This window comes from Haloarchaeobius caseinilyticus (genome assembly GCF_051207395.1).
Taxonomy (GTDB): domain Archaea; phylum Halobacteriota; class Halobacteria; order Halobacteriales; family Natrialbaceae; genus Haloarchaeobius.
In genome coordinates this window covers 1-56,108 of record NZ_JBPJZC010000005.1, presented here as the reverse complement: position 1 = coordinate 56,108, position 56,108 = coordinate 1, and the positions used below count along the sequence as shown (strand labels likewise).

The 56,108-nt window shown below is 63.0% G+C and carries 53 protein-coding genes, 2 tRNA genes and 1 pseudogene (1 of these 56 running past the window's edge); 22 read left to right on the top strand and 34 right to left on the bottom strand.

The features are described 5' to 3' along the window. The 3 genes in view from ACSC1P_RS20100 to ACSC1P_RS20090 are tightly spaced (each overlapping or abutting the next) and all read left to right on the top strand, a layout consistent with a single transcriptional unit that may run on beyond the window. Window positions 1-158, top strand: partial view of a DegT/DnrJ/EryC1/StrS family aminotransferase gene (locus ACSC1P_RS20100; RefSeq protein WP_435361997.1) — the final stretch only. The gene continues 949 nt to the left of window position 1, outside the view; the window shows 158 of its 1,107 coding nt (coding positions 950-1,107); the start codon falls outside the window, past its left edge; it ends in the stop codon at window positions 156-158. Continuing rightward, the gene (locus ACSC1P_RS20095; protein WP_435361996.1) at window positions 155-1,174 is read left to right on the top strand and encodes a Gfo/Idh/MocA family oxidoreductase; all 1,020 of its coding nucleotides are present in this window, start codon (window positions 155-157) and stop codon (window positions 1,172-1,174) included. Before ACSC1P_RS20100 ends, ACSC1P_RS20095 begins: the two co-directional genes overlap by 4 nt. Continuing rightward, on the top strand, window positions 1,174-2,562 hold the full coding sequence (locus ACSC1P_RS20090) for a nucleotide sugar dehydrogenase (protein WP_435361995.1): 1,389 nt from the start codon (window positions 1,174-1,176) through the stop codon (window positions 2,560-2,562). The genes ACSC1P_RS20095 and ACSC1P_RS20090 overlap by 1 nt, the downstream gene beginning before the upstream one ends. 230 nt (window positions 2,563-2,792) lie before the next feature. Here ACSC1P_RS20090 and ACSC1P_RS20085 read toward each other — a convergent pair whose 3' ends face one another. After that, window positions 2,793-3,032 carry a hypothetical protein gene (locus tag ACSC1P_RS20085; protein WP_435361994.1) on the bottom strand — a complete coding sequence of 80 codons (240 nt, stop codon included), beginning with the start codon at window positions 3,030-3,032 and terminating at the stop codon, window positions 2,793-2,795. Between the two features lie 193 nt (window positions 3,033-3,225). Here ACSC1P_RS20085 and ACSC1P_RS20080 point away from each other — a divergent pair, with 193 nt between their 5' ends. Continuing rightward, on the top strand, window positions 3,226-4,500 hold the full coding sequence (locus ACSC1P_RS20080) for a sulfatase-like hydrolase/transferase (protein WP_435361993.1): 1,275 nt from the start codon (window positions 3,226-3,228) through the stop codon (window positions 4,498-4,500). A gap of 96 nt (window positions 4,501-4,596) precedes the next feature. Here the strand turns inward: ACSC1P_RS20080 and ACSC1P_RS20075 are convergent, their stop codons facing one another. The 4 genes from ACSC1P_RS20075 to ACSC1P_RS20060 all read right to left on the bottom strand — a co-directional run bounded on the left by ACSC1P_RS20075 (window position 4,597) and on the right by ACSC1P_RS20060 (window position 8,910). Then, window positions 4,597-5,661 carry a DUF354 domain-containing protein gene (locus ACSC1P_RS20075; protein ID WP_435361992.1) on the bottom strand — a complete coding sequence of 355 codons (1,065 nt, stop codon included), beginning with the start codon at window positions 5,659-5,661 and terminating at the stop codon, window positions 4,597-4,599. 6 nt (window positions 5,662-5,667) lie between these two features. Then, complete coding sequence (locus ACSC1P_RS20070; protein ID WP_435361991.1) at window positions 5,668-6,687, bottom strand: lipid II:glycine glycyltransferase FemX; 1,020 nt, start codon at window positions 6,685-6,687, stop codon at window positions 5,668-5,670. A 12-nt stretch (window positions 6,688-6,699) separates the two neighbouring features. After that, the gene (locus ACSC1P_RS20065) at window positions 6,700-7,818 is read right to left on the bottom strand and encodes a glycosyltransferase family 2 protein (RefSeq protein WP_435361990.1); all 1,119 of its coding nucleotides are present in this window, start codon (window positions 7,816-7,818) and stop codon (window positions 6,700-6,702) included. Between the two features lie 156 nt (window positions 7,819-7,974). Then, the gene (locus tag ACSC1P_RS20060) at window positions 7,975-8,910 is read right to left on the bottom strand and encodes a glycosyltransferase (RefSeq protein ID WP_435361989.1); all 936 of its coding nucleotides are present in this window, start codon (window positions 8,908-8,910) and stop codon (window positions 7,975-7,977) included. A 581-nt stretch (window positions 8,911-9,491) separates the two neighbouring features. On the opposite strand from ACSC1P_RS20060, the gene ACSC1P_RS20055 reads away from it, so the two are divergent. After that, window positions 9,492-11,300, top strand: a complete 1,809-nt coding sequence (locus ACSC1P_RS20055; protein WP_435361988.1) for a hypothetical protein — start codon at window positions 9,492-9,494, stop codon at window positions 11,298-11,300. A gap of 273 nt (window positions 11,301-11,573) precedes the next feature. After that, entirely contained in the window at window positions 11,574-13,040 is a 1,467-nt protein-coding gene (locus ACSC1P_RS20050; RefSeq protein ID WP_435361987.1) for an oligosaccharide flippase family protein, read from the top strand. Between the two features lie 34 nt (window positions 13,041-13,074). Here ACSC1P_RS20050 and ACSC1P_RS20045 read toward each other — a convergent pair whose 3' ends face one another. Beyond that, a complete protein-coding gene (locus ACSC1P_RS20045; protein WP_435361986.1) occupies window positions 13,075-14,433 on the bottom strand; it encodes a hypothetical protein in 1,359 nt (452 codons plus the stop codon). A gap of 250 nt (window positions 14,434-14,683) precedes the next feature. On the opposite strand from ACSC1P_RS20045, the gene ACSC1P_RS20040 reads away from it, so the two are divergent. Beyond that, entirely contained in the window at window positions 14,684-16,264 is a 1,581-nt protein-coding gene (locus ACSC1P_RS20040) for an alkaline phosphatase family protein (protein ID WP_435361985.1), read from the top strand. Window positions 16,265-16,296: 32 nt separating this feature from the next. Here ACSC1P_RS20040 and ACSC1P_RS20035 read toward each other — a convergent pair whose 3' ends face one another. Together ACSC1P_RS20035 and ACSC1P_RS20030 are read right to left on the bottom strand one after the other, a co-directional pair. Next, window positions 16,297-17,397: a Gfo/Idh/MocA family protein gene (locus ACSC1P_RS20035; protein ID WP_435361984.1), complete on the bottom strand. Its 1,101-nt coding sequence runs from the start codon at window positions 17,395-17,397 to the stop codon at window positions 16,297-16,299. A 274-nt stretch (window positions 17,398-17,671) separates the two neighbouring features. Further along, window positions 17,672-18,610, bottom strand: a complete 939-nt coding sequence (locus ACSC1P_RS20030) for a DUF1616 domain-containing protein (RefSeq protein WP_435361983.1) — start codon at window positions 18,608-18,610, stop codon at window positions 17,672-17,674. A 289-nt stretch (window positions 18,611-18,899) separates the two neighbouring features. Here ACSC1P_RS20030 and ACSC1P_RS20025 point away from each other — a divergent pair, with 289 nt between their 5' ends. The 4 genes from ACSC1P_RS20025 to ACSC1P_RS20010 are packed head-to-tail and all read left to right on the top strand — an operon-like array spanning window position 18,900 to window position 23,685. Continuing rightward, on the top strand, window positions 18,900-20,888 hold the full coding sequence (locus tag ACSC1P_RS20025) for a hypothetical protein (RefSeq protein WP_435361982.1): 1,989 nt from the start codon (window positions 18,900-18,902) through the stop codon (window positions 20,886-20,888). A 35-nt stretch (window positions 20,889-20,923) separates the two neighbouring features. Further along, a complete protein-coding gene (locus tag ACSC1P_RS20020; protein WP_435361981.1) occupies window positions 20,924-21,862 on the top strand; it encodes a polysaccharide deacetylase family protein in 939 nt (312 codons plus the stop codon). After that, on the top strand, window positions 21,859-22,473 hold the full coding sequence (locus ACSC1P_RS20015) for an arsenate reductase/protein-tyrosine-phosphatase family protein (RefSeq protein WP_435361980.1): 615 nt from the start codon (window positions 21,859-21,861) through the stop codon (window positions 22,471-22,473). The genes ACSC1P_RS20020 and ACSC1P_RS20015 overlap by 4 nt, the downstream gene beginning before the upstream one ends. A gap of 30 nt (window positions 22,474-22,503) precedes the next feature. Then, entirely contained in the window at window positions 22,504-23,685 is a 1,182-nt protein-coding gene (locus tag ACSC1P_RS20010) for a carboxylate--amine ligase (protein ID WP_435361979.1), read from the top strand. 30 nt (window positions 23,686-23,715) lie between these two features. Here the strand turns inward: ACSC1P_RS20010 and ACSC1P_RS20005 are convergent, their stop codons facing one another. The 12 genes from ACSC1P_RS20005 to ACSC1P_RS19950 all read right to left on the bottom strand — a co-directional run bounded on the left by ACSC1P_RS20005 (window position 23,716) and on the right by ACSC1P_RS19950 (window position 37,660). Then, window positions 23,716-24,738 (bottom strand): GNAT family N-acetyltransferase, encoded by a 1,023-nt coding sequence (locus ACSC1P_RS20005; RefSeq protein ID WP_435361978.1) that lies wholly within the window; start codon window positions 24,736-24,738, stop codon window positions 23,716-23,718. A gap of 48 nt (window positions 24,739-24,786) precedes the next feature. Beyond that, the gene (locus ACSC1P_RS20000) at window positions 24,787-25,707 is read right to left on the bottom strand and encodes a polysaccharide deacetylase family protein (RefSeq protein ID WP_435361977.1); all 921 of its coding nucleotides are present in this window, start codon (window positions 25,705-25,707) and stop codon (window positions 24,787-24,789) included. Then, window positions 25,697-26,761: a non-hydrolyzing UDP-N-acetylglucosamine 2-epimerase gene (gene wecB, locus ACSC1P_RS19995; protein WP_435361976.1), complete on the bottom strand. Its 1,065-nt coding sequence runs from the start codon at window positions 26,759-26,761 to the stop codon at window positions 25,697-25,699. Before wecB ends, ACSC1P_RS20000 begins: the two co-directional genes overlap by 11 nt. A 293-nt stretch (window positions 26,762-27,054) precedes the next feature. Beyond that, window positions 27,055-27,360: a PadR family transcriptional regulator gene (locus ACSC1P_RS19990; protein ID WP_435361975.1), complete on the bottom strand. Its 306-nt coding sequence runs from the start codon at window positions 27,358-27,360 to the stop codon at window positions 27,055-27,057. Window positions 27,361-27,648: 288 nt separating this feature from the next. Next, window positions 27,649-28,785, bottom strand: a complete 1,137-nt coding sequence (locus ACSC1P_RS19985) for a GNAT family N-acetyltransferase (RefSeq protein ID WP_435361974.1) — start codon at window positions 28,783-28,785, stop codon at window positions 27,649-27,651. Window positions 28,786-29,102: 317 nt separating this feature from the next. Then, complete coding sequence (locus tag ACSC1P_RS19980; RefSeq protein WP_435361973.1) at window positions 29,103-29,318, bottom strand: hypothetical protein; 216 nt, start codon at window positions 29,316-29,318, stop codon at window positions 29,103-29,105. Between the two features lie 69 nt (window positions 29,319-29,387). Beyond that, the gene (locus ACSC1P_RS19975; RefSeq protein ID WP_435361972.1) at window positions 29,388-31,307 is read right to left on the bottom strand and encodes an archaea-specific SMC-related protein; all 1,920 of its coding nucleotides are present in this window, start codon (window positions 31,305-31,307) and stop codon (window positions 29,388-29,390) included. Window positions 31,308-31,349: 42 nt separating this feature from the next. Then, window positions 31,350-31,961 (bottom strand): rod-determining factor RdfA, encoded by a 612-nt coding sequence (rdfA, locus tag ACSC1P_RS19970; RefSeq protein WP_435361971.1) that lies wholly within the window; start codon window positions 31,959-31,961, stop codon window positions 31,350-31,352. A gap of 34 nt (window positions 31,962-31,995) precedes the next feature. Further along, the gene (locus tag ACSC1P_RS19965) at window positions 31,996-34,092 is read right to left on the bottom strand and encodes a dipeptide ABC transporter ATP-binding protein (protein ID WP_435361970.1); all 2,097 of its coding nucleotides are present in this window, start codon (window positions 34,090-34,092) and stop codon (window positions 31,996-31,998) included. Between the two features lies 1 nt (window position 34,093). Then, window positions 34,094-34,999 carry an ABC transporter permease gene (locus ACSC1P_RS19960; RefSeq protein ID WP_435361969.1) on the bottom strand — a complete coding sequence of 302 codons (906 nt, stop codon included), beginning with the start codon at window positions 34,997-34,999 and terminating at the stop codon, window positions 34,094-34,096. Further along, the gene (locus tag ACSC1P_RS19955) at window positions 34,999-35,961 is read right to left on the bottom strand and encodes an ABC transporter permease (RefSeq protein ID WP_435361968.1); all 963 of its coding nucleotides are present in this window, start codon (window positions 35,959-35,961) and stop codon (window positions 34,999-35,001) included. The genes ACSC1P_RS19960 and ACSC1P_RS19955 overlap by 1 nt, the downstream gene beginning before the upstream one ends. Before the next feature lie 34 nt (window positions 35,962-35,995). Next, window positions 35,996-37,660 (bottom strand): ABC transporter substrate-binding protein, encoded by a 1,665-nt coding sequence (locus ACSC1P_RS19950; RefSeq protein ID WP_435361967.1) that lies wholly within the window; start codon window positions 37,658-37,660, stop codon window positions 35,996-35,998. A 213-nt stretch (window positions 37,661-37,873) separates the two neighbouring features. Between ACSC1P_RS19950 and ACSC1P_RS19945 the strand changes: the two genes are divergently transcribed. The 3 genes from ACSC1P_RS19945 (at window position 37,874) to ACSC1P_RS19935 (ending at window position 40,929) form a co-directional block, all read left to right on the top strand. Further along, window positions 37,874-38,539 carry a type 1 glutamine amidotransferase gene (locus ACSC1P_RS19945; protein ID WP_435361966.1) on the top strand — a complete coding sequence of 222 codons (666 nt, stop codon included), beginning with the start codon at window positions 37,874-37,876 and terminating at the stop codon, window positions 38,537-38,539. 75 nt (window positions 38,540-38,614) lie between these two features. Beyond that, window positions 38,615-39,862 (top strand): Zn-dependent hydrolase, encoded by a 1,248-nt coding sequence (locus ACSC1P_RS19940; RefSeq protein WP_435361965.1) that lies wholly within the window; start codon window positions 38,615-38,617, stop codon window positions 39,860-39,862. 245 nt (window positions 39,863-40,107) lie between these two features. Further along, window positions 40,108-40,929 carry an IclR family transcriptional regulator gene (locus tag ACSC1P_RS19935; protein WP_435361964.1) on the top strand — a complete coding sequence of 274 codons (822 nt, stop codon included), beginning with the start codon at window positions 40,108-40,110 and terminating at the stop codon, window positions 40,927-40,929. A 207-nt stretch (window positions 40,930-41,136) separates the two neighbouring features. Here the strand turns inward: ACSC1P_RS19935 and ACSC1P_RS19930 are convergent, their stop codons facing one another. After that, a complete protein-coding gene (locus tag ACSC1P_RS19930) occupies window positions 41,137-41,352 on the bottom strand; it encodes a hypothetical protein (RefSeq protein ID WP_435361963.1) in 216 nt (71 codons plus the stop codon). Window positions 41,353-41,523: 171 nt separating this feature from the next. Here ACSC1P_RS19930 and ACSC1P_RS19925 point away from each other — a divergent pair, with 171 nt between their 5' ends. Continuing rightward, window positions 41,524-42,183, top strand: a complete 660-nt coding sequence (locus ACSC1P_RS19925; RefSeq protein ID WP_435361962.1) for a helix-turn-helix domain-containing protein — start codon at window positions 41,524-41,526, stop codon at window positions 42,181-42,183. Between the two features lie 66 nt (window positions 42,184-42,249). Here ACSC1P_RS19925 and ACSC1P_RS19920 read toward each other — a convergent pair whose 3' ends face one another. Beyond that, window positions 42,250-42,543: a DUF5789 family protein gene (locus tag ACSC1P_RS19920; RefSeq protein WP_435361961.1), complete on the bottom strand. Its 294-nt coding sequence runs from the start codon at window positions 42,541-42,543 to the stop codon at window positions 42,250-42,252. Next, window positions 42,540-42,875, bottom strand: a complete 336-nt coding sequence (locus ACSC1P_RS19915) for a hypothetical protein (RefSeq protein WP_435361960.1) — start codon at window positions 42,873-42,875, stop codon at window positions 42,540-42,542. Before ACSC1P_RS19915 ends, ACSC1P_RS19920 begins: the two co-directional genes overlap by 4 nt. A gap of 121 nt (window positions 42,876-42,996) precedes the next feature. Here ACSC1P_RS19915 and ACSC1P_RS19910 point away from each other — a divergent pair, with 121 nt between their 5' ends. The 3 genes from ACSC1P_RS19910 to ACSC1P_RS19900 all read left to right on the top strand — a co-directional run bounded on the left by ACSC1P_RS19910 (window position 42,997) and on the right by ACSC1P_RS19900 (window position 44,217). After that, window positions 42,997-43,416, top strand: a complete 420-nt coding sequence (locus ACSC1P_RS19910; protein ID WP_435361959.1) for a DUF2267 domain-containing protein — start codon at window positions 42,997-42,999, stop codon at window positions 43,414-43,416. A gap of 85 nt (window positions 43,417-43,501) precedes the next feature. Then, entirely contained in the window at window positions 43,502-43,741 is a 240-nt protein-coding gene (locus tag ACSC1P_RS19905) for a DUF8593 domain-containing protein (protein WP_435361958.1), read from the top strand. Window positions 43,742-43,857: 116 nt separating this feature from the next. Further along, complete coding sequence (locus ACSC1P_RS19900; protein ID WP_435361957.1) at window positions 43,858-44,217, top strand: four-helix bundle copper-binding protein; 360 nt, start codon at window positions 43,858-43,860, stop codon at window positions 44,215-44,217. Between the two features lie 69 nt (window positions 44,218-44,286). Here the strand turns inward: ACSC1P_RS19900 and ACSC1P_RS19895 are convergent, their stop codons facing one another. From ACSC1P_RS19895 to ACSC1P_RS19870, 6 genes are all read right to left on the bottom strand, one after another. Further along, entirely contained in the window at window positions 44,287-45,543 is a 1,257-nt protein-coding gene (locus ACSC1P_RS19895) for an RtcB family protein (RefSeq protein WP_435361956.1), read from the bottom strand. A 68-nt stretch (window positions 45,544-45,611) separates the two neighbouring features. Further along, a tRNA-Thr gene (locus ACSC1P_RS19890) sits at window positions 45,612-45,687 on the bottom strand. A gap of 728 nt (window positions 45,688-46,415) precedes the next feature. Further along, on the bottom strand, window positions 46,416-46,733 hold the full coding sequence (locus tag ACSC1P_RS19885) for a hypothetical protein (RefSeq protein ID WP_435361955.1): 318 nt from the start codon (window positions 46,731-46,733) through the stop codon (window positions 46,416-46,418). Between the two features lie 2 nt (window positions 46,734-46,735). Further along, window positions 46,736-46,807 (bottom strand) — tRNA-Glu (locus ACSC1P_RS19880). Window positions 46,808-47,353: 546 nt separating this feature from the next. Further along, window positions 47,354-47,542, bottom strand: a complete 189-nt coding sequence (locus ACSC1P_RS19875; protein ID WP_435361954.1) for a hypothetical protein — start codon at window positions 47,540-47,542, stop codon at window positions 47,354-47,356. Between the two features lie 204 nt (window positions 47,543-47,746). After that, window positions 47,747-48,562: a DUF7839 domain-containing protein gene (locus ACSC1P_RS19870; RefSeq protein WP_435361953.1), complete on the bottom strand. Its 816-nt coding sequence runs from the start codon at window positions 48,560-48,562 to the stop codon at window positions 47,747-47,749. A 332-nt stretch (window positions 48,563-48,894) separates the two neighbouring features. Between ACSC1P_RS19870 and ACSC1P_RS19865 the strand changes: the two genes are divergently transcribed. Next, window positions 48,895-50,178, top strand: a complete 1,284-nt coding sequence (locus tag ACSC1P_RS19865; protein ID WP_435361952.1) for an outer membrane protein assembly factor BamB family protein — start codon at window positions 48,895-48,897, stop codon at window positions 50,176-50,178. Between the two features lie 8 nt (window positions 50,179-50,186). Here ACSC1P_RS19865 and ACSC1P_RS19860 read toward each other — a convergent pair whose 3' ends face one another. The 3 genes from ACSC1P_RS19860 to ACSC1P_RS19850 form a co-directional block, all read right to left on the bottom strand. Further along, complete coding sequence (locus tag ACSC1P_RS19860) at window positions 50,187-50,678, bottom strand: thiol-disulfide oxidoreductase DCC family protein (RefSeq protein ID WP_435361951.1); 492 nt, start codon at window positions 50,676-50,678, stop codon at window positions 50,187-50,189. Further along, a complete protein-coding gene (locus ACSC1P_RS19855; protein ID WP_435361950.1) occupies window positions 50,675-51,370 on the bottom strand; it encodes a YqjF family protein in 696 nt (231 codons plus the stop codon). The genes ACSC1P_RS19860 and ACSC1P_RS19855 overlap by 4 nt, the downstream gene beginning before the upstream one ends. Before the next feature lie 75 nt (window positions 51,371-51,445). Next, window positions 51,446-51,613, bottom strand: a complete 168-nt coding sequence (locus ACSC1P_RS19850; protein ID WP_435361949.1) for a hypothetical protein — start codon at window positions 51,611-51,613, stop codon at window positions 51,446-51,448. A 67-nt stretch (window positions 51,614-51,680) separates the two neighbouring features. Between ACSC1P_RS19850 and ACSC1P_RS19845 the strand changes: the two genes are divergently transcribed. Continuing rightward, complete coding sequence (locus ACSC1P_RS19845) at window positions 51,681-52,739, top strand: PAS domain-containing sensor histidine kinase (protein WP_435361948.1); 1,059 nt, start codon at window positions 51,681-51,683, stop codon at window positions 52,737-52,739. Window positions 52,740-52,754: 15 nt separating this feature from the next. Here ACSC1P_RS19845 and ACSC1P_RS19840 read toward each other — a convergent pair whose 3' ends face one another. Next, entirely contained in the window at window positions 52,755-53,600 is an 846-nt protein-coding gene (locus tag ACSC1P_RS19840; RefSeq protein WP_435361947.1) for an alpha/beta fold hydrolase, read from the bottom strand. A 438-nt stretch (window positions 53,601-54,038) separates the two neighbouring features. Between ACSC1P_RS19840 and ACSC1P_RS19835 the strand changes: the two genes are divergently transcribed. Continuing rightward, a complete protein-coding gene (locus ACSC1P_RS19835) occupies window positions 54,039-54,860 on the top strand; it encodes an MOSC domain-containing protein (protein ID WP_435361946.1) in 822 nt (273 codons plus the stop codon). 65 nt (window positions 54,861-54,925) lie between these two features. On the opposite strand, the gene ACSC1P_RS19830 is transcribed toward ACSC1P_RS19835, so the two are convergent. Then, complete coding sequence (locus ACSC1P_RS19830) at window positions 54,926-55,333, bottom strand: hypothetical protein (RefSeq protein WP_435361945.1); 408 nt, start codon at window positions 55,331-55,333, stop codon at window positions 54,926-54,928. Window positions 55,334-55,417: 84 nt separating this feature from the next. Between ACSC1P_RS19830 and ACSC1P_RS19825 the strand changes: the two are divergent. After that, window positions 55,418-55,759 (top strand): annotated as a pseudogene (locus ACSC1P_RS19825) (cob(I)yrinic acid a,c-diamide adenosyltransferase); the annotation flags it as partial. Between the last annotated feature and the right edge of the window lie 349 nt (window positions 55,760-56,108).

Genomic DNA, 56,108 nt, shown 5'->3' with positions numbered 1-56,108 from the left:
CGGGCAACAGCACCGAAGCACCGACCGCAGAGCGACTGGTCGACGAAGTCCTCTCGCTTCCAGTTCACCCGCGAGTCGACGCCGAGGACATCGCGTTCGTCGCGGACGGAATCGAGGCTGCACTCGATGCCGTCGAAGTCGGAGGTGACGCCCGATGAGCGAGCGCAACATCGCCCCGCTCCCACTCGACGCTGGCGTCATCGGCGTCGGCTCGATGGGCAGCAATCACGCGCGAATCTACGCCGAGCTGTACGAGGTAGATCTCGTCGGTGTCGCCGACGTCGATGAGCAACAGGCCCGCAAGGTGGCCGCCGAGCACAACACCGAGACGATGCCACGTGCCGAACTCCTCGAAGCGGTCGATATCGTCTCCGTAGCGGTTCCAACACGGTTCCACGACGAAATCGTCCGTGAGTGTATCGACGCTGGTGTTCACGTCCTCGTCGAGAAACCCTTCGTTCGAAACGTCGAGTGTGGCCGCGAACTCGGTCGACTGGCTGACCGCGAAGACCTCGTTCTGCAGGTCGGGCACATCGAGCGGTTCAATCCGGCGACACAGGTCGGCCTTGAGATCATGCCCGACCTGGACGTGACCGCACTGACGACACACCGTCTCGGACCACCGGTCGACCGCGACAGCAACGACGACGTCGTCCTCGACCTGATGATACACGACATCGACATCGTCCTCGCGCTGGTCGGTAACGATCCAGTGGCGTCGGTCTCCGCCTCCGGCGCGGCTAATGGCGAGTACGTCATCGCGACCGTCGAGTTCGAGAGCGGTATCGTCGCCGACCTGACCGCGAGTCGGGTCACACAGCAGAAAGTGAGAGACCTCGCGATTACGGCGACCGAGTGTCGGGTCGCAGTCGACTACCTCACACAGGATGTCGAGATACACCGGAACTCCATGCCAGAATTCGTTACCGACGAGCAGACCTTCAAGTACCGCCACGAGGGCGTCATCGAGCGCCCGATTGTGGAGAACACCGAACCGCTCAAAGCCGAACTGTCGTCGTTCGTAGAGGCGGTCGTGACCGGCACCGAGCCGAAAGTCACGGCAGCCGATGGTGTGCGTGCAATCGAACTCGCGAGACGAATCAAAGCGCTGGCCAGAACGAACGAGAAGCGAGCGGCAGTCCTCGAAGACACTGTACTCGGCGAGAACGACTGATGTCGAACAGCATGCAACGCCGTCCGTACGAGACCGGCGTCTCGAAAGAGGCTCGCCGGGAGGCGTTTCGAACTGGCCAGGAACCCGTCGCAGTCTACGGACTCGGCAAGATGGGGCTCCCGCTCGCCGCAGTGTTCGCCGACGTGAGCGGTGCCGTCGTCGGTGCCGACATCGACCGAACGGTGGTCGACACCATCAACCGCGGTGAGAGTCACATCGACGGCGAACCGGGGTTAGCAGAACTGGTCGAGCAGACGGTCGACGACGGGTCGCTCAGCGCGGTCTCGGACCCTGCGACTGCCGCAGCCGAGGCGTCGATTCACGTCATCATCATCCCGACGCCGATTACCACGGCGAACGAGCCAGACCTCTCGATACTCGAGCACGTGGTCGCCGACGTGGCGACCGGGCTCGACCCGGGCGACCTCGTCCTCGTCGAGTGTACGGTCCCGCCAGGGACCTGCTCTACGCTCGTCGAGCCGACGCTAGCGGCCGAGAGCGGACTCGAACCGAGCGAATTCGGTGTCGCGTTCTGTCCCGAGCGAACGTCGAGTGGTCGTGCGATTCGAGACATCACCGAGTCGTACCCCAAAATCGTCGGTGGGACCGACCAGACGGCCGCCGCCGCCGCAGCGAGTATCTACGAGGAAGTGACCGACGCCGGCGTCATCCGCCTGCCGGACGCGGCGACTGCAGAGGCGGTCAAACTGTTCGAAGGAGTCTATCGCGACGTGAACATCGCGCTCGCGAACGAACTCGCCCGGCTGACAGACCACCTCGCCGTCGACGTCCGCGAGGCCATCGAGGCGGCGAACACGCAGCCGTACTGTGACATTCACGACCCTGGCCCCGGTGTCGGCGGGCACTGCATCCCCTACTACCCGTACTTCATCATGGACCGGGTCGAGGCGGAGACTCCGTTGCTCCGGACCGCCCGCGCGGTCAACGATTCGATGCCCGCGTTCACCGTGGAAGTACTCGAACGAGAACTCGGTGCGAGAGAGGCGGCCGGTGGCAGTCTCGCCGGGACGATCGTCCTCGTCCTCGGACTGACCTATCGGCCCGGCGTCGAAGAGACGCGCGCGACGCCAGCGAAGGGAATCGTCGACGGACTCCGACGCCGCGGTGTGGACGTCCTGACGGTCGACCCAGTGCTGGATGACCACGGTGCGTTCGACGGGACGCAGGTCGCACTGACGGACGTAGAGACCGTCGACGCCGACGCTGCGGTGATGGTGACGCCGCACGCCGAGTTCGACGACATCGAGTGGACCGCGTTCGACCCGCTCGTCGTCGTTGATGGCCGGGACACGCTGGACCTGTCGGAGACGGCCCACCACGTGTACACGCTCGGGCGCGGCTCGTCGACCGGCCGAGACGGCGAGTAGCCAACTTATTTTCCGCGTGGCCGTACTTCGGTGACCGCTGTCGTCTCGCACGCGAACATAGCCTCAGTCGGAGACAGTCAACGACGGCGGCAGCGCTCGTCAGCTCCGGCTCCGAGTGGACCACGGTAGGCACAGAGCCAGCTAGTTCCTCTGATAAACACGAGAAACCGGCGGCAACAGTGTTCAGGGCGTCGGAGCTACGCGCCGCCCTAGGTCGTCAAGGAAGCGGTTCAGTCCAGATAGCCGAGCGATTCGAGGCGGCTCCTGACCTCCTCGCCGCTCGTCGCCGATTCACTCTCGTCGTCCGTCTCGGCTTCGACGGTGGCGAGCGTCTCTTCGAGCACGTACGCCACGTAGTCGTCTACCGTCTCGAACATCGTGTACTGGAGTCGGTCTGTGACCCGGTCGACGAGGTGCGGGTCGAGCGATACCTGGGACTGGGTCGACTGTGTCTCGGTTGTCTCGGGCATGATGTCTCTGTTTCGCACGACACTACGCCCATCGCAGACATTGTTAGCTGGGCACTACCCGCGCAGAGCGCCTGAGACAGGAGGTCGAGACAAGGCGTCGGTCGGCTAATCAGCCTATAACAATGCGTTCTGGCAGACACGAGTGTAGCAAGAGACGACCACGTCCGCGTCGTTCACACGGATTATTCAGACAATGTCAGATTCAGACCCCCAGAACATCGTTCTCGTGACGGTCGACAGCCTCCGCGAAGACTACTGTGGCTTCATGGGTGACAGCCGGAACCTCACCCCGAACATGGACGCCGCGGCCAACGACGGCCTCCTCTTCACCAATGCCATCTCCCCCGGCCCGGCGACACTCGACGCGATGCCCGGCATCTTCACCGGCGAGAACGTCCCGGACACCGAAGTAGAGTCAGACCTCGACTGGAGTGAACAGTTCCAGCACCATCTCCGCGCCCGAGGGACCATCGCAGAGCGACTCTCTCGACTCGGGTACGAGACCGCGGCGTTCACCGCGAACCCGTGGACCTCGCGGGAGTTCGGGTTCGACCGGGGGTTCGACCACTTCGAAGACTTCTTCGACGAGACGGACGAGGAGGGCGACGACGAAGCCGCCGAAAGCGACGACGAGGGTGACGGACCGCTCTCGACGCTCCGATACGGGGTGCAGCTCGCACGCGACTGGCGGTCGACCTCGAACATGTTCATGGCGTGGGACTCGTTCTACGACGACATCGTCGCGTGGACCGAGCAGGCGTCCGAACCCTACTTCCTCTGGCTGTTCCTGGTCGACGTGCACATGCCGTATCTCCCGCCGAGTGAGTTCCGGCGCGGCACCGCCGCCAGCACCTACGCGTCGAACCTCTGGCTCTATCTCCAGGCGACTGGACGAGACGGTGACATCCCACTCGAATCGGTGTTCCGCCCGCCGCTCCTTCGCGCGTACGAAGACACCATTTCGTACACCGACGAGTACTTCGGTCGGCTCACCACCGACCTCGATGATGACGACCCGCTGTTCGTCGTCCACGCCGACCACGGCGAAGGGTTCGGTGAGCGCGGCATCTACGGTCACGGCCCACAACTCTACCGTGAAAACGTCCACGTGCCGCTGTTCGTCGCCAACGGTCCAAGCGACAGGATCGACGAGCCGTTCTCACTCACGCGAATCCCCGACTTGCTCGAAACGCTCGCAGCGGACAACGACCCAAGGGCACTCACCCAACCCATCGTCCGTACTCGCAACCACGACCCGACGTTCGCCGTCCGCGGCCGCGACTGGAAGTACATCTACACGCCAGACGAGGAGAAGGTGTTCGACCTCACCGACGGGGAAGTCGAGGTCATCGACGACGACCACCGTTCGGTCGGTCGTGACGTGGTCACGCTGTGGCGACGGGACGAGCGAGAACGTCGAGACATCGCGGACGCCGCGAAGACCGTCGCCATCGAGCAGGACGTGTAAGCGTCGGTCACGGACGCGCCGGTGCTGTTGCTACTTCTGCTAGGTGGAGTGCAGTCAAAATCGAAAAACGGTGAGGACGAGGAAGACCGAACGTGCTCAGGCTCGTTCGAGACGCGGGAGCGAGTAGATGTCGTCCGACCGGGTCGCCGCCGCGACGAGCACGTCGGTGAGGTTCACCATCTCGTTCACGTACGCTTCGTATCTGTTTCGCCAGTCGTCGTCTGGCCCGACTTCGAGGAGGTGTTCGGCACGGGTGAGGACCTCGTCGAACTCGCCGACGTTCTCGACAAGTCCCTGTTGCTCTAGCTCGACGAAGTTCCCCATGTCGTCGTCACCGACGAACGAGTTGGAGCGAATCGCAGGCGTCCCGAGCAGGGCCGCCTCGGTCACCATGGTTTGTGTGTCAGCGATGAGCAAGTCGGCTTCGGCGAGTGCGTCGTGCAGTTGCGACGGGTGGAGGTCAAACGGGCGCGCGTCGAGCTGGTCGAGGTTCATTTTGCCGCCCTCGTCGGAGACGAAGACGGTGACATGCTCGCTCAACTGCTCGACGAGGTCGCGACGGTCGGCTGGTGAGAAGCCAGAGTGGTTCACGTCGTGGTGTGACCCGAACGCGTTGAACCGCAAGATGGCGTACCGCTCGTCGGGGGCGACGCCGAGCAGGTCGCGGATGCCGTCGCTGGCCGAGAACACCTCGGGGTGGAGATACGCGCTCTCTTTGAACCCGCGAAAGCGGAGGTGTTTCGCGCCGAGTTCCTTCCGGAACGCGTGGGGCGTCAGTATCGCCCGGGCGAACGGTTTCGAGATGGCGTGGTCGAGCGAGGTCGGCTCCGAGTCGTGGACGAGCACGACGGGTGTCCGCGCGAGCGCGCCCGCGTGTGCCGCGTACGCACCGATGCCGAAGATGAGGTCCGGGTCGAACCGCCGCGTCTCTCGTGCGATGCGGAAGTAGTGACCGGGCAACTCTCTGAACAGCGAGCCCTTCGTCGTGTCACACGACCCGTAGACGACGTACGGGAGGCCGGTATCGTCGAGCAAGTCGACGGTACAGCCGTACTCGCGTGCGAGAACGAGCACGTCGTTTCCGGCCGCCCGAAGTCGTTCTGCGGCGTGTTTGTACAGGTGGACGTGGGCTGGCGTGTTGGTGAAGAACTGGTATCGCATAGTGAGTCACAGGATGTTCAGCGGGTTCCGTTTGTAGAGCGATGCGAGGACCGTCATCTCGGGTGTCCCTCGTTCGAGGCCGTAGTACGGGACGAGTTCAGGGGCGAACTTGGCCTTGTAACGAGTGAGACGCCGTGTATTCGCGCCGACGAGGTCGTATCGAGTCCGGTCGCGTCCGACTGCATCCTCGATGATGTGCCAGTCCAGTATGTCGTTCACCGGCAAGTCGACGTCGTGATAGCCAGCACCCTGCCACCGGAAGATAGTGTCGCCAGCCTCGACCGTGAGGACGCCGCCGACGAACTTCCCGTCGAGGAAGATCTGGTACGGCCGGACGTAGTCGGCGGTCAGCTCCCGGTAGACGTCGGTAAGGAACGCCTGTTCGAGTGGATATCCGAGGTCCTGCTCGGCGTATCGGTCCTCAATGATGTTGTGGATGCGACCGACTGCGTCCTCGTCGCCAACAGTCACCTCGTACCGGTCCGGGTCGGCGTCACGGATGTTCCGGCGGCAACTCCGGCTGAACGCCTTCAGGAGACCGTCATCGTACTGTGTCAGGTCGACCTGATACGTGTAATACGGCGTCGAGGAGAAGTCGTTCCACGAGTACGGCCGGATGTCGTCGTAGCCGGGACTCGCTCGGAGATGCTCGTAGCGCGGCCCGATAGTCGATTCGATCCACTCGAAGCAACCCTCGACGAAGCGTTCGTGGCGACGTTCTTGCTTGCGCTGGCTCATCTGCTCGAAGTTACAGAGTGCGGGACCGAGGAACGGAACGAGCAGTCCAGGTGGCGGTGAGAACACTGCACTCACGCCGAACTTCGAGAGTTCGAACACCGGAAAGATGCCGACCGGCGCGTTCCCCTTGTACCCGACGAGCGGGTGGATTGTCGTCCCAGAGTTGCGGGCGAGCACCCGTAAGAACTCTAGTCGGTGGAAGACGGTACCTTGTGATGAGCGTTCGACGTGTCGATTCCAGTCGTCGAGTTCGTCTGTTGCTGATGCGTCGTGAATTTCAATACTCATGCTTCTAATCGTTCAGGGGCTTTCGGTGGGTTGTTCGGCAGGCATTTCCTGTGTCGAGACGACCGGGCCGGTCGCCGGTTCCTCAACAGCTGACGGGGACTCGTCCGACCGAGACTCGTCTGAATGCTCGTAGCGGCGTAGTTCGAGTTCCTCGCCCTGGTCGCGGTCGAGTTGCATCCCAGTCGAGAGTGCGTACCCACCAAAGAGCCACAACAGGCACACGCCGACGAGACTCAGGCCGACCGATCCCTGTGTCGTCAGGTTCCACAGGCCGACCAGACCACTCACCGTGCCCGCCAAGACTGCGAGTACCCCGATGACGTAGTAGCACACGAGCGGGTGGAACTCGAAGACCAGATACCGCGTCTTGAGCCGCCAGAGGAAGGTGGTCAGTAGTAACGCGGCAAGTTTCGGGACGAACGTCCGGTAACGGATACCACTCTTCTCGTCGCCGTATTTTGCGGGGATAGAGACGTCTGCAACGCGCATTTCGTACGCGTTCAAGCGTACCAGTAAATGGTTCGCGAACCCGTAATCCTCGTAGAGGTCGTCAAGTCCAATTCGGTCGAACGCGTCCACAGAGATGGCAGTGTAGCCGTTCTGTGGGTCGCTGATTCGCCAGTAACCGCTCGAAATTTTGGTGAGGAGGCTCAACAGGGAGTTCCCGAAGAACCGCCAGCGCGACATGCTTGCCGAGTGGTCGCGAAAGATTAGCCGATTACCCTTCGCATATGCTGCCTCACCAGCCGTGATGGGTTCGATAAGTCGGTCTAAGACCCCGAGGTCCATCTGTCCATCACCGGCGACGACGGCGACGACATCGAGTTCGTCGGTCCGGGCACGTTGGTAGCCGGTCTTAATCGCCCCGCCGACGCCCCGGTTCGCGCCGTGTCTGATAGCGACGACTCGGAACGAGTCTACGTCGTCCCATCGCTGGTCTATGACAGCCTCCCGTATCGTCGCGTCCGACGGAACGTGTTCGGAGATCTCTTCCCACGTTCCGTCCGTCGACGCGTCGTCGACGACGTAAACTCGGTCGACGAATGCCGGAATCTCTTCGATGACGTCACCGACGAGCCCTTCTTCGTTGTAGGCTGGGACGACGACACCTATGCGGTTCCCGTCGTACATTATCCCGAGCTACGCCAGTGCTGAGCGCTGGTCGTTCGCGTTTCGTTCGTCGGTCGTCCACTGCGTCGACGCATCACTCGTAGCCACCCAGAGTAACTCCTTTGTTAGACAGGCCATTCCACGAGGTAATGGTGATATTCCAGTCGCCGCAACTGCTTATGAGGAGAGTGCTGCCGCGTACACCGACCGAATCTGACTCCCCATCGAAGCGAGGTCTCGGTCGCTGACTCCTGCGCGTCCAGTCGACCGCTGGCGGGCTTCGAGGATACGGAAGAGTTGGGTGACGAGTGCTGCCTCCGAGTCACACAGTGCCGACTGTTCGACGCCGTCAAGCAGTTCGGGAACGTCCCCGACGTCCGTCGAAACCACCGGAGTGTTACACGCCATCGCCTCTTTAACCGAGTTCGGCGAGCCTTCGTACGAGGAAGTGAGCAAAAGTGCATCTGCAGCGTTGTAGTAGTAGAACATTTCCTCGTGCGGAACGTCAGTGACGGTCTGGAGCGTCACCGGCCAGTCGGCGAGTTCGTCGACAGCCTCGACGACGCGCTCGGCGAGTGGATAGTTCTTCACTGGCCGTCTCGTCGAGTACGGAAAGAAGACGTGGCGCGTCTCGGGGTCCCAACCCACTCTCTCGCGGGCCGTTTCTGGTGGTACCGGCTGGAATCGGTCGAGGTCGACGCCATGTGGTATCACGTGTGCGTCGCCCTGCAACTGGGCAGCCATCCGTTCGGACATAACGATGACTTCGTCGCATTGCCTGGCGGCTACCTTCCCCAGCCAGCCGTACTTGCCCATCAGGTCGGACCCCCACAGTGTGAGCACCACGGGCAGTCGGAACTGGGCGAGTGCGGCCGGTGCGGTCAATCCGTAGTTTGCGTGGACCACGTCGAAGTCGTTCAACGACTCGCGGACGACCATCGGGAGGAACCGCACGTAGTCGACGACCGAGCGTGTCTCCGGGTTCGACTGTGTAGCGAACTGGTTACCGGGGACGCTGACCGTCGTCACGTCGACCCCCTGTTCACGGAGGGCGTGAACCTGATGGGTGTAGAACGTCGATTTCGGGTTCGACGTGAGCGAGAGCACGTTCATTGGTCAGGTCTAGCCGAGTAGTACGCTTTGTTATAGACGGGTTACTGGAACCGTCGAACTGTGACCGAAAATCGCGTCGGTCCGACGCGGACGAAACGGGGAGAGTGTGTGCCCTCGACGACGCAGGTCGGTTCGCCCCAGTGACCGATGCCGACCGTGGAAGACGGGTGGCCAGCGAGAGAAATATTGGCTTGAAAGAATATGTCCAAATCACATATGTTCGTGCCTAGTCATTGGTTATTCGTCACGGTGACGGTATCACGGGCAGAATCCTCAGCCGTATTCAGTGACTAACGAATCGCTCCAAACAATACCGACACCATACATAATGAATAATAACAATCGGGCATTTTGCCACGGAGCAATGTCAAAACCGGCGCCCTCTGGGGGCAAGACACGCATTAACGTACCCATATGAGTGTTAAAACCAGGTTCCCCGACACGAAGTAGTTCGCTTTTTCGTGAATATTTTGTATAAAATTCAGTGAGAGATTGTTCGCCATTATACGATATTTTACTAAATTTTGATTTTGTGTTTTCAAAAAGATATATATGGTTAACGTATTATTAGCGAAGTGGTCATGGTAGACGGAACATCCAGCAGTCCAGACGAAACACCCCCCCGAGACATTTCGGCGAAGAAATCGCTGCTCGACCGCCGTTCCTATCTCAAGTTTGCTGGTGCAGCAGTCGCGGCGGTCGCCGGCAGTGGAATGGCGAGTGCGGCCGACGACTACGAGACCATCACGGTCGACGCACACTCGCAGCGGAGTATCCGTATCGGGAGTAACGAGACGTTAGAGAACGTCCTCATCGACCAGACTGCACCCGGTGCGATGGTTCGCATCCACGCGAGCGGTAGCAACTGGACAGTCCGGAACGTCGGTATCAAAGGCAAGGTGACCGACCGGGAAGGCGAAGACAGCGCGCTGTTCATCCCGGGGGTCGACGCCGGCAGCAAGGGTCTCATCGAGAACGTCTATATGGGTGATGGGACCAGTGGCTCGAACTCTATTAACGGGTTCTGGGTCAATTCGAAGGGCCACGAAGGAACGCTCGTCATCCGGAACCTGAACGTTGGATATTGGGCCGACAACGGTGTCTACGCGAGCGGCCCCGGTGTGAAGGATAGCTACGGTGGCGGTGAAGTCCACATCGAGAACTCCTACGCGCACAACAACAACATCAGTGGCTTTCGCATCGGGACTCCCGGGAGCTACGTCAAGGACTCGGTCGTCAACAACACGGGTGACGCCCCGCCGCTCGAGAACGGGGCAGTCAACGCACGCGGTATCTGGGGCAAGGAGCGAGGCGGCCTCCGTGCGATCAACTGCGACGTGTCGCACCCGTCGGGTATCGCCGTGCAGGCGAGCGACGCCGGCAGTATCACACTCGAAAACTGCCGAGCCGATGGCAAACTGTACGAGAAGTCCGGCGGGGACATCAGCGGTGGGAGCGAAGGGTCGCCGAACACGGCAGCCCCCGCGGGCGTCCCGATGTCGCCGGAAGAAGCGGCCAGTGGCACGGTATCCGAGCCGGACCCGGACCCCGAACCGGACCCGGACCCCGAGCCGACGCCGGAAGACACGCTGACGGTCGAGACGAACGAGGGCGGCCCTCTCGTCGAGTACGAGTTCACCATCGACGGCGACGTCGCCAAGGGAGACAATGCCGAGGGGAACGACAGTATCGATGGCGGCGACGGCGAGACCGTCGTCACCGGCAAGGTCGGGAACGGGTACACCGACAACTACGCCATCGGCGGCTCGCTCACGGACTGGTCCGCCAACACCGACGCCGACACGTACCGCGTCCTCGTCAACGGCGAGGAAGTCACCCCCACGGAGCCCGACCCGACGAAGACGCTGACGGTCGAGACGAACGAGGGCGGCCCTCTCGTCGAGTACGAGTTCTCCATCGATGGCGACGTCTCCAAGGGAGACACTGCTGAGGGGAACGACAGCATCGACGGCGGCGACAGCGAGACCGTCGTCACCGGCAAGGTCGGGAACGGGTACACCGACAACTACGCCATCGGCGGTTCGCTCACGGACTGGTCCGCCAACACCGACGCCGACACGTACCGCGTCCTCGTCGACGGCGAGGAAGTCGACGTCGGCCCGACCGAGCGGACGCTGACGGTGAAGACGAACGAGGGCGGCCCCCTCGTTGAGTACGAGTTCACCGTCGACGGCGACGTCTCCAAGGGTGAGAATTCAGAGGGCAACGACTCCCTCAAGCAAGCAGACGGCAGCACCGTCGTCTCCGGCAAGACCGGTAACGGCTACACGGACAACTACACCATCCACGGTGACGTTTCGAACTGGACGACCGACGCCGACGACAGCGAGTACACTGTCACCATCGACGGCGAAGAGGTGAACCTGTAGCGAGGCCAGTGTCGAACTGAGCTGTTCATTTGGGGTCGCAAGACCGTTCCGCCCCCGCTCCCTCATCCACCCCCCTCCCCCCTTTTCGTGGTAGCAAGCCCCTACCGAGAGCTGTACGCGGTATTTTCGTTCATAACAATCAGGCCCCCAGTCCGAACTCCGAGCATGAAAGTGCAGTCTAGCTCGACCGACTGGTCGACTTCTCCATACACCGTGAACCACAGCGAGAACAGCAGGCCGTGGGACCACTACGGCGTCCCACGCTGACGACCGATGGTGAAGGGAAACATCGTTCGAGGATTGCAAGCGTCGTTCGTGACGAACATCCTCCACGTCGTCGCCAACGGGCTCTTGATTCTCGCGTTGACGCGAGTCTTTCTCGATACCGGCGAGTATGGCACGCTCTTCTTCGTCCTCTCGGTGTTCGGCGTGGCGTTGCTGTTCGCCGACCTCGGGACCGGTAAGTCCGGCGCACGCTACCTCTCCGAGTACAGCGAACGAGACCCGACACAGATACCGCACATCCTCAAAACGGTCCTGACGTATCGCCTCGTCAGCATCGCCGTGGTCGGCGGCGTGTTCGTCCTGTTCGCCGACGAGCTGGCTCGATTGCTCGGACAGCCAGAGACCGCCCCGTTGCTCCTCCTCGGCGCCGCATACGTCGCTTTCCGGTCACTCCACTCGTTCACGACGGTGACGTTGCAGGGGTTCAACCGCGTCGACTGGAGTTCGGCCGTCAGCGCGGCCGCGAGTGTGGGGCAATTCGTCTTCGTCGTCGGCTTCGTCGCACTCGGATTCGAGACCACCGGGGCCGTCTTCGGCTACGTCGCGGCCTACGGCGTCGCAGCGCTGTTCGGACTCGTATTCGTGTACGTGAAGTTCTATCGCCGGTACGACCGCGCCGCGACCGTCGAGTCCGGTCTCCGGCGGCGCATTCTCGAATACAGCGTCCCGCTGACGGCGACGAAGGGTGCGAACGTCCTCGACAAGCGAGTCGACACCATCCTCCTCGGTGTGCTGGTGAATCCCGTCGCCGTCGGCTACTACACGCTCGGCAAGCAGATATCCGACTTCGTGATGGCACCAGCAGCGTCCATCGGTTTCACCATCGCACCCAACTACGGACAACTGAAAGAACGCGGTGAAATCACCCACGCCGCACGCATCTACGAGACTACGTTCGAGTACGTGCTGTTGTTGTACATCCCGGCCGCCGTCGGGCTGGTCATCGTGGCGGAACCGACGATAAGGTTCGTCTTCGGGACGGACTTCCTCGGTGCGATTCCGGTCGTCCAGCTGTTCAGCGGGTTCATCCTCCTGCAAGCCATCGACAAGATAACTAACGACAGTCTGGACTACCTCGGTCGGTCGCGCACCCGCGCCTACTCAAAGGGATTCGCGGCCGTCTCGAATTTCTTCCTCAATCTGCTCCTCATCCCCATGTTCCAGGCGGCGGGTGCCGCGGCTGCGACCGTCGCCACGTACGGGCTGATGGTCGCCGTGAATATGTTCATCATCCACCAAGAGCTCTCGTTTGATGTCTTTCGGCTCGGTCGGACCGCAGCCGGTGTTACGGCTATCAGTGCGGTGATGGCCGGTACGCTACTGTTCGCGCTCCCGTACGTGACCGGGGCCGTGACGCTCGTCGCCGCCGTCTTGTTGGGTGTCGCAGTGTGGGCACTGCTTTCGGTGCTGACCGGACTACTCGACCTCGCCCAAGTCCGGGCACTCGTACCGTGACGTCGCAGTCGCTCAGATCGAGTTACGGGACGGACTACAGGTCCGTCTGCGGCGTGCTGACTGTCGAGTCGACGAGGACGATCGGTTCGCCACCGACCTCGATGTGTGACCGCCGCACGACCGCGTCGTTCACGTGGTGGAAGCGAATCCCGTCCTGATTCCGGCCGGGCTGTCGAATCGTGACATCGTCGAAGAGGCAGCCGTCGTGGTTTATCACCGTGACGCCGGAGCCGCCCGACGCGTCGCCGTCTATCTGCACCCCGACGAAGCGGCTCCTGTCTCGCGTGGGACGCCCAGCGGTGGCGGCGGCCGACTGGTCCGGGTCCTTTCCGTGGATGGCCGCGGCATCGGTCCCGTCGACGACGATGTCCGAATCACGCACCGTCGTGCTGTCTTTGAGGACCATCCCGCCGTCGCTCACCGGCACGTCTTTGAGGTATACCTCGCATTCGTCAATGACGGTTCGGGGGCCGTGCGCCCAGACGCCGCGCATGTTCGTCGGCGTCCGCGTCGGCGAGACGCACCGGACGGTGACGCTCTTGACAAGAGCGTCGCGGCCGACTCGGACGTTCGAGATATCGTTGTTCTCGTACGTCCCACCGATGACTCGCACCGGACCGGTCGATTTCGACGCGTAGAGCCCGTTGTTCGGGAACCGGGCGATGTAGCAGTCGCGAAACGTGAGTTCGCCACGGTTGTGCGAAGAGACAAAACAGCCGGGGTCGAACACCTCATCGGTGCCGCCGTCCGGCAGTAGAAGTCGCTCGACGCGTCCCGTCCCACCCGCCTCCATGACTTCGAATCGGACACGCTTGCCAGTCCCGACGACGTGGACGTTCGTGACCCGCAACCCGTCTTCGACGAACGCGAATATGGGCGACGGCTCCGTCTCAGAGTCACGAAAGTCGAAATTGAGTCCGTCGATGCGCAAGTCACTGGACCCGCCGAACCCACCCAGCGACAGCAGGGGTTTGTCTGTGTAGCCGTCTGGTGGGACAATAATCGCCCCGTTTCCGTGGATACCCAAGTTAGAAAACGAGTCGACCGCCCACATCCGGTCGAACAGATATCGACCCTTCGGCAGGTGGAGCAACGTGTCGTCGCCTGCGTGTTCTTCGAGGAGCGAGACGACGGACGACACACCACTGGTGTTCGCACCGACCCGGCCGAGGTCGACGACCGACCCATACTGGTCGTCCAGTTCGGCGAGTGACGATGCAGGCGCGACTGGCGGGAGTGGCGAGGCAGGAGCGACCGGCGATGGGTGAGATATATTCGCCTCGTCGACCGACCCACAGCCCGCCAGCGACGCGAGGACCGCCGTCGAACCGACGTGCCGAAGCAGTCGCCGCCGCGTTGCACCGTCGGTGTCCGTTGGTCCGTCCTCGTTCATACAGACTCGCTAGGGAGTCTAGAATCATTGTTATCGGTATCTTGCTCGCAGTTCGCTTACCGTACCACCGCCGAGAACGCCGAATAGATATTCGATAGGCATCATTTTGACCGACGAGTCGGCTACACCATCCGGTGGCGACGCCGCGACGACGGCCACCGGACCACGTAGGCCGCTTATAACAATGGCCTCAACGGGGGTACCGAACTGGTACGACACCGCTCTCCCGAGCGGTGGGTGACCCAAACTCATGGAATCAACAACTGAGACGCGACGTGCCTTTCTCCTCGGCTTCGACGGGGTCCCGTGGTACCTCCTCGAACGATGGATAAATGAAGACGAACTCCCCAACTTCGCCAAACTCTACGACGAAGGGGCAGCCGGGCCACTCCAGAGTACGACACCCGACGTCACTGCCCTCGCGTGGCCGTCCATCTCGACGGGTGTATGGCCGGACAAACACGGTGTGTACGCCTTCCAGCGCCTCTCCGACGAGTACACACATCGAGTGAACACACGGCGAGACATCGAACAGCCAGAGCTCTGGGACATGGTCTCACCGTCAGTGGTCGGCAACGTCCCGATGACGTACCCCGCCGACGACATCGACGGGACGATGGTAACAGGGATGATGACGCCGAATTTGAACGAGCGGTTCACGCATCCGCCGTCGCTCCGCGAGGAGATACTGGAGCAGTTGCCCGACTACCAAATCGGACTGACATGGAGCGAGTACGCGGACAGGCAGGACGAGTTCCTCGACGACATCTCGTCGTTGCTGGCGGGTCGCCGGCGACTCATGCACATGCTGATGGAACAGGAGTGGCGGCTCTTCTACTTCGTGTTCACGGCCCCAGACCGAATTCAACACTTGCTGTGGAACGACGAGATACTCCTCGACCACTACAAGCAACTAGACGACATCCTCGGGGACGTGCTGTCTGCGGTCGAAGACGCGAACTCGAACCTGTTCGTCGTCTCAGACCATGGATTCGGACCGGTGTCGAAGGTCGTCTCAGTGAACCGGGTTCTCGAAGAAGAGGGCTACCTAACTAGGCAGACCGACAACGCGACCCGTGGCGTCCTCACGGACCTCGGTATCACGAAAGACTCGGTCCTTTCACGGCTGAAAACTGTCGGTATCGACCAGGAGACGCTGGTCAATCGGCTCCCGGAGCAGGTAGTGTCCCGCGTCGCGGAACGAGTGCCAGGGGACCACGTCCTCTTCGACGTGGACTTCCCGCAGACAGTCGCCTTCGTTCACGGTAGCGGCTGTTGTTACATCAACACCACAGACCGTTTCGCCGAGGGAATCGTCGAACCGGCAGACGTGCCCGAACTCACCGAGGAACTCGCAGCCGTGTTCCGGAACGTCACCGACCCAGAGACTGGCGAACGAGCACTGCGGGTCTACGAGGGTGACGAGTTGTTCGAAACGGACGACCGAGCACCTGACCTCATCGTCCGTGGCCAAAACGGCTACGAGAAGTCGGTGAGCCTCACCGACGAAGTGTTCAACGGTTCGGGAGCCACAAAGGCCTCGCACCGACCCGAGGGCGTCTTCCTCGCGTGGGGGCCGGACGTGCGACAGACCAGCGTCTCTGCGGACTCTACCGTCGTCGACGTGGCACCGACCGTCCTGCACAGCATGAACGAATCCATCCCGTCGAACGTAGACGGCTCCGTCCTCGACATCTTCCGTCCCGATAGCGACCCAGCCCGCCGCGACGTCGAGTTCCGTGAGTACGGAGAGAAAAAGACCGACGACGACGCACACGAAGACTTCGACGAGGTCGAAGAACGGCTCCGCGGACTCGGCTACATGGACTGAAACAGAGAAAGAGAAACGCTAGCGGCGACCGTTCACCGAATTGGCTGTTTTTCCACGTCTTGCTCGACAGCAGCGTCACGAATCGTTTGCATGATTTCGAGCGTCCACTTGCCCTCTTCGAGGGGGACCGGTGGTTCTGAGCCGTGTCGGACCGCACGAACCATCTGGTCGATCTGCATGGAGTGTGGCGAGGACTTCTTCTGCGTGTCCCAGTCGTCGTTCATCTGCCGGTCGACCATGAGCCGCCCGTTCTGTAACAGGCCCTTCACCAAGTCGGCAGAGACGTCGAGATTCTTGCGCGCCTTGGTGAGGTTCGAGCTCGTGTAGTCACGGTCGATACGGACGACGGACTGCGTCGTCTGGTCAACGAGCAGCGACCCACTCTCTCCGTGGATGTGCATGAGCCGTTGGGGCTGGCCGTTCGAGCACATCTTGACGCTGCACAGCGCGCCGTTTTCGGCCACGTACTGCACGTTCGCGTTGTCGTACGCGAAGTCCTGCTCGTAGTCACCGACGAGACTCGTCACCGCGTTGATGTCGTCGGTACTCCGGGGGTAGCCGCCGATGCCGAGCGTCATGTAGATGGGGTGTGGGAGCCCCTCCTCGAACTCACCGCCTGGGAGGTCGAAAACCCACTCGCCCCGGTGTGCCTCGTCCGGACGCGTCAATCCCATGTACAGGAGGTCCACACTCCGAATCTCTCCCAGTTTCCCCGACCGGATCATCTGTCTCGCTTCGCGCATGGCGGGCGAGAAGAGGTGCTGATGGACGACACTCGCCGCAACACCGTACGTTTCGGCGTGTGTCATCAGCTCTTCGACCTCTTCGACCGTCGTCGTCACCGGCTTCTCGATGAGAACTGCGGTTCCGACCTCGATAGCACTCTTCGCCAGTGGCAGGTGCGACTGGACCGACGTACAGATGTGGAGTAAGTCGAGATTCTGGGCGAGCAGGTCGTCGATGTCGTACACTGCTTTGATGTCGTGCTCTCTGGCCGCAGTCCGAGCGCGGTCCTTGTCGAGGTCACAGATGCCGACGAGCTCTGTCTGTGGGTGGTTGGCGAGTGCACTCAGGTGCGTGTTCGAAATTGTTCCCGCACCGACGACGCCGGCACGGATTGGCTGCGCTGCCATAGATGTTCGTGACGCAACTACGTGGTATTGTAATGCGCCGGTAAATCGTTGGTAGCAACCGAATAACCCAGCCGCCGGCACGCGCCGTATCGCGACCTGACCGAGGCTGTGACCGATGAACGAGCCTATGGAAGAGAGTTATCGTCAGAAGCGTCGTCGTCAACGCTCGCACTCGCCAGCAGGTTCGACCCGTCAGCTCAAGTCGTACCACGAAATCTCGACTACGTGAGAACCGGAACGAAGCGAACGGTTGCCTGCCCAAGCCAACAGGCCCTCACTCACTCTCGCCAGTCGAGTCGACCCAGAAGAACACCTCAACGTCGGCGTTCGCTCTGGTCGGCGATGACGGCGCTTCACTCTCGTAGAGGAGGTACGTCACGCGTAATTGCTCGTCCGTGAGCGACGTGGAGAGCTCGTGCGGTTCGCGCCATACGTCACCGCCGTCGACCGATTGGCTGAATCGATGAACCTCCGACCGTTCGACGACGGTACCGTCATCGGCCACGCGTTGAATCTGCACGACGACGGTGTAATCCGTCGATTTCGCACCGTCGTTTTCCACGGAGAGGACGACTGGGACGGACGCTCCCGGTTCGAGGCTCGATGGGTAGTCCGCAGCGACGAGTTCTCCCTGGTCGTTCTCGGTCAGGACAGCGAGTTCAGCGAACTCGGCCTGTTTCGGCGTGTCGAGGATGACCGCCCCGGTCACGCCGATTGCGGAGACGACGGCGATAGCGAGCACGACATTCACTAGCGTCGAGATAGGGGTGCTCAAATCGAAGGTGTTCGATAGCGACGTACTCAGGCCACGGAACGACCAGTCGTAGCGCTCACTCTCCGGGACGTTCTTGTGCCGCAGTACTGCAAGTGGTGCACAGATAGCCACGATGATCGTTCCACCGGCGAGTGCGGTCACCGCTGTCAGTCCCCAAGACGTCGACAGGGTAACCAGTGCGATGAGTGGTAAGAGCGCCAGGCTCACCCCGTACGACAGTACCACGCGTTCGACGCTATCGATGCTGTCGTCAGTACTCGATGGGAACTGGAACCCGCCCGCTCGACGAATCGCTGTTCGAGGGAACAATACCCTGAGTACGAAGTACCCGGGGAGGAACAGGAGGATCGGAATTGAGACCACCGAGGCAGTCCACACGCTCAACGGGAACGTCCAGACGAGAAAGTCGATACCGAACGCGATCAGGACACCGAACACTATATCGTTCGGAATTATGGCACGGACTGAAATTTTTGACATTTTATGTCTCATAGGGTATAGGGACGCGGTCGTTCGATGACGACGAAAGCTGCATCGTTCGTCACGACTGTCCTCCTCTGTCGTACTTTGTAATGGAGTAGCTACGTCGAATTCAGCCGTTAGAGCAGTTCAGGAGTAGATTTTCTATGTTATTCTTGGGCCAGAGGATTCTGTGTCTCTCACCGTAGCCCCTCTATAACGAAGGGTTACATACGCGAACGCTAGCGCAGTACCCGGTCGTAAATATATGAAAAAAGAATTTCAAAATTTTGGCCTCGCCATCGGCTACCTCTGCTTACTCGGTGCGGCGGTCGTCGCACACCAGTCGCCGGCCACCCAGTACGAAATCTCGATATACACGAGTACACCGATTTCGGTCTGGGTCCTCCTCGGGGCCGCGTACTTCGTCGCGATCGTCGTTTCGGTCACGGCGGAACGCTGGCAGCGGACCCTCGCGCTCGGCCTCGGCACCGCCGCGACGACGCTCTTCGTCGCGCTCCCGCTGGTCCGTGACTATCGGTACGTCGGTGGCGGGGACGCACTGACTCACCTCGGTTGGGGGAAAGCAATCGCTGAGGGAACGCTCTCACCGTTCGAACTTCTCTATCCGTCGATTCACGCGGCCAGCATCGAGTTCAGCCGAGTGACAGGCGGCAGTTTGGAGCGGAGCTTCCTCCTCGTCGTGGTCTTCTTCTCGCTCGCCTACCTCATCTCGGTTCCACTAATCGTTCGACGGATAACCGACAATTCGTGGGGCACCGTCTTCGGGGCCGTCTCGGCGTGGCTCTTGCTCCCGATCAACAACATCTCGGCACACATGATGCCGTTTCCGACGATACAGGCCATCTTCCTCGTTCCCTTCGCACTGTTCGCACTGCTGTTGGCCCTCGACGGCATCGGGAACGAGAGGGCACTGCCCGGAGGCATCTCACCTGGAAGCCTCCTCCTGGTGCTGTTCGGGACGACCATCCTCTTCACCCATCCGCAACAGCTCGTAAACGTCGTCGTGGTCCTCGTCGCCGCCTCGTTCGTCCAGTTCGTCGCTCGCTGGTTCGACATCGACCACGCGATTGCCCACCAACACAACGTGCTTTCATCGGCAATCGTCTTGACGCTCCTCTTGGCGGTCTGGGGTCCGATTCACCCGCGTGTCAGGTCGAGCGTCATCGGAGCGGGTAACAGTATCAATGGTATCTTCGGTGGCGGCGGCAGCGGGTCAGGGTCGGCTTCGACGGTGGCCCAACGCGGTGGTTCGCTCGAAACACTCGGTGCAGGCCTGCTCGAAATCGCTATGAAGCTCTTCAGTGTGAGTATCGTCTACGTCCTCCTCTGTGTGGTCGCCATCCTCTCGGTTTGGCTCTATCGCTCGACCGACCAGAGGGCCGAGAGTGTCACTGCACACTTTTCCATCGCCGCCATCCCCCTCGTCGTTCTCTTCGGCGTGTACTTCCTCGCGACGCCGTCGATGGCGTTCCGCCAGCTCGCGTTCGGGATGGTCATCGCGACGATACTCGGTGCCATCGAATTGAGTCGTCTGGCAGACGGCTTCGAGCACCGGTTCACGCGCGCGAAGCTGGTTCCAGTCGTGACGGTCGTCATGGCCGTGTTCCTCGTGCTGTCGGCAGTGACGCTGTTCCCCTCGCCGTTCATCCTCAAGTCGACGAGCCACGTGACCGACCAGCAGTTCGCCGGCTACGAGGCCACGAGTACCTATCGCGCTGACGACTATGCGATGTACGGGATTCGTGCGGGCCCCGAACGCCTCGAGCATGGCGTCAACGGGCTATCGGACCCGGTCGAACTGGACCCGGCGTTCGAGTCGGCGGGTGTACCGGAGGGTGCGTTCAGGAACGGGACGCTCCCGTCGTCGGTTCCACACACCGGCTACTTCATCGTGACCGAATCGAGCTACGCGCAAGAGGTCGTACTGTACGACGGTTTCAGGTATCCGAAAGAGGGCTTCGAGCGACTCTCGAACGACCCGTCCGTCGACATGGTACTCTCGAACGGGGACGTCCGACTGTACCGTATCGAGAGCCCGAACGGCACCGTGAATCACGACGGCGCGACCGACGTGACCACGACGAACAACATCCGAACCGTCGACGACATAACCGAGACCGACCACACCACTGACCAGGTGCTGTCCGACCCGCCAGCCACGCGTCTCGGTGGTCTGTGGTCCGCTGTGGCGACTTTCCACTTCGGCACCGCGTTCGAAGTAGTCGCGCCATAACAAAGCGCCGAGGAGCGGGAGACCAGTGTGACGACATGGGTACTGTGACGATTTCGATCGACGCCGAACTCGGCTGGGGATTTCACTTCCTCGAAGACCGACCACCGACACGTATCGAGAACGCCCGCTCCGGCTGGATGCAGCTAATCGACCTGCTCTCGACCTTCGACGTGCCAGCGACGTGGGCCGTCGTTGGACACCTCTACATAGACGGCTGTGACGGCAACCACGGTGACCACCCACTTGGGGAGTCGTGGTTCGAAATCGAGCGAGACGAGTGGGCGGCTCGCCCCAACCTTCGCTTCGGCCGCGACCTTGTGACTGCGGTCCGTGAGTCTGGCGTTGGTCACGAACTCGGCTGTCACACGTTCTCCCACGTCGTGATGGGCGAAGACTACGTGACGCACGACGTGGCGATAGCAGAACTCGAGCGGAGCGTCGACGCCGCCACCGCGGCCGGCTTCGAGCGCCCCCGGTCGTTCGTCTACCCGTGGAACAGTGTGGCCCACCGCGACACCCTCGCGGCGACCGGATTCACCTGCTACCGTGGGCAGTCACCACGGACGCTATCACCGCTTCAGAAGGTGCGGTCCGGGACCATCGGTACCCTGACGCCACCACTCGTTCGCCCGGAAGTGGACGAATTCGGCCTCGTGAACGTCCCCGCGTCGCAGTTCCTGTTCGAGTTCGAGTGGCCCGCGCGTGGACTGGTCGAACCCCGCCTCGGCGACCCGGTCGTGGCGCGGGCGAAAGCCGGTATCGACGCGGCCGCGACCGCAGAAGACGACGCTGTCTTTCACATGTGGCTCCACCCCAACAACATCACGTCGTACCGTGATGTCACGCGGCTTCGCGCCATTCTCGCGTACCTCGACGACAGACGCGAGTCGGTATCGATTCAGACGATGGGAGACGTCGCCGAGCGCGTCCGCTCACGCACTTCGGCAGCAACGCGAGCGAATCCGACATCATGAAACTCAACACGTTACCGACACTGCTGCGACGGCGTATCGAAGTCACCGAGACGAAAACACGACTCTGGGCTGATTCAGACCCTACCGCCTTCGACACGGACCGGGCGTTCGAGCAGTTGTCCCCGGGCGCGTCGGTTCTGGTCCTCTGCAACGGGAACATTTTCCGGAGCCCGATGGCAGAGCGGTATCTCGAACGGCACGTCGAAAACTACGGACTCGACCTCACCGTCGAGTCAGCTGGCTTCATCCCAAGACCCGGGCGGCCGTCACCCGACCTGGCGGTCGAAGTCGCGTCCGAGTTCGGCATCGACCTGTCGGACCATCGGTCGAGGAGGATTTCTGATAAGATGGTTGCCGCGAACGACGTGATTCTGCTCATGGACGCACGGAACTACGATTCACTCCGGCGCGAGTTCCCTGACGCAACCGAGAAGACGTACTTCCTGAAACCGTTCGGACCGGACGGTGGGTACGAGATTTCGGACCCAGTAAACACAGGCTTCGAAGAGTGCCGCCGTGTCTACGGCGAAGTCGAACGCGCCATCGACGCGCTGGTCACGAGACTCGACGAGGCACACACAGCCCGAGACGAGCGCGTAACGTCTCTATAACAATACCCTGCGGGGGTGTGGCCATCTCCAATGAGCAGCATGCAGGCTGACGACTCCGGAGCCGTCGTCGTCCCCGCGATTGCATCCGGCAGCAGCGTCACCAGCATCCGGTCGCTCGGTCGACACGGCGTACGAACCATCGCCGCCGTCGAAGGGCCCGGGAACCCGGTCGCACAGTCGCGGTACTGTGACGAGACGTACGTCGTCCCGTCGCCGGGGGAAGACCTCTCGCGGTACACAGACTCCTTGCTGAACATCGCCCAGCGCGACGACGTGGTGACAATCGTCCCGCTCCGGGAACCAGACATCTACGTCCTGTCGAAACACCGTGCGGCGTTTGCAGAACACATCGCGACACCGTGGCCCGACTACGAGACCATCCAGCTGGTGCAGGACAAGTACCAACTCGTGGACGAGGCGAGCGGCATCGGCGTACCAGTCCCGGAGACGGACCTGCTCTGCGACCGCGAAGACTGGGACGACACCACAGTCGTAAAATCTCGCTACTCTATCCTCGAACAAGCCGACGGAACGACGTTCTATCCCGGCGTCGAATTCGTGTCCGGCGGTGCGCCTGATACGGACCAACTCGTCCGCGAGATGCGACACGAACCGATCGCACAGGAGTACGTCCCGGGTGACCGCGAATGTGGCTTCTTCGCGCTGTTCGACCACGGCGAGGCAGTCGCCATCTTCGCCCACGAACGGATTCGGAGCTACAACTACGCGGGCGGCGCGAGCGTCTACCGGAAGGCAGTCTCAGTGCCCGAGTTGCAGTACCACGGGATTCGCCTGCTCGAACACCTCGACTGGCACGGACCGGCGATGGTCGAGTTCAAACGCGACGAACGCGACGGATCGTACCGGCTCATGGAGATAAATCCCCGATTCTGGGGGTCGCTCGCACTCGCCGTCGCCGCCGGTGTCGACTTCCCAAGCCTCTACTACGAGGTCGCAACCGGGGGCGTCACCGACCCGTTTCCCACGTACGAAACCGGGACCAGCTGTCACCTCTTCCGTGGCGAGATGAGCTACCTCTACAGCCTGCTCGTTGACGACTACGACCACGTCGAGCGCCCGGCCCTCGGAAGCGAACTCGCCACCGTGTTGGCCTCGTTCGTTCGCCAGCCGAACTTCGACTACCTCTCGCGAGACGACCCGAAACCACCACTAAAAGACGTCCTCAACGCCGCGACCGGGCTGTTCCGCTGAACCTGAACGAATTCTTCGCTCCAGTCGAGTTCACATCTTGCCGGACGCCGTCGACAGCAGGCGATACGCCGACTTCGCGAGCGTCATCTCCGGACCCGCCGACTCCACGGTGTAGTACGGGACGAGTTCACCGCCGAACTTCGCCTTGTAGCCACAGAGTCGCTCCGTGTTCGCGCCCATGAGGTCGTACTTCGTGACCGAGTCGAGTTCGGGGTCGGTCATCACGTCCTCGATGATGGCCTGGTGGATGAGGGTGTTGACGCTGACGTTCTCGTAGGACGCGACGGCCCCACCGGACCAGAAGTAGGCCATGTCGTTCGAGAAGAGCGCGATGATACCGCTCAGGTACTCGCCGTCCGGTGCCCGTGCCACGTACACCCGGCAGCGGTCGTCGTCGAGCGTCTCGACGAGGTCGCGGACGTAGTCGTGCGACATCGGAACCGACTCGTCCTGTTCCTCGTAGCGCTCGATGACGTGGCCGTACACCTCCATCGCCCCAGTGACGTCCTCACGCTCGACGGTCAGGTCGAGTTCGTCGCGCTTTCGCATCTCGCGGCGGAGGCTCTTGCTGAACGACCGGAGCACGTCGTCGACGCTCGGTTTGTCGAGGTCGACGACGTAGGTGAAGTGCGTCGATACCTGATGGTCGTTCCAGCCGAACGGCCGCGGGTCGTCGTACGAGACGGGACAAATCATGCGACAGAGCGTCGTCCGGTCGTGGAGGTCCAACGCGTCGATGACGCCCTCGGTGAATCGTCGATTGACCCGCTCGTGTTTTCGTTTCTTCGGACTGTTCGGGTCGAGTATCGGGCCGAGCCGCGGGACGCCGAGGTCCGGCAGCGGTGAGAACACAGCGCGACCGACGCGACGCTCCGAGACGAACACCGGGAGCAATGCCACCGCCTGGTCTCCCTTGTAGCCGCCGAAGAGACGCAACTCGGCGTCGGTGTGGTCGGCGAGTACTGAGAGCGCGTCGGGGTCGTGGAACACCTCGACGCCCGACGACGGCAGTTTTTCTCGCCACTCTGTCAGACTGATTTGTTCGATATCCATGAGGGGTTTCGTGTACTTGTGAGCCTGCTGGACTCTTTGTTAGTCAACTCATACGCTCTGTTTCGAGGCCGGGAACTCCACGTCCGGTTCGAGGTAGGTGGTGTAGAACTCCCCCGGTGAGCCGACCCACGCGCCCATATCGAGTGCCTGCTCGACGAGGTCTCGATACACTCTCCGGTAGCCGGGAAACTCGCGGTCGTTGAAGTAGCGCGGGTGCCACAGCACCGTCATCACGGCGTCGTTGGCCGCCGCCTCGGTGAGCAACTCTCGACACACTCGACGAGCGTCGGCGAACCGCGTTCCCGGGTCGGGGAGCGTCTGCTCCATCAGTGTCAACGGGAAGACGACGAAGTCGTCACCGAACGGTCGCTGGACGCCGTAGCCGTCGGCGAATCCGTATTCCGTACTCGACCCGAGGCTAGTGTCGTAGTACAGATCGAGGTTAGCGTAGTGGTACCAGGTCTCCGGCACCGAGAGACGGAGATAGTGCTGGCGACCACCGAGGATCGAGTGGCCGAGTGTGTCTTCGATCCGTGACTTCTCGTACGTGAGGCGTGCCGGGTCGTCCGCGGTCGTGTAGGAACCGTGGAGCCCGACCTCCCAACCCCCGTCGTCGAGGACGCGAGAGATCGCCGCCATGGCTGGTGAATCGACGTCGTATCGCCCGAACTGCTGGATGACGGTCGCCGGGTCGACGAGGTCCGACAACGAGAGTTCCGTGGGCCGGCGTTCGTGCAGCATGTACCACGCGGACCGAACGCCGAGGTCGTCTTCCAGTTGCATGATGTCCTCGAACTGCCAGTACGGGTTCGAGCTGGGCCGAAGGTCTCGCAAGTGGTCCAATTGCCTGTCCTGATACGCGTAGTAGCAGGCGTGAAATGGCGTCTTGTACGGCCGGTCGACGTCGTGAGTGAGACAGAGCGCGAACTCGTAGTCGGTATCGACGAGCGGCGAGGGGTCAGACGACATCGGTGAGTGCCTCGGCGATACGCTCGGACGCGGTTCCGTCACCGTACAACTCCGGCTTCGTCTCGGTGTCGAACGATTGCCGAAGGGCGACACCGATGTCGGCTTCACCCGCGCCAGTGAGCACGTTCCAGCCACACTCGACCGTCTCGACCCACTCGGTCTTCTCGCGCATCGTCACGCAGGGCGTGTCGAGGTAGAACGCTTCTTTCTGCACGCCGCCGGAGTCCGTCGCGACGCGCTCGGCACCGAGCAGCAGTCGCAGGAAGTCGAGATACCCGACCGGGTCGATGAGGTCGAGTTCCGTCGTCGCCTGCTCGTAGAGTCCGTGACGTTGCAGCGCTTCGATAGTTCGTGGATGGGCGGGGAAGACGACTGGAAGCGGCGCATCGCCGAGTGCCGTGACGATGGCCGCGAGTCGGTCCGGGTCGTCGGTATTCACCGCGCGGTGGACCGTCGCCAGCACGTACTCGCCGTCGTCGTGGGGCACGTCGTCGAGGATAGTCGAGTGGTCGCGAGCGCGCTCACGCACGGCGATGACCGCGTCGTACATCACGTCGCCGACGACAACTGCGCGGTCGTCGAGCCCTTCAGCTTCGAGGTTTTCGACCGCAGAAGCCATCGGCGTGAATAGGAGGTCAGACGCGTGATCGACCTGTACCCGGTTCACCTCCTCCGGCATCGTCCGGTCGTAGCTTCTGAGTCCAGCTTCGACGTGCGCCAGCTTCGGGTCGCGCTTTGCCGCGACCATCGCGCCCGCGAGTGTCGAGTTGGTGTCGCCGTAGACGAGCACCACGTCGGGGTCGTACCGGTCGAGGAGGTCGTCGAGGCCATCCATCATCGCTGCGGTCTGTCGCGCGTGCGACCCCGAACCGACACCGAGATACTCGTCTGGTTCCGGGATGTCGAGTTCGTCGAAAAACACGTCACTCATCTCCGCGTCGTAGTGCTGGCCCGTGTGGACGAGCACCTCCTCGTGTCGCTTCCGGAGTGCCCGCGAGACAGGAAACGCCTTCACAAACTGTGGTCTCGCGCCGACGATAGAGAGAATCTTCATGCGCGACTAATCGAGTACTCACTGTCGTCGGTCGGTTCCTGTTGCCGCCACTCGTCGATAGTACTGGTCACGACAGAAAGAATCGTGGCGAACGTCTTTGTTATACAGCGGGTATGTCTCGTCAGAGAGAACGTTCGAAGGAGACCGTGATACCGCCAACCTTCGGTACGACGACGATGAGAGCAGCCGACCGGCTAGTCGACGACTACCCGTGCTGTCCGTCGGCGAGCATTCGGAGAATGTCGACGGTTCGACCATCGACCGTGGCTGCACGCCCGCTCGTGACTGGTAGGTCAGTCGGTCCCTCTTCCCTGTCTCGACTCGGTTAGCGGGAAGTACCGGTACTCCCACTTTCTTCGTTCGTACAGTTCGTCGATGCCTTCCTCGGTTATCTGGTAGTAGTTCGTTCGGCGGTCTATCTGTCCTTTCCGCACGAGCTGCTTGTCGACGAGGGTGTCGAGGTTTGGGTACAGCCGCCCGTGATTGATCTCTTCGTGGTAGTATTCTTCGAGTTCTTCTTTCAGTTCCTGCCCAGACGGTCGACCCATGCCGTGAATTACGTACAGGAGGTCCCGCTGGAAACCACTCAGGTCGTACATTGAATCTTTGACAGCCTATTCGCAGGGAATGATATTTGTTAGCAGTATCATACGGGGCGGCAAATGAGAGCCCGACAGAGACGCGAAGAGAAACCGACATTCGCCCGTTTGGACGAAGCGACGTGTACGTTCAGGAGTGAAAAACGAGCGGAGCACCGTTCATATCTGCCGTCGACGCGAAAAACGCGGCCTCGGTGGACCGTCAGCCAGTCAGCGCCCTCTCACCGATATATCGAAGTAACGCCCTCATACTGGGCTCGAAAGTGCCCCAGACGGGACAATCACTCGTCAGTCGAGGTCGAGGTCGGCGAGTCCGACCGTCCAGTTGTCCGGGTCTGTCAACACGTGGTCGTCGAGGTGCCACGATTCACACCCGTCTGCACCAGGGAGCGGGCGGACGGCGTGTGTCATCGGTGAGGCCATCCGAGAGAGTGGGAACGTCTTGTCCGACCAGAAGCCACACTGGCGGAGAACTTCGGGGTACCAGTTGGATGGTGCCACGACGAGATCGTCGTCCTTGGAGTCGGCGACCGCCGCAGACAAGAGCGCTTTGAACACGTCCGGCAGCGGGTCGGTCGTCGGACACATAGGTTGGGCGTCAAGCACGAACGTGGCGTCGAGTTCGGCTGTCCGCTCACGCCCCGTGACCAGCGTCCCGACCGGCTGTCCGTCTCGACGCGCGACGTAGGTGTTCGTCTCCCAGCGCGGATTGTCGAAGCGCCAGCGGAGATACCCCCGGTCCCGGGCGAGGTGGAAGCGTTCGGGAACAGCACTAGTGTACACCTCCTCGATGATGTCGACCGGAACGTCGTCGTATCGCTCGACCGAAATCGATTTCGAGACGGTGTCGACTCGGTCGAGGACGCGCAACGCGGTGCTGACCAACAGGTCACCGGCCATGGCCGCACCGGATGCGGCCGGTGACTGGTCGGTCCACTGTCTCGCACTGAGTCGGCGGGCATTCTGCACCCGGTAACTTCGTTGTATCGTACTGACAGTCCTCCAGCCGAATTTCTGCAGTCCGGGGAGTAACTGGTCGTTCGGAAAGTTGAACAACAACTCGGCGTCGGGGCCGAATCGGTCGAGCAGTCGCTCTGTCATCCGGGTGAACAGGCCGCGTCGCCGGTGGTCGGGGTGGACGATCCAGTCCACCGGCTGGTACGCGTCGACCGTCGTCTCCCTGATACGCAGTCGAAACGGTAACAGTGGCTCTGCAGCGACTAGCTCGCCGTCGCACTCGACGACGACCATCTGCACGCCGTCCCGGTAGGGATTGCGCTCGAATCGCCACTCAAACCAGTCAGTGTCCTTCGTGGTCCCCCAAACATCTGCATACAGTGAGAGAAACTGGTCTCTATCGGAAGGCCGGTACGGGCGAACTGTGTACGATTCCTCGGCTGGCTTCTGGATCGAACGGGCCTGCATATAATTATCGTGTGACCGCACACTCTCTTCGACCATATGGTCGAATGGACAGTTTCTAGTTGTATTAGTATTGGTACGCTACCAACACATACACCCAAACCATATAATTCGGTTATCGGAAAGTACAGCAAATAGCCGGTGCCTCACTCCCAGTCCCGGGCACTCACCCAGAGAAACGGCCCCCTACCGACTAGGGTAATCGCCGTCGCCGGAGTCGCCGTGCCGCATTCGATCAGATAATCGTCCGATACCTGTCTCGGCCTATTATCTAACGGCCGTCCGAGATAGCTGATCAGCTCGCCAGTCGAACGGCGAAGTTACTCGAAGAGGTCGACTTCTGGAAGCGATGCCACATCATGATTGATACCACGATAGGTCGCGTCGTCTATCGTGTCGTTGAATAATGACACAGAGTCGTACTCTCGGACGGACAGCACACGACCATCCTCAACGAGAAACACGATCTCTCGTGTGCCATCGTCGTGTGTGTATTCGTCGCCTTTTGTCGGTTCGAACGTATCTTCACCTACCATATAAAAACGTACGACTGCGAGCGATATACCGTTTGCTCCTACACAGAGTTCTATGATAAAAGACCAGTCTCAGATGTCGGTTACGCGCGGGTAATCGTCGGCGACGGCCGCGGCGTCCTCGTGAAGCAGTGCGACCACGAGGTAGTCCGCGTAGGACTCGAAGTACTCGACGAGCGTCGCGATTCGAGCCGAATCGACGGCTTCGAGCGAATCGAGCAGGACGACGGGCACCTCCTCGTACACCTCGTGGGCGAGGTAGCCGGCGAGCGCGAACGTCAGTCCCGTCACCTCGCGCTCTGACTCGCTCAGGTGCGCGATGGCGTCCTCGTACGACGCACCCGACGCGTCGCTCCGGACGACGTGGAGGTCGAACGTACTTCGTGCCCCGTCAGAGTCACGAGTAGTCGGGTCGCGCTTTCGCTCTATCCAGATTCGGTCGACGTTCTCGTAGTCGAGTAGCGCGAGCAGCTCGTCCATGTGGTCGTTGAACGACTCGACCACGTCGGCTTCGAGCCGGTCGATGCGAGTTCGCTGCGTTTCGAGGTCGTTCGCGACCTGTTCGCGGCGCTCGTGCAGGGCCGGCTTGCGCTCGATGTCCGTCTCGAGTGCCTCGATGTCGGCGACGAGGTCGGCGCGCTGTTCGGCCAGTCTGCCGAGTTCGAACTCCAGGTCGTTCGCGCGCTCGTGCAGTTCGACGACCGCCTGTTCGTCCGACTCGCGACGGTCGGCGACGCGCTCGTCTAAGTCACGTACCCGGTCTTCGAGGTCGCCACGTCGTGTGTCGAGGTCGGTGATTCGCCCACGCCGGTCGGCCAGTTCCGCCTCGATGGTCTCTATCCCCTCGCGGAGCGACTCCCGTCGCTCGCGCTGTCGTTCTCGCTCTCGCTTCTCGGCCTGTACGTCGTCGAGGTCGGACGAGACGGTCGCGCGCTCGGCACGAGCGTCCTGATACGCGGACTGGAGTCGGTCGACCATCCCCTCGAAGTCGTCGCGTTCGACCGACGAGCCACAGGTCCAACACACCGCCTCCTGCTGGCCGAGCAGGCCGTCCGTGACCGTCTCGTCGTCGTCCGCGAGGCGGTCGAACAGGTCGGCGTGCGTGCCGTCGAGCATCTCGCGGTTGAACTGGAGCAGGTTCTGGAGCGTGCTGGTGACCGAGTCGAGTCGTCGCTTTCGCTCGCGGAGCGTTTCCAGTTCGGTCTCCAGCGTGTCGAGGTCGGACGCGGGTGTCTCGGGCAACTCGCCCAGTTCGGCCCGCAACTCCTCGCGCTCGGCTTCGAGCGAGGCGACGCTCTCGCGTTCGGTCTCCAGTCCGAAGCGCACGTCCGCCAGTTCGGAGCGCGCCTCGTTCAACGCGGCCAGCAACTCGTCGGTCGTCTCGTCGTCGGGTTCGGCCGCCGTCGCGTCCAGTTCCTCGTGAACCCTGTCGAGTTCGGCTTCGGTCTCTGCGATTTCGGCGTCGAGGTCGTTTCGTCGCTGTTCCAGTTCGGGCAGTCGCTCTTCGACCTGTGCGAGTTCGTCGAGTTGGCGGTCGAGTTCCTCCTTGGTGGCTTCGAGCGTGCGAATCTCGGCTTCGATTTCTTCGGTATCGACCGGCCGCATGACGAGTTCCCAGAGGTCGTCGTCACGCTCGACGGCCCGCCGGGCCGGGTTATCCTCCAGCAGGAAGGCGAATAAGTCAGCCACCTCGGGGTCGTCGAGGAGTGGGTCGCCACCGAAGCGAATCCCGTCGTGCCCACGCTCAAGCGTGCGCGTGTACGTCTCGGTCGGAGTGACGAGTTCGACGCGACCCGACTCGGCGTCGCCCTTGAGCGAGACGCGGTCGCTGCCGAGGCCGGCCATCACTGCTTGTAAGAACGAGGTCCGATTCGTGGCGTTCCGCCCGGCGAGGACGGTGACGCCGGGGTCGAGCGTGATGGTCGTCTCGTCGATGCCGCCGACGTTCTCGGCGCTGATGCGGACGGTCCCGTCACGAAGCCGCTGCGACATGCGAACACCTCGGGTCGTCTACGCTAAAAGTCTTCTTTCGGTTCATGAAACGGTCACGTTACAGTCACAGCCGCCTGCGTCGAGCAGTTCGACGACTGGATACGACCGGCCACAGTCCGCACAGGTGACCGACACCGACACCAGCACGTCGAACTCCGCGAGGTCGAGTTCCTCGCCGGCGAGCGACTCGACCGTCGACATGGTGACCGCTTCGGTCCGCTGCTGGAGCGCGGAGAGGGTGTCCCTCGCACGGTCCCTTGGGTCACCGGCCGGGCCGGTGTCTTTCGTCACCTCGAGACACTCACGCAGGTGTGTGTGGACCGACTGGTGCGAGACGAAGGCGTCGCACACCTGGTTCACGTCCACGCCGACACGCGTGAGGCGGTTCTCTACCTGTACGCGTTCGCCACTCGACACGTCGTCGGCGGTCAGCGCGTCGTACGTCGACGCGACCTCGTGCCCGAGCGGGTCTTCGCCGGCCTGACGCATCGCTGCGCTGAGCACGCACTCGTCGAAGTAGCGCGCGAGTTGCCGTAACGAGTAGTCGTCGCGCTCTCTGACCCAGCGCTCGGCGAGCGCCTCGTGGACGCCAGCGAGGTCGAACGCTGCTGCGACACGTCCGACTTTGCAGTCACAGACACGACCCTCTGCCATTTTTTCTATGTTGTGCGACATGCGCGCAAATTCGTTACGATGTATTCGGTCCCTCCGCGAGATAGGTCTCGCGTTCGCTCATCTCTTCCTCCGAGAGGTGACACGCGATGCGGTGGCCGGTATCCGAGACGGCCGCCAGTTCGGGGTCGTCGGTCTCACAGATCTCGCCGATTTTCTTCGGACAGCGCGTCCGGAACGCACACCCAGACGGCGGGTCGATTGGACTCGGGACGCTCCCCTCCAGCAGGATGCGGTCCGTCACGTCGGTCGGGTCCGCGTTCGGCACCGCCGACAGCAACGCCTCCGTGTACGGGTGGAACGGCGGCGAGAACACCTCTTCGATGGTCCCGAACTCGGCGATTTCGCCGAGGTACATCACCGCGAGACGGTCACAGATGTGCTTGACCACACCGATGTTGTGCGAGATGAACAGGTACGAGAGACCGAACTCCTCTTGCACCTCGTCGAGCAGGTTCAGAATCTGCGCCTGTACGGACACGTCCAGCGCCGACACCGGCTCGTCGCAGACGATGAGTTTCGGCTCGACGGCGAGTGCGTGCGCGATGGCGACACGCTGCTGTTGCCCACCGGAGAACTCGTGTGGGAACTTGTCCGCGGCCGCGGCCGAGAGGCCGACGCGCTCGAGCAACTCGCCGACGCGTTCGCGCTTTTCCTCACCGGTCGCCACGTCGTGTTTCTCCATCGCGCGGCCGATGATGCGACCCACGGTCTTTCGTGGGTTGAGCGAACTCTGTGGGTCCTGGAAGATCATCTGGAACTCGGCGCGCAGGCTGCGAACCTCGCTCGACCCGAGTTCGTGTAGTGGGTGGCCATCGAAGTACACCTCACCGTCGGTGGATTCGAGCAACTGGACGAGCGTGCGTGCGACCGTGGACTTCCCACAGCCGGATTCACCGACCAACCCGACCGTCTCACCGGGGTAAATCTCGAAGTCGACCCCGTCGACGGCTTTGACCTTCTTGCGCTGAACCGTCGGCAAGCCACCGTCGGTCGACAGCGTCAGGCCATCGAGGAAACTGTCTCCGGCGTCGAAGTGCTTCTTCAGGTTGGTCACGTCGAGCAGCGGTTCGCCCGAGCGGTCGACCGTTTTTCGGCCGGTCGCCGACCCGTCGGGCGTCGCGCCCTCGGACAGGTCGAGGTCGTCCGCGTGGATGCAGGCCGCCGCCGAGTTCGTCCCCGCGACCGGTTCGAGGGCGGGGTCGCCATCTTCGCGACAGTCGCTCGTCGCGTGCGGACACCGCGGCGCGAAGTTACAGCCCCCTGGCAGTTCCGTCAGGTCGGGCATCGACCCAGCCAACGTCGGTAGCTCGTCGTAGGCCTGGTCCGTCTGCGGGATGGAGTCGATGAGCCCTCTCGTGTAGGGGTGCGTCGGGCGTTCGAACAGGTCGTCCATGTCCGCCTTCTCGACGAGGTTGCCCGCGTACATCACGCCGACCGTGTCACACGTCTGGGCGACGACGCCGAGGTTGTGCGTAATCATCAGGATGGCGACCCCTTTCTCCTCCTGTAGCTCGTTCAGTAGGTCGAGAATCTTCGCCTGCGTCGTCACGTCGAGCGCCGTCGTCGGCTCGTCCGCGATGATGACGTCCGGCTGGCACGAGAGCGCGATGGCGACCAGCACGCGCTGGCGCATCCCGCCCGAGAACTCGTGTGGGTAGTCCGAAAACCGCTTCTCGGCGTCCGGAATGCCGGTCTCGCGCATCGACTCGACGGCGATCTCTTTCGCCTCTTTGTCGCCCACGTCCTGATGGCGCTGAATCGTCTCGACGATTTGGCTCCCGACCGTGAGGACGGGGTTCAAGGAAGTCATCGGGTCCTGTGGGACCAGCGCGATCTCCTTGCCCCGAATCTCCTGCATCTGCTTTTTCGTCCGGTCGAGCAGGTCCTCACCGTCGTACATGACGCTCCCGCCCGTGATGCGACCGGGCTTGTCGATGAGTTGGAGCAGCGAGCGCGCCGTGACCGACTTCCCGGCCCCGGACTCACCGACTAGTCCCATCGTCTCGCCCGCGTGCAGCGTGAACGAGACGTCGTTACTCGCGACGACCGGGTCCGCGCCGGTCTTGAACTCCGTGCGGAGGTTCTCGACCTCCAGTACTGGCTCACTCATGTTATCGCTCCTCCGTGTCGACTTTCGGGTCCAGCACGTCGCGCAGGCCGTCGCCCAGCATGTTGAAGCCGAAGACGGTCACCGCGATTGCCAGTCCCGGGAACAGTACCATCCATGGGTCGGTCTGCATGAAGCCGCGTCCGTTGTCTATCATCAGGCCCCACGACGGCGTCGGCGGCTGTGCGCCGAGGCCGAGGAACGACAGCGACGCCTCCGCGAGCATCGCGAAGGCGACGTTGATGGAGCCCTGGACGAGCAGCGGTGCCATACAGTTGGGCAACACCTCGCTGAACACGATTCGCGTGTCGGACTCGCCGCGCGCGACGGCCGCCTCGACGTACTCCTCGTTACGTTCGGACAGTGCCGCAGACCGCCCGACACGGGCGATGTACGGTGTGTAGACGAACGCCAGCGCGAGGATGACGTTGTTCAACTGGGGGCCGATGACGACCATGATGGCCAGCCCCAACAAGATGGGCGGGAACGACATGGCCGCGTCCATGACCCGCATCAGTACCTCGTCGATTAGCCCGCCGTAGTAGCCTGCTAAAATGCCTATCGTCGTCCCGACGATGAGCGCGCCGGTGACGGCACCGAAGCCGACGTACAGCGAGATGGCGCTCCCTTTGATGACGCGCAGGAAGATGTCACGGCCCTTGTCGTCGGTCCCGAACGGGTGTTCGAGCGACGGCGCCTCGGAGCGGTCCTCGATGCTCGTCTTGGAGATGTCCGACTGCGAGATGAACGCCGTCGCCCCGAGGGCGGTGACGACGAGCGCGAGGACGATGACCAATCCGACCATCGCCTTCGTGTTGCCGCGGAACTGGCCCCAGAACCGGCGCAGCCGGTCTATCTGGGCCTGTGACGGACCGTAGCCGTCGTTGCTGGTCTCCGTCTCGGTCGACATCAGTTCTCACCTCCGTAGCGGATGCGCGGGTCGAAGTAGGCGTACAACACGTCGGCCGCGAGGTTCGAGAGCATGTAGATGAGCGCGATGACGATGATACAGCCCTGCAACAGCGGGATGTCCCGCGCCTGCACGGCGGTCAGGGTGAGTCGCCCGATGCCGGGCCAGACGAACACCTTCTCCAGCACGACCACGCCGCCGAAGGCGTAGGCGAACTGGAACGCGATGACCGTGATGACTGGGATGACCGCGTTTCTGAACGCGTGGCGCAACACGACGACGCGCTCTGACATCCCCTTCGCGCGAGCGAGTTTGACGTACTCCTCGGAGAGGACTTCGAGCATCGACGAACGCGTCATCCGCATGATGTACGCCGTCAGTGCGAAGCCCATCGAGGTCGCTGGCAGGACGAGGTACTTCAGTGTCGTCCCCCAGCCCTCTGCCGCGGGTGGGGCGAACCCACCCGTCGGGAAGATGTCGAACCAGACGGCGAAGACGAGGATGAACAGCAGCCCCCACAGGAAGATGGGGATGGAGACGCCGACGAAGCCGAACGTCGACGCTGCGAAGTCGGGCCACTCGTTCTGGCGGTACGCCGCGATGACGCCCAAGGGTAGCGAGAGGACGACGGCGACTAGCGTCGCCGCAACCGCGAGCAGCATCGAGCGCGGCAGCCGTTCGACGACGAGCGCACTGACCGGTTCGCCGAAGCGCAGCGACTGCCCCATGTCACCGGTGACGAGACCGGTCAGCCAGTCGAAGTACTGGGCGTACAAGGGTTTGTTCAACCCCAGCTGTTGCTGGAGGGCCTGTATCTTCTCCTCACTCGCGTTCGGACCCAGAATTATCAGGGCCACGTCGCCCGGGAGGATGTTCGTGACGGCGAAGGTGATGACCGTGACTAACAGTAAAGTCACGAACATAAACCCTGTCCGTCGCACGAGATAGCTTGCCAGTGACATTGATGTGGGGTGGGATTAGTGTGGGGTAGGGGTGTTATCCCTCGAGGTAGTTGTCGTGGAAGCGCAGCGTCGACCCGTCGGGTGCGCCGATGTCACCCTTGTAGTTCGTCTGTGCGCCGTAGAGGTTCGCCTGCCAGAAGAGGAACATGTGACCGGCACGCTCCTCGTGGAGAATCTTCGTCGCCTGCTTGTACTTCTCTGCGCGCTTCTGTTCGTCGTACATGTGGCGGGCGTCCTCGACGAGCGTGTTGTACTCGTCGTTCTCCCAGCCGGTGAAGAAGAACGCGCCCTCCGGGTGGAGGAACTTGTAGAACGACACGTCGGGGTAGTACAGCGCGAGGTAACTCGACGTGGTCGCCTGGAAGTTCTGCTTCGAGTAGACGTCACTGAGCCACGTGTTCCAGGTGATGCGCTGGATGTCGAGGTTGATACCCGCTTCCTGCACGTCGTCGGCGATGAACTGTGCGGCCTGCACCTGTGCCGGGTACGACTGCGGAATCTTGAACGTCGCAGAGAACCCGTCGGGCATACCGGCCTTCTCCAGGTGTTCTTTGGCCTTCTCGATGTTGCGCTCACGCGGCTGGATGTCCTCGTTCACCCACGGACTGCCGGGTGCGGCGGGACTCGCCGTCGCCTGCCCAGTGCCGTACAGCGCCCCCTCGGTCGCCTTCTGCTTGTCGATGGCGTAGTCGAGCGCGAGGCGGGCGTCTTTGTTGTTGAACGGTTCCCGGTTGCAGTTCATCCCGAGGTAGACCAGCGCCTTCGGGAACTGCTTCTCGAAGCGGATGTCGGACTTGCCCTGCAGGCGTTCGACGTCCTTCGGCGGGATGCCATTGATGAAGTCGTACTCGCCAGCCTCGAACGACTGGAGACGGACGCTGGGGTCGGTGATCTCCTTCTTGACGATCTTGTCGAGGAAGGGACCGTCGACGGAGTCGTCCCAGTAGTCCTCGAACCGAGTCATCGTGAACGAGGACTCGATTTCACGACTGTCGAACTGGAACGGACCGGTGCCGATGGGCTGCTTTATCTCGCCCTGCTCGGCCTGCTCTTTCGGGACGACGGCGAGTTCGTCCGACGACATCTTCGCGATGAACGGCGCGAACGGCTCCTTGAGCGTAAGCTCGAAGGTGTAGTCGTCAGGCGCGTTCATCGAGTCGACCTGCTGCATGAAGCCGTGGGCGAGGAACTTCTCGTTGTCCTTGACGCGCTTGTACGACGCCAGCACGTCGGCGGAGGTCATCTCCTTGCCGTTGTGGAACATCACGCCCTCGTTGAGCGTGAAGGTGAGCTTCGTGTTGTCCTCGGAGGTCTCCATCTCCTTCGCCAACTTCGGCTCGAAGGAGTAGTCCTCGTTGAGTGTGACGAGCCCTTCGACCATGTTTTCGAGGACACGAGCCGTCGCCGCCGCGCTTTCGAGGTGCGGGTCGAGTCCCTGCACGGGAACTGCGCCGCCCCACTGGAGCGTGCCGCCGGTCTGTGCGTTGCCGCCACCGCCGCCACCGCCGCCGCCGCCATCACCGCCACCGCCGCCGCCGTCGCCGTTCTCTGCGCCACCGGTCGCGTCGTCTTCACCGCCGAGACACCCGGCGAGGCCGAGCGCACCGGCAGCGGTCGCGCCGAGGAATCCACGACGACGGAGCTTCTTGTACGAGTCGTTCATGTCACCACTGCTATACCCTCTGCTATCCCGTGACATACTCACACCGTCAGACCAACAACTAATAAAACTATGGTGAACTATAGTGACGGCAATACTAATAAACTTCAAACATTGTTTCGCTGAAATCACTAGGTGGGTGTACGTTCAGAACATATACGCTCCGAAAAAGACGTTCGTCCGGAAGTTCTTAGTATCTGGTTCTAAAATTGGACAATCGAACAGCCGCCACCAGTGCGGCGTCGCTCACCCATGACCATCGCGTGTCTCGCCCCACCGAGCAGGTTCGACTATCCGACCGCCATCGAGCGCGTCCTCGGGACGCGCCTCGTCCAGCCACCGGACCTCGTCCGGTTCAGTCCGCACCACGGCGATCTCCCGACTCACACCGACTACGACCTCGTACTCGTCGCCGGGTCGCAAGCGCACGTCACCGACCCACAGCCGTGGTTCGACGACCTCGGCGACTATCTCGACCGGGCGGTCGCCGACGGCACACCCGTCGTCGGCATCTGCTTCGGTCACCAGTTCCTCGCGAGCCACTTCGGTGGTCGCGTCGAGGCACTGCCCGAACGGCGCGAGGGAATCTCGACCATCGAACGCACCGCAGCGAGCGACGACCACCCGACCTTCGCTACACTCCCTCGCCAATTCGAGTCGTTCGTCTACCACGCCGACCACGTCACCGCGGTCCCGGACGATGCGAGCGTCCTCGCGACCGACGACTCCGGGATTCAGGCGTTCGCCCTCGACGACCGGCCCGTCCTCGGCGTGCAGTTCCACCCCGAGTTCACGCCGGCGATGGCTCGCCGGACGAGCGCGACCGTCGCCAGCGGCCGACTCGACGGCCGGCTCAGGCAGAGTCGCGACCTCTATCCGGCCGTCGCAGGCGAGTGCGTGCGAGCGAGCGGACGGTGAACATACCTGTCAATCTGTTGTTTTGTTGGAAAGTAGAGAAACAGTGAAGTGGACCGTTCTGGTATCTCCGTCCGCATGGAGGTCAGCGAGGCACGCCTGCGGAGAGACATCGAATCGAACGCGTCGTTCGGCTCGGTCCCGGTCGAGGACGGTCACGCCCGGACGGTCCTCACCGGTACCGACGCGAACCGACAAGCGCGAGACTACTTCGTCGAACGCTGTCGAGACGCCGGACTCTCGACACGCGTCGACGCGGTCGGCAACATCGTCGCCCGCTGGGTCCCCGAGGGCGCGGACCCCGACGCCGCGGCCGTCGCCGCCGGCAGCCACCTCGACTCGGTCCCCGAAGGCGGCATCTTCGACGGCCCGCTCGGCGTGTACGCCGCGCTGGAGGCCGTCCGAGCACTGGAAGACGAGGCCGACTCGCTGACCCGCCCCATCGACGTCGTCGTCCTCACCGAGGAGGAAGGCCAGCGCTTCGGCGGTGGCCTCATCGGTTCCGCCGTCGCCGCCGGCGACATGAGCGTCGACGACGCACTCGCACTCTCCGAAGGCGGCGAGACGCTCGAAGAAGCACTCGACAGTATCGGCTACCGCGGCGAGGGCCGAACCGACGCGAGCGACTGGCACGCCTGGCTGGAACTCCACATCGAACAGGGCACCCGCCTCGAAGACGCCGGCATGGCCGCCGGTATCGTCACCAGCATCACCGGGCTCTCGCGCTGTCACATCGAAGTCTCGGGCGAGGCCAACCACGCCGGGACGACGCCGATGGGTGAACGAAACGACGCCCTCGCGGCAGCGAGCGAGTTCGTCCTCGACGTGGAAGACGCCGCGACCGAGACGGTCGCCGTCGACTCACCCTCGGCCGTGGGCACGGTCGGGAAGGTGGCAGTCGGGCCGAACGCGCCGAACGTCATCCCCGGAGCGGTCGAGTTGAGCCTCGACGTGCGCGACGTGGACCCCGACGCCATCGAGACCATCGTCGACCGGGCGAAATCCAGTCTGGCCCGCATCGAGGCCGACCGCGGCGTCGACGCCAGTTTCGAGCGACCGTGGCACCGACCACCCGTCCCGATGAGCGACCGGGTCCGCGACGCGTTCAGTGGTGCGAGTGAGGACTCTGGCGTCGCCATCACGGCACTGCACTCGGGCGCAGCCCACGACACGATGAACATCGCACAAGTGACCGACGCCGGCCTCCTCTTCGCTCCCTCCCGCGACGGCATCTCGCACAATCCTCTCGAGTGGACCGACTGGGAGGACTGCGCCGCTGCGACGCGCGTCCTCGCCGGTGCCATCGCCGACCTCGCCAGCGAGTGACTGTTCTCCATGTTCGAACGATTTTTACACAGCTGAGCAACTGCTTTATGCAACAAGTGCGGTGAAGGACCGTGCGAGACGACGTTTCTGTGCGTTCACGATGTGAGAACAGTGAGAATCGGGAGACTGCGTAGTGTTTTATCGATAGAGAGTACAAGATCGCATGACTGCGACTCGATGCGAGATAGTACCACCCACGTCATATGGGAGAACACCTATGGGGAACCACGTTCGACATTCCGGGTATGGCAGGGCACGCGAACACTGGCGGTGAACCCTCACGGACACTCAAGACCGTCTCGCGTGCGTGCGACATCGTTCGTACGCTCGAAGAACTGGACGGTGCGGGCGTCACCGAACTCGCCTCACACCTCGGCATGTCCAAGAGTGCAGTGTACAGTCACCTCTCGACGCTGCGAGAGAACCACTTCGTCGTCAAGGAAGGAGACACCTACCGACTCGGCCTCCAGTTCCTCCTCCTCGGCGAGTACGTCCGCAACCAGCACCAACTGTACCACCACGGGAAAGAAGAAATCGAAAAGCTCGCCGAAGAGACCGGCGAGTACGCCCATCTCGCCACCGAACAGCACGGTCTGGGCGTGAACCTCTACAAGGTCCAGGGCGAGAAAGCGGTCGGGCGTGACTACCAGACGAGCAAACTCCAGAAGCCGGACTACCTGCACTTCTCGGCCACCGGGAAGGCCATCCTCGCCCACCTCCCGCGCGAACGCGTCGAGGGCATCGTCGCCGAGTACGGCCTCGCGCCGAAGACGGAGAACACCATCACCGACGCGGACGACCTGTTCGCAGCACTCGAACAGATACGCGAGGACGGCTACGCGACGAACGCAGAAGAAGAAATCAAAGGACTGCAAGCGATTGGCGCGCCGATTCTGGACAAGACCGACACCGTCCTCGGCTCCGTCTCGGTGTCCGGTCCGGTCAACCGGATGCAAGAACCGGCGTACTTCGACCGCATCGTCGACGCCGTCACGAGCACGGCCAACATCATCGAAGTGAACATCAATATGGCCGATACGAACACTGACCTGCCCGATTTCACCTGAATCGAGGCTGAGGTATTCTTTACAGCCCTACACCTGTAAATCGAGAATCAGCCAATCTGCTTTACACGCCTATGCTTGTAAAGCGAAAGGCAACTCGCCGCGACGCGTGTCGCGTTTGCAAGACGCAAACACTGGTGAGCGGCCCGTACGTGCCCGAAATCAGCAGCAACAGTTTCCGGTTGTTCGTCCGCCGCTGCGACGCGTCTGCTAGCTCGCCGTCGTCCGCTGCCGGCGATAGAGCTGAATCGCGGCCTCCGCAGCGAAACCCAGTGGGCTCCACCGGTACGAGAGAACCGCACCGCCGAAGCACAGCGCCGCCAGCGTCGTCTTCCCCTTCCACAGCGCAACGGCACCTTCGGTGAGCATCGAGAGTGTGCTGACTTGCTTCACTCGCGGCGAGTCGAACAGTTCGGTAAGCGACATACGCGCTCTACGTCCGTGACACACCTGAATGGCCTGCAGGCACGCGCAAGGACGCGATACACCAGCCGAGATTCCGCCAGAGACGAGCGAGATATCGGCCAAGGTACCCGTTTTCAGCAATTAGAGAGAGGGTATTTGTCGCTCCGCGCTGTAGGCGGACACGATACTCTCATGAGTTCGATCGTCACGGTCGAAGTGCCGGCAGCAGAGTTCGCCCTCTCGGAGACGCTCGAACGACTGGAAGACGCACGCTTCGACATCGAACGGGTCGTCAGCCAGGACGCACAGACCGTGAGCCCGTACATCTGGGCACACGCGACGGTCGGCCTCGAAGAACTCGAAGCAGCACTCGAAGCCGACTCCAGCGTCGAGAACGTAAAGCGACTGGAGCAGACCGAAGACGCCTGCCTCTACCGGATGCACTTCGTCAAGGACGCCAACCTCGTTCAGTACATGATTACCGAGGAGGCAGCCACGATACTGAACGCGGAGTGTCGAGACGGCAAGTGGTCGATGCGCATCATGTTCCCCGAACACGAGGGCATCACACGGACGTCCGACTTCTGTGCGGATTCCGGACTGGACTTCGAGATCCAGAGCATCTACGAGATGACCGCCCAGCGAAAGGGGCGCTACGGCCTCACCGAATCGCAGTACGAGACGCTGACGGCCGCGTGCGAGAACGGCTACTACGACGTGCCGCGCGAGGTGAACCTCGAAGAACTCGCCGCGCAGTTCGACGTGTCACATCAGGCGCTCTCGGAGCGGATTCGACGGGCGCACAAGGCGCTCGTCGAGGAAGCACTGCTGTTCGCCAAGCGGAAAGAGTAGCGTCACCGACGGTGACGGTTCCGTATCAGAGCCGGTTGACGGTGAGTCGGCGAACGGACCGAGCAGTCAGCGCGACTCGGAACCGGGACCGCGGTCGGAGTACCCCTCCTGACCGACCGCGTCGCTCCCGACGAGGTTCAACACGGCAGACCGGACCGCCTCCGGCGACTCGTAGGTCGCCTCACCCTCGCCGTGGCTGAGGACTTCACTGACAGTGGTCTCGCCCTTCGGCAAGTCGAGCGTGACGTCGCCACACTGCTCGACGACCGTCTCTCGGGAGACGGGGTAGTCGAAGGCGTCGAGTTCGTCGTCGAGGGAACCGAAGTCAATTCCCTGCTGTCTGTCGTCTGTGTCGGTCATTCGCCGTACACCTGCGGTCTGTTACTGCACGTCTCTTCGGCCCGGACGTCGCGCCGGTGCGTCGTCGGGTCGGCCGGGGTCGCCTCGCTGTCCTTTCCCGCGAGCGGCGCGTCTTTCAGGAACGACCCCTTCCAGTGGTCGGGCGTCTCGATGCTGTAGATACGTTCGCGTGGGATACGAAGGACCCCGTCGTCTTCGTCGGACAATCGCCAGTGGTCGTCCACGTAGTCGAGGTTCTCGACCGAGATAGTGCGCGTCTCGCGGTTGCCCCGGTCGGACTCGTACACGATGGTGACGGCGGCGGCGTCCGTCCCGGAATGTGAGACAGTCACGAGTGGACGTATCGCCGGCGTCCTCCTAACGAAGATGCTTGCGAACGACGGGCCGAACGGTCCGATTCGGCGCTGCATTCGCAAGCAGAAAACCGACCGACTGTGCGACACCACTGCCCGTATGAACGTCGACGAATACCTGCGAACCGTCACTGGCCGTGCCGGACTCGAGAGCGAAGAGGCAGTGCGTGCGGCGACGACCGCAACACTCCGGACGCTCGGCCAGCGAATCTCGCCCGGCCAAGCGGAAGACCTCGCCGACGACCTCCCCGAGGCGTTCGCCGAGGCGCTGTTGCGCGACGTGGGCGACGACGCAGCGTCGTTCTCCCCGGCCGAGTTCGTCGACCGGGTTCGGGCGTACGAGCACGAAGAGACGTCGCTCGACGCGAGCGACGCGGACCGCCACGTCGGAGCCGTCCTCGCCGGTCTCGACGAGAGCGTCGACACGCACGTGTGGGGCGAGACGCGCTCGCAACTCGCCGCCGAGTTCGGTAAACTCACCGACCATCCCACCAGAACCGACCCAGAAGCCTACGACTGACGGGGACCGATAGCCGCCCCGTCCACTCCGACCTGCAGAGGCAAGCCCCAACCACAAGCCCATCTCGCGGGTAGCTAGGGATGCGATGTCAGTCCACATCACAGACGACGCAGAGGGGAAGAAAGTCGTTCGAGACGGGAAAGAAGTCGGCATCGTCACCGAAGTCCGCGCCGGCACCGCCTACGTCGAACCCGACCCCGGCCTCACAGACAAACTGTTCGCGAAACTCGGCTGGGGCGACCGCGACGACGACACGTACCCGCTCCAGGAGAGCGCAATCGAGACCGTCACAGACGACGAAATCCGACTGAAGAGCGGCCTGTAACCGGCACAGCAGTCGGTTACACTGGCAGCGATTCGTCGTTCCTTGCACATTTTTTGGCTGGCCTTTCGCTCCCAAGCCACGCGACGATGAGCGTCGCGGTCGTCGTTCTGCACGCAATGTCAGTAGCAGACGTCCGTTCGAAACTCGACCACCTGACAGACGAACAGCGCGAGTGTGTCGACACCTGCCTCGCGGCCGCCGAAGCCTGCGAGTGGTGTGCCGACGAGTGCGCCGGGAAAGGCGAAGAGATGGGTGAATGCATCCGCCTCTGTCGCGACGTGGCAGACCTCGCGTCGCTCCACGCTCGCTTCATGGTCCGTGACTCGGACTACGCCGGCGACCTCGCGGCGGTATGCGCCGACGCCTGCGAAGCCTGCGCCGACGAGTGCGAGACACACGACCACGACCACTGCCAGACGTGCGCCACAGTGGTCCGCGAGTGCGCCAAGAGTTGTCGGAACACGGCCTCGGTCTGACCGGTCGCCGGAGCACCCACTGCCAACTGCCCTCACGCGCTGTCCGACCGAATCTCGTCGAGACGACACTCACTCTGCCTTCAGGTTGTGGACCGGCACCAGCCGGTCGACGACCTCGGCGGTCGGCTCGATGGCTGCCTCGATGCGCGCGGCGTCCTTGTACGCCATCGGGGCCTCGTCGAGCGTGTCGGGCGTGACCGACTCCGAGTAGACCTCCGACATCGTGTTCTCGAACGCGTCGAAGTCGAGGTCGTCGAACGCCTGCGTGCGACTCATCACCCGGCCAGCGCCGTGCGGGGCGGAGTAGTTCCAGTCGGGGTTGGACTTCCCCTCGCAGATGAGCGTCCCGTCGCGCATGTTGAACGGGACGGCGATTCGCTCGCCTTCGTAGCTTCGGGTCGCTCCCTTGCGGATGACCGTGTCCTCGAAGTCGATGAAGTTGTGGACCGACTCGATGCGGTCTTCCACCTCCACGCCGATGGCGTCGGCGATGGCGCGAACCATCTGCTTTCGGTTGACCGAGGCGTATCGCTGGGCGAAGATCATGTCCACGAAGTAGCCGTGGGCGGCCTCGCCTTCGAGGTAGTCGAGGGCTTTGTTGCGGTCCGAGGCCGCGGCGAACTCCTCTCTGAGTTCGTTCACGCGACGTTCGATTTCCTTCCCCTCGTACTGCTCGCGAATCTCGTCGACGCGGGCCTCGTAACCGTCGGGGCCACGGTTCTTCGTCGCCTCGGTCGCTCTGTCCTGCCAGTGGGAGGCGATGTTGTAGCCGAGCCCGCGCGACCCGCTGTGGACGACGACCCAGTAGTCGCCGGTTCGTTCGCTGCGGGCGAACTCGACGAAGTGGTTCCCGCCGCCGAGCGTCCCCACGCTGTTGATGGCGCGCGACACCGAGACGCCGACGCGCTTGCACAGGTCGCTGAAGTAGCCCACGTCGTAGCCGTCGTGGTCGATGGCCGTGCCGTAGTTCGCCTCGAAGGTTTCGAGCGTCGCTTCGGCCTCCTCGTACGGGAAGTCGTCGCGCATGTGATAGTCGGAGTCCGTGTGGACGTCGAAGCCGAACGGAATCGCGTCGCGGACCCGCCGGTCCAACTCGGCCCCCTCGACCGGGAGGTCGTCGCCGAGGTTCGCCGCGAACATCCCACAGCCGATGTCGACCCCGATGGTGTTCGGGACGACCCGGTCGCCCAGCGGCATCGTGAACCCGATGACGCTCCCCTTCCCGACGTGGGTGTCGGGCATGACGACCACGTCGTTGGTGAACGCCTCGTGGTCGATGAGGCCCTGCACCTGGTCGAGACAGCCCTGCTCCACGTCGTCGGTCATCACCCGCGCCGTCGTGTGTTCGCCTGTCAGTTCGATACTGCCTGTTCCTGATTCGTCTGTGCTCACAAGGGGCCGGGCGGGATTCGAACCCGCGGTCTTCCGAGTACAACTCGGCTGCACGTGACCTGACTGTGCTTCCGGCCCGTGATTGGTGGGTTTGGGTGTCGTCGTCGACGTCGCCACATCCACCCTGGCGCGCGCTGGGTCGACCGTCGAACATCGTGAGACGGTCGACCTGTAGTCGCGCGAGGGACGAGACGGTCCGCCGAAGGCGGCCGTCGAGTCGGATGGGGAGGCTGTGGCGGGAGGCGCGTGGGAGATGCGGTCGTGTTCCGTCGGCAGTCGAGAAGTGTTTCTCGACGCTTCCGGCCACGACGACAGAGCCACGTTCCTCATCGAAACAGACCACTCCTTCAAACCATCAAAAGTGCGGCGGGAACGGTTCGAACGTTCGATAGGCTTCCCAACACGTCCTGAACGTGTCCACTTTGGCCACTCGGGCACCGCCACGCAGTGACGCGAGTCGGGCGCGTCGATGGGGGTGGAACGAGCAGGCTACACCACCCCGGAGAGCACGGACAAGAGTCGAACCTCTCAGTTCCAGTCGTCGCGCGCCGTCATGCGTCCACGGCGGCGCGACCATGCCAGTTGCCTCGGCCTCGCGGCGTCATCAGCAGGTGAGTCTACAGCCACACAGTGTAGAATGTGTACACTGTGTAGACGTTGTGAGAGGTTCGGCGGCCGCGCCGAGCGTCAGCAGGGACGGTGCGAGACACCGACGCTGGTGTCGACGCACCGAAGGTGGAGAGCAGTGGCAGTCAGGCCGACCATGGCGGTGGCAGATTGCGCCGGTGCTCAAGGTTCGACCGCGATTACGCGGTCGCGGTTTGCGTTTCGAGGGCGACCTCGTGGACGGCTTCGACGCCGAAACCATCCTCCAAGTCTGCCCGAACAGTGCTGTCTTCGGGTTGTGCAGTCGCGAGCGTCACCGTGACTTCGACGTCGACGACGATGGCGTTGAGCGTCGGCGTCATTCGCGTGATGCGCTCTACGTCGACCGCGTCGAGGTCGTCGATGCGAGCGATGACGGTCGCGGCACCGGCCATCAGGTCGCCGGGTGCGCCGTCGGGAACGCGAACGCGAAGGTGTGCTGTTGCGGCTGTCTCCCGTCTGGGTCGGTTCTGTGCCATAGTGCTTCCGCCGAGAGTCGAACTCGGGTCTCGGCCTCGAAAGGGCCGCGTGATTGCCGCTACACCACGGAAGCGAAGGGTACGGGCGCGTGAGGGCGTGCTTCGTGACCCGGACTGCGGGAACCACCGCCCGACCGGGTCCCGGGATTCCCACACCTCGGGCGCGAGCCCGGCCCCGATTGGCCAGTCCCTCGCCCGTCGTCGATGGGGAACCCCAGTGGCTGACAGCGATGCCTCTCTGCGACGAGGCGCGAGGCCCCGGCAGCGAGCATCGACGCCCCCACGCAGGGGGCAGTGTCCCAGGGAGACTCGAACTCCCACCGCGGCGGTGGCGACCGCCGCGACCGTCGACCCGACGCGGGACCGGAACTCGCCCGAACACACCCGACATCGTGATCCGGTAGCACCGACCACGGTGCGGGCGCGAGCGAGTAGCTGACGACTGTCGGCACTCGGACGGGTTCCGAGACTACCAGTGCCGTGAAAGGTCGCAGACGTGACCCGCCGATGTCGAGTTCAGTGGAACGAAACACGTTCGGTCCAAAGAGCCCGTCCACCGGCGCGCACGGTGAACACTCGGCGGTGTGAAAGTCGAGTGCACCGGAGGCCACGAAGCGGCCTTATGCGGCACCGGCAGAAACGGACCGAACGGCGGGATGACCGGTGAAGACCGACCATCCGGCGCGTTCGCCCGTGCCAGTGCCGCACTGGCAGCCGACGATGAGGGAACCCCCCTCATTGCCGACATAGGCGGTCTCGCCACTGGACAGCATGGCGAGCACCGGATTGGTGGTCTGCAGTTGAGTCATTACGGTCACCCCGGAAGCACGCATGACGCGTGCTGGAAGGTATCTCTACCTTCCGATGAATGGCATTTAAAACTGTCGCTATAACCCCCAGTTGACAGTTATCGTTCGCTGATGTTCATGGATAATATTCAACGGACTGATGCGACTGGCCCCGTCGACAATCGCCGTCGAATCGGACCGACGACGACGCAGGCAGCGCCGAACTCAGCGGTCCGTCGCGTCGACGACTTCGTATCCGACGTTCCCTTCGCGGAGCCGGTCGGTGTGACGCGACAGGTCGTCCGCGACGACGACGAGCAACACGTCGAGGCCCTTCGCCGCCGCCTCAGTCGCCGCTTCCGGCGTCCCGAAGCGCACGTCTGGCTCGCGGTCGGCCCGCCGACACGCGACGAGCGCCTCGGTCCCGGCCGCCGCGAGCAGGTCGTGGTCGTCCGCCAGCATCGTCAGGTCGGTCTCTCTGAAAGCACGGCTCCCGCCGTCTTGCACCCGCGGGAGCGACAGCACCGTCACGGTCCCGAGGTCGTAGTCGAGCACGCCCTCGAAGTCCGTCACCCCCACGTCTTCCTGCGCTTCTGCACTGGTGACCGCGACCGCAGTCGCGCCACCTGCCTCACCGGATTCTGCGTGGAGGACCCCGTCGACCATCGACAGCGACACCGAGTCACCCTCCTCGATGGCGCCGACCGCGATGGCCGTATCCACGTCGACCTGCCCCACGACCTCCTCGGAGACGTGGTCGACGTACCGGCGCAGGTCCTCGGTCCGGGAGATGAGCCAGTCGACTCCCTCCTTCGTCACCTCGTAGCGCCCACGCCCTTCCTTGTGGACGAACCCACGCTCGACGAGGTCCTGCAAGTAGTCGCTCACCGCCTGCGCCGTCACGCCGATTTCGTCGGCGATCTCCTGCTGACTCACCGCCGGCTGGCGCTCGGCGATCTGTGCGAGAATCTGATACTGCGTCGCGTTCCGTTTGCTCTGGAGGACGCTCAACTCGTCGAGGTCGTCGCCGTCTGCGGGCATCGTCCGGGCTTCGACCGTCGAACACAAGTAGCTTTGCACTGAGGGCGAGTTTACTTGTTGAGTGGTCGTGCGAGACTGGACGGCCGGCGCGAGTGGCGCCCGACCAGGCCGTCGGTTGCTGGGCCTGGAGCGGTACGGGGGTGAGGTACGGAGGGGAGGGGCGGTATGGGGGTGGGGAGGGGAGCGCGAGGGGAGGGGCGGGGCGGGGCGGGGGCTGCGCTAGGGCGCAGGGAGTAGCCGACAGAGAGGGGATGGATGAGGAGGGGAGCGCGAGGGGAGGAGCATGAAGGGGAGAGACAAGACACTTACTGGGATAGTTCGACTAGCCGACAATGCCTCCCGCGGGTCCCTCCTCCACGCGACCCGAATCGGAGCGAACATCGACGGAGAAATCTGACTCGGTACGCGGCAACCTCTCACGTCGCGCCGTCCTCGCAGCCGCTGGAACCGCCGCGGTGAGTTCACTCGCCGGGTGCAGCTTTCTGGGAAGCGGCGCGGAGCCCGAACCGCTCTACGACGGTGACTGGCACTCGTACGGCAACGGTCCGGCGAACCAGCACTCCGTCGCCGGCGGCACGCCGAAACCGACCACGAGCGACACGCTCGCCACGAGCAGCTGGGTGTACGCTTCGCCAGTCGTCCACGATGACATCGTGTACTTCGCCGAAGACCAGCAGGTTCGCGCGCTCTCCCTCGACAGTAGCGAACAGTGGGCGCACGACCTCGACAGAGAAGAACGCGTGGGGGTCTCGGGTGCAGTCGCTCTCGACCCCAACCAAGGTCGTCTCTACGTTCCGACGCGCATCGTCCCGGGGAAGGGGAGACCGGACCCTGCACCGGCGTCGGTGACAGTATTCTCGCTTGACGACGGGTCAGTCGTCGATACGTGGCGCGTCGGTGACGACCGATCGTACGGTGTCGCCGTCGTCGACGGCGACGTGTACGCCCGGAGCGCGACCGCCTGCGTCAGGCTCGCTCCGGATGGGACCGAGCAGTGGCGCGCGTCGCTCGAACCACTCACTTACGACGAGTACAACCTCGACGACGACACCGCGACGCAGGTCGTTCCGACCGTCACCGACGACAGTGTCTACGTCCCCGACCGGGACGCACTCGTGAAACTCGACCGCGAGACGGGCGAGGAACGCTGGCGCGTCACCGTCGACACCCCGTACGCGACCGTTGCTTCGAGCGACAACGGTGTCGTCCAGACCGGCTGGCAGGAGACCGTCGCAGTCGACCACGCGGGCGAGGTTCGCTGGCGGCGAAACCTCCAGAGCCAAGCCGCCGCCGCAGTCGCCGACGGTGACGTGTACGTCGTCGCCGGTGACCTCTACGAACTCGATGCCGAGACGGGTGAAACGAACTGGCACGTACACCTTCCGAGTGATGGGACAGCCGCCCCGGTAGTCACCGACGACACCGTCCTCACCGTGAGCGGTGACGTTCGCGCGTTCCCCAGAGACGCGAACGGGGACCTCGGTACGGACGGCGCGCGGTGGCAGTTCTCGGACGTCCACGCGTCGACGTACTCGTCGCCGGTCGTCGCAGCCGGGCGCGTCTTCGTAGTAGGAGCCTACGGGCTACAGACACTCTGGGCAGAGGAGAGCTCCTGACACTCGAATCAGTCCAGAAACCGCCCGCTCACGTCTTCCTCTGGGACCATACACTGGTCTTTCTTCCCGAACCACTGATACCGGTGGGCGGCGACGAAGTCGTACACTCGGTCGCGGACGAATCGCGGGACGACGCGTCCGAGCGTCGCCACGCGGTAGACCCCGCCGAGCAGTTCCGCGAGCCGGATAGCCGCGCTCGATTTCGTGTACACGTCGTCGCCTTCGACGAGAACCATCGTCTCGCGCTGGTCGGGCGAGAGACCGGCACGTTCGAGCAGGCGCGCACCGGCGTCCGACTGCAGGGAGGCGAAGTGGATTTTCCCCGCGTCGTCGCGCTCGATGACGAACTGGACCGCCCCGTTACAGAGATTGCAGACCCCGTCGAACAGCAGGACGGGCGTGTCGCCGAGTACGTCGAGGTCGACGCCGGTGTCGGACTCGTCGGCGTCGGCTGCCGAGTCGGACTCGTCGGCTGCCGTGGCGTCGTCCTGGCGGCTCACGCCGACCACCGCTTGCACCGCGTGGCGGTCACGTCGACGCCAGGACTGTAGTACAGCGTCGGCTCGGTTTCCGGGTGGTCGAACCCGTCGGCTTCGAACAGCGTGTTTCGCTCGATTTCGGCCGTCGCGGGGTACAGCGCCCACGTCGGGTGGTCGATGTCGGTGTAGCGCAGGTCGCCGTCGTGACCCTGCGTGTAGAATCGGTAGCGCTCGGTGAGGAAGCCCGAGAGTGAGTCCGGGTCCGGTCGAATCCGGTCGCCAGCAGGACCGTAGGTCGCCTCGTAGTGGGCCGGACGCGCGCCGGGGTGTCGGCGGTGGCTGCGGAATTTGACCTTGCCGTCCTCGCCGGTGAGCGAGATGCGCGCGTAGAAGTACGGCAGGTGGTGGAACAGGCGCGCACCGGTGACGCCGAGGACGCCCTGCGCGTCGAGACTGAAGAAGTAGACCCCCGGCTCGCCGTCGACGGTGACGTACGTGCGGAGGTTCAGCTCCGGTAGTGCGATTCCCAACTGGCGCGGGACGCCCTGCGGCCGAACTTCGACGTTCGTGAACGGAACCACCGAGAGCCATCCCTGTCTGTCGAACGTGTCGACGGTCAGTGCGTCGGGGAGATGCGCCGACAGCAGGTCGGGGTCGACCGGATAGTTCTCGAACAGCAGGTTCCGCCAGCCCATCGCCAGTGGGAGAACCATACGCATAGCTTGGGGCGCGGTCGTGTAAAGAACTCGTATCTGGGAGATATCTCCCGGTTGCCGCCCGTCGGCCGGTCAGAAGTAGCCGAGGTCTCGCAACCGGTCTTCGGTCGCGGTGTCTGGCCCCGGTCCACACGGGGCACCGATGTCGCGGTCCCACGTCGCCGGGAACTCGCTCCGAACCGTCTCGGAGTCGAGCGAGCCGAGGTCCTGCGTGTTCCACGCGTCGAACTCGCAAATCACCCGACTGCGACACGGTGTCTGACTCGTTGGCGACAGCCTTCATACCTGCTCGTCCCCAGGGAACCCTATGGACGTTCCACGCGGCTTACTCACGGGTGCAGTCGACGAACTGCCCGCACAAGTCGCGATACTCGACGGCGACGGCGTCATCGTCTACACCAACGAGCGCTGGCAGGAGGTCGGCACGGCGAACGGTGCCGACGACGGGGCGAGCGTCTGCGGCGTCAACTATCTCGACGTTACCGACGCGGCCGCCGAAAGCGACGAGTACGCGAGCCAGGCGAGTCGTGGCGTTCGGGCAGTGCTGTGTGGCGACCGCGAGGAGTTCCGACTCGAATACCCGTGTGAGACACCCGAGGGAGAACGCTGGTTCCTGCTGTACGCGACCGGCTACTGGTACGAAGACGAGCGATACCTCCTGATGGAACACCTCGACATCACCGACCGAAAGCTGGCCGAACTCGAAGTCCGCGAGACCAACTCGAAACTGCAGACCGTCGCCGACGTGCTCTCACACGACCTTCGGAACCCCATCAGCGTCGCACTCGCCTCCGTCCAGACGCTCGGCAACCGACTCGGGGACGAGAACCGCGACCTGTTCACGGGACTTCGCGAGAGCCTCGACCGTATGGACACCATCATCGACGACGCGCTGGTGCTGGCCCGCGGTACCGAAGTCGGCGACACCGAGACGCTCGAACTCGCGGTCGCTGCCAAGCGTGCCTGGCGACACGTCGAGACGGCCGAAGCCACGCTGGTCACCGACGGCGACGGCGACGGCGGTGACAGCGACGAGCGCCGAATCGTCGCCGACGCGAGCCTGCTCGGAACCCTGTTCGAGAACCTCTTTCGCAACTCGCTCGACCACGGCAGCGAGACCGTCACCGTCCGGGTCGGCGCGCTCCCTGGCGGCTTCTTCGTCGAGGACGACGGTCCGGGCGTCCCCGCCGAGCACGCAGATTCGGTGTTCGACGCCGGCTACACCACCGGCACCGGCGAGGAGAATACGGGACTCGGGCTCTCTATCGTCACCGCCGTCGCCGACGCCCACGGCTGGTCGGTCGCCCTCGACCAGTCCGCCGACGGCGCACGCTTCGAGATTACCGGTGTCGAACTCGTCGACTGAGTCGATTCCTGCCGCCTACACCGACTGCTGCGGCGACAAACAGAACTCACGGAGCAACGAGACCACCCGGTCCGGATTCTCTCGCGGTGGCCAGTGCGCACAGTTCTCAAGCACTTCGAGCCGCGCGTCCGGGACTGTCTCAGCCGCCCGTTTCGCCCACGCGAGCGGGACCACTTCGTCGTGGCGGCCGTGGACGAACAGCGTCGGCACGTCGAGGTCGGACAGCCGCGGCGTGAAGTTCGTCCGGTAGCCCTGGCGCGTTATCTCATGCTTCCTGAAGTTTCGGAACGCGACACAGGCACTCGGTTTCTTCGCGTACTCCCAGACGCTGTCGACCGCATCGGCCGAGAGCTGGTCCGGGTCGCGCGCGACCCCACCGAGACTCGCCTTCGTGAACGACCGACTGCGCCGGAACAACCTGACCGCAATCTTGTTCAGCACTGGCAGGCGGGAGAAGGCGTACGAGAAGAACCCGTTCGGCAACTCGGTTCCCAGTCCGAAACAGTCGATACAGACGAGTCGTTCCACCGGAACTGGGGTGTCCAGCGTGAGGCCGAGCGAGACCGCCCCGCCGAGTGACAACCCGCAGACGTGGACGCCGTCGAGGCCGAGTTCGCGAACGAACCCCGCCATCGTCTCGGCGTGACGGTCGATGGTGTAGGCCACGTCCGGCACGTCGCTGTCACCGTAGCCCAACATGTCGGGCGCGTAGACGGTGAAGTCGGCCGCGAGTGGCTCGATTACCTCGCCCCACGAGACCGGCCCGGCGTCGATGATGCCGCCGTGGAGGAGCAAGAGGGGCGGTCCATCACCCGCCTCGATGTACTGGATGTCGTGGCCGTCGACGGAAACCGTAGGCATGCTGGCTGGCTTTGCCCGGAGCGGTGATAAGTCTGCGGCAGGACGGACCAGCCGGCATGCGACGATTCCCACTCAATCGGTCTGGCGCGCGCTCGTGAGCGTGTCGAGCGAGCGGAGAGCGAAGCGACCCGCGAGCCGAGGCCGCGAACAGGCATCGCGCGAGGGATGAGCATCGCAGCGGAACGAAGTGGAGCGAGAAGCGCAGTCGGATGGGGAGGTTGTGGACGGGAGGTCGCGGGGGAGGCGGCGGTGCGGTCGTGTACCGTCGTGATTCATCGACTGGTAGTCGACGCCAGCAATCAGAACACAGACAGCGCAGTGACCACAAGCGCAGTGACCACAAGCGTAGTGACCATAGAAGCCAGAACTCGACAACACTGACAGCACGGAGAACACGAACCTTCACGACTCTCCACGACCCTACGACGACACGAACCAATGGCACACGTCTCGCGACTCCTCGTCTACCCGGTCAAGTCGCTCGACCCCCACCCCGTCGACGCAGTCGAAATAAACAACGGCGCACTCCGACACGACCGCGAATACGCCATCGTCGACGGCGACCGCGAAGTCGTCAACGGAAAACGCGAGCCGAAACTCCACCGACTGCGCAGCGAGTACGACCACGAAACCCGTACCCTGCGACTGCGCGAACACGGGGACACGGACGACAGCGACGACCCCGACACGCCGAGCGACTGGCACAGCTTCCGCATGGACGCCGACCGCGGCGAACTGAACGCCTTCCTCTCTCACTTCCTCGACTACCCCGTCAGCGTCGTCCGCGACGCCAGCGGCGGGATGCCCGACGACACGACCCTCGACGGCCCGACCGTCATCGCGAGTGAGACGCTCGACGCGGTCGCCCACTGGTTCGACGACATCGACGCCGACGAAATCTGTCGCCGCCTCCGTCCGAACGTCGTCGTCACCGCCGACGAAGCGTTCTGGGAGGACCGACTGTACGCCCACGCCGACGAACGTCGCAAATTCACCGTCGGCGACGTGACCATGTACGGCCACAACCCCTGCCAACGCTGCGCCGTCCCGACGCGAAATCCGGACACCGGCGAAGAGACACCCGGCTTCCGGGAACGGTTCGTCACGAAACGCGAGGAGACGCTCCCCGACTGGGCCACCACCGAACGCTTCGACCACTACTTCCGACTCATGGTGAACACCACCATCCCAGAATCGGTGTGGGGCGAGACGGTCGCCGTCGGCGACGAGGTGTCCCTCGGCGACGTCCAGTCAGTGTAACCGCTCAGGAGAGTGTCGCCACTCGGCGACGCGCTGTCCGCGAAAAAAATCGCTTCCCGACCTGCTCATACAGCTGGCTCGACTCGACGCCGCGACCGCCGTGACTTCTTCGTCTCGTCGACGACCGTCGCCATCCGCTCGACGAGGCCCGCATCGCCGGTCATCTGCTCCGACCCGTCCTCGTCGACAATCTCGGTGATGTGATGCATCAACCCCTCCGCGACCGAGGTGGCCTCAGCCATGTCCTCACAGGTGACGGGTTCGAACACGTTCTTGTGTACTCGGTCACGACGCTCCGCCGTCATCACGAGTACCTCACAGCGTGTATCCTCACCGTGTTGCCACTGTAACGCCTCGACTTCGACACTCACGTCGTCTGAGACGTCGTACGTGTACCGAATCCCCTCGCTGTTCGCTGTCTCGGTGAAGTCGCTCTCCCATCCTCCCGGTGCAGCGGCACTCCGTACGAGCATGGGAGAGAGTAACACGCCCGTACGTATAGGTTACGGCCCCCGATAATCAAGCCCATTCAAGTCAGGCAGTGCCTAACACCGGACATGAGCGACTCTCACGCGCACACCACCGACCCAACCGACGTCTCCGAGCCCACCGCTCCGGACGACTTCGGACTCGTCCAGGTATTCTGGGGCGACGAAAAAGGGAACACGACCGCCGTGCTTGGGGCCCTCCGCACCCCGGCCACGGCTTTCGCGTCCACATGCTCCAGTTCATGAAAGACGGTGCCGACAGCGTCGACGATACCCCCGGCGAGTACCGCGCCATCGACCGACTATCCGGGGTTCTCCTACGAAAACGTCGCCCACTACGGCTGGCACGGCCTGAACGACAGCAGCGACGACGAACACACCAAACAAACACAGGTCGGCCTCGACCACGCCGACCTCGTCACCAACGTCCCTAAAGAGAAACTCCCAATCGAGGCGGGCCAACCCACACGAAAAGGAACCGAATACTGAACACAGGACCATTGGCCATCAAGGACGGTATCTACTTCCCCACCACACGTACCCCCGCTTACCGGTTTCGACGACCGGCCTCGAGTCTACCGTGAAGGGGACGACTCACCCGCAGACGGCGAGGCACCACCGCTCGCCGGTCACACTGTTAGCACTCGTCGACGCAAATACGAACAGCCACACAAAGCACTCGCTCTGTGCGGCTGAATGAAGTATGAATGGGGCGGCGAACGAATTTTCCCAGAGGCTCGCGCACTCCAGTACTCGCCCG

Coding starts and splice junctions, on each gene's coding strand:
- ACSC1P_RS20025 (WP_435361982.1), top strand. CDS start 18,900: ATGAAAAAAGAATTTCAAAATTTTGGCCTCGCCATCGGCTACCTCTGC.
- ACSC1P_RS19950 (WP_435361967.1), bottom strand. CDS start 37,660: ATGTCACGGGATAGCAGAGGGTATAGCAGTGGTGACATGAACGACTCG.
- ACSC1P_RS19955 (WP_435361968.1), bottom strand. CDS start 35,961: ATGTCACTGGCAAGCTATCTCGTGCGACGGACAGGGTTTATGTTCGTG.
- ACSC1P_RS20055 (WP_435361988.1), top strand. CDS start 9,492: ATGGTAGACGGAACATCCAGCAGTCCAGACGAAACACCCCCCCGAGAC.
- ACSC1P_RS19990 (WP_435361975.1), bottom strand. CDS start 27,360: ATGTACGACCTGAGTGGTTTCCAGCGGGACCTCCTGTACGTAATTCAC.
- ACSC1P_RS19865 (WP_435361952.1), top strand. CDS start 48,895: ATGCCTCCCGCGGGTCCCTCCTCCACGCGACCCGAATCGGAGCGAACA.
- ACSC1P_RS20000 (WP_435361977.1), bottom strand. CDS start 25,707: ATGTCGTCTGACCCCTCGCCGCTCGTCGATACCGACTACGAGTTCGCG.
- ACSC1P_RS19930 (WP_435361963.1), bottom strand. CDS start 41,352: ATGTCGCTTACCGAACTGTTCGACTCGCCGCGAGTGAAGCAAGTCAGC.
- ACSC1P_RS20010 (WP_435361979.1), top strand. CDS start 22,504: ATGAGCAGCATGCAGGCTGACGACTCCGGAGCCGTCGTCGTCCCCGCG.
- ACSC1P_RS19940 (WP_435361965.1), top strand. CDS start 38,615: ATGGAGGTCAGCGAGGCACGCCTGCGGAGAGACATCGAATCGAACGCG.
- ACSC1P_RS19945 (WP_435361966.1), top strand. CDS start 37,874: ATGACCATCGCGTGTCTCGCCCCACCGAGCAGGTTCGACTATCCGACC.
- ACSC1P_RS20090 (WP_435361995.1), top strand. CDS start 1,174: ATGTCGAACAGCATGCAACGCCGTCCGTACGAGACCGGCGTCTCGAAA.
- ACSC1P_RS19855 (WP_435361950.1), bottom strand. CDS start 51,370: ATGGTTCTCCCACTGGCGATGGGCTGGCGGAACCTGCTGTTCGAGAAC.
- ACSC1P_RS19920 (WP_435361961.1), bottom strand. CDS start 42,543: ATGACCGACACAGACGACAGACAGCAGGGAATTGACTTCGGTTCCCTC.
- ACSC1P_RS19885 (WP_435361955.1), bottom strand. CDS start 46,733: ATGGCACAGAACCGACCCAGACGGGAGACAGCCGCAACAGCACACCTT.
- ACSC1P_RS20005 (WP_435361978.1), bottom strand. CDS start 24,738: ATGGATATCGAACAAATCAGTCTGACAGAGTGGCGAGAAAAACTGCCG.
- ACSC1P_RS20020 (WP_435361981.1), top strand. CDS start 20,924: ATGGGTACTGTGACGATTTCGATCGACGCCGAACTCGGCTGGGGATTT.
- ACSC1P_RS20060 (WP_435361989.1), bottom strand. CDS start 8,910: ATGAACGTGCTCTCGCTCACGTCGAACCCGAAATCGACGTTCTACACC.
- ACSC1P_RS20035 (WP_435361984.1), bottom strand. CDS start 17,397: ATGGCAGCGCAGCCAATCCGTGCCGGCGTCGTCGGTGCGGGAACAATT.
- ACSC1P_RS19845 (WP_435361948.1), top strand. CDS start 51,681: ATGGACGTTCCACGCGGCTTACTCACGGGTGCAGTCGACGAACTGCCC.
- ACSC1P_RS19985 (WP_435361974.1), bottom strand. CDS start 28,785: ATGCAGGCCCGTTCGATCCAGAAGCCAGCCGAGGAATCGTACACAGTT.
- ACSC1P_RS20095 (WP_435361996.1), top strand. CDS start 155: ATGAGCGAGCGCAACATCGCCCCGCTCCCACTCGACGCTGGCGTCATC.
- ACSC1P_RS19900 (WP_435361957.1), top strand. CDS start 43,858: ATGTCAGTAGCAGACGTCCGTTCGAAACTCGACCACCTGACAGACGAA.
- ACSC1P_RS19905 (WP_435361958.1), top strand. CDS start 43,502: ATGTCAGTCCACATCACAGACGACGCAGAGGGGAAGAAAGTCGTTCGA.
- ACSC1P_RS19895 (WP_435361956.1), bottom strand. CDS start 45,543: ATGACCGACGACGTGGAGCAGGGCTGTCTCGACCAGGTGCAGGGCCTC.
- ACSC1P_RS20050 (WP_435361987.1), top strand. CDS start 11,574: ATGGTGAAGGGAAACATCGTTCGAGGATTGCAAGCGTCGTTCGTGACG.
- ACSC1P_RS19870 (WP_435361953.1), bottom strand. CDS start 48,562: ATGCCCGCAGACGGCGACGACCTCGACGAGTTGAGCGTCCTCCAGAGC.
- ACSC1P_RS20040 (WP_435361985.1), top strand. CDS start 14,684: ATGGAATCAACAACTGAGACGCGACGTGCCTTTCTCCTCGGCTTCGAC.
- ACSC1P_RS20075 (WP_435361992.1), bottom strand. CDS start 5,661: ATGCGATACCAGTTCTTCACCAACACGCCAGCCCACGTCCACCTGTAC.
- ACSC1P_RS19975 (WP_435361972.1), bottom strand. CDS start 31,307: ATGTCGCAGCGGCTTCGTGACGGGACCGTCCGCATCAGCGCCGAGAAC.
- ACSC1P_RS19910 (WP_435361959.1), top strand. CDS start 42,997: ATGAACGTCGACGAATACCTGCGAACCGTCACTGGCCGTGCCGGACTC.
- ACSC1P_RS19875 (WP_435361954.1), bottom strand. CDS start 47,542: ATGACTCAACTGCAGACCACCAATCCGGTGCTCGCCATGCTGTCCAGT.
- ACSC1P_RS20085 (WP_435361994.1), bottom strand. CDS start 3,032: ATGCCCGAGACAACCGAGACACAGTCGACCCAGTCCCAGGTATCGCTC.
- wecB (WP_435361976.1), bottom strand. CDS start 26,761: ATGAAGATTCTCTCTATCGTCGGCGCGAGACCACAGTTTGTGAAGGCG.
- ACSC1P_RS19830 (WP_435361945.1), bottom strand. CDS start 55,333: ATGCTCGTACGGAGTGCCGCTGCACCGGGAGGATGGGAGAGCGACTTC.
- rdfA (WP_435361971.1), bottom strand. CDS start 31,961: ATGGCAGAGGGTCGTGTCTGTGACTGCAAAGTCGGACGTGTCGCAGCA.
- ACSC1P_RS19960 (WP_435361969.1), bottom strand. CDS start 34,999: ATGTCGACCGAGACGGAGACCAGCAACGACGGCTACGGTCCGTCACAG.
- ACSC1P_RS19965 (WP_435361970.1), bottom strand. CDS start 34,092: ATGAGTGAGCCAGTACTGGAGGTCGAGAACCTCCGCACGGAGTTCAAG.
- ACSC1P_RS20015 (WP_435361980.1), top strand. CDS start 21,859: ATGAAACTCAACACGTTACCGACACTGCTGCGACGGCGTATCGAAGTC.
- ACSC1P_RS20065 (WP_435361990.1), bottom strand. CDS start 7,818: ATGTACGACGGGAACCGCATAGGTGTCGTCGTCCCAGCCTACAACGAA.
- ACSC1P_RS20045 (WP_435361986.1), bottom strand. CDS start 14,433: ATGAACGAGGACGGACCAACGGACACCGACGGTGCAACGCGGCGGCGA.
- ACSC1P_RS19935 (WP_435361964.1), top strand. CDS start 40,108: ATGGCAGGGCACGCGAACACTGGCGGTGAACCCTCACGGACACTCAAG.
- ACSC1P_RS19980 (WP_435361973.1), bottom strand. CDS start 29,318: ATGGTAGGTGAAGATACGTTCGAACCGACAAAAGGCGACGAATACACA.
- ACSC1P_RS19840 (WP_435361947.1), bottom strand. CDS start 53,600: ATGCCTACGGTTTCCGTCGACGGCCACGACATCCAGTACATCGAGGCG.
- ACSC1P_RS20080 (WP_435361993.1), top strand. CDS start 3,226: ATGTCAGATTCAGACCCCCAGAACATCGTTCTCGTGACGGTCGACAGC.
- ACSC1P_RS19835 (WP_435361946.1), top strand. CDS start 54,039: ATGGCACACGTCTCGCGACTCCTCGTCTACCCGGTCAAGTCGCTCGAC.
- ACSC1P_RS19925 (WP_435361962.1), top strand. CDS start 41,524: ATGAGTTCGATCGTCACGGTCGAAGTGCCGGCAGCAGAGTTCGCCCTC.
- ACSC1P_RS20070 (WP_435361991.1), bottom strand. CDS start 6,687: ATGAGTATTGAAATTCACGACGCATCAGCAACAGACGAACTCGACGAC.